Origin of the sequence: Micromonospora chalcea, assembly GCF_002926165.1 — a bacterium.
GTDB lineage: Bacteria > Actinomycetota > Actinomycetes > Mycobacteriales > Micromonosporaceae > Micromonospora > Micromonospora chalcea.
Genome location: NZ_MAGP01000131.1, coordinates 1 through 47806, shown reverse-complemented (window position 1 = coordinate 47806; position 47806 = coordinate 1). Strand labels below are relative to the sequence as shown.

45 protein-coding genes are annotated in these 47806 nt (G+C 73.6%); 29 read left to right on the top strand and 16 right to left on the bottom strand.

All coding sequences use genetic code 11. From position 1 onward, the window contains the following. Positions 1-339: 339 nt before the first annotated feature. Positions 340-684: a hypothetical protein gene (locus tag BAW75_RS32115; RefSeq protein ID WP_146074877.1), complete on the bottom strand. Its 345-nt coding sequence runs from the start codon at positions 682-684 to the stop codon at positions 340-342. 392 nt (positions 685-1076) lie between these two features. Between BAW75_RS32115 and BAW75_RS21435 the strand changes: the two genes are divergently transcribed. Beyond that, on the top strand, positions 1077-1652 hold the full coding sequence (locus BAW75_RS21435; protein ID WP_104114686.1) for a hypothetical protein: 576 nt from the start codon (positions 1077-1079) through the stop codon (positions 1650-1652). A 45-nt stretch (positions 1653-1697) separates the two neighbouring features. Here BAW75_RS21435 and BAW75_RS21430 read toward each other — a convergent pair whose 3' ends face one another. Next, entirely contained in the window at positions 1698-2504 is an 807-nt protein-coding gene (locus BAW75_RS21430) for a DUF3109 family protein (protein WP_104114685.1), read from the bottom strand. Between the two features lie 74 nt (positions 2505-2578). On the opposite strand from BAW75_RS21430, the gene BAW75_RS21425 reads away from it, so the two are divergent. Further along, positions 2579-3523, top strand: coding sequence for a Ppx/GppA phosphatase family protein (locus BAW75_RS21425; RefSeq protein WP_043328071.1), 945 nt, complete (start codon positions 2579-2581; stop codon positions 3521-3523). Positions 3524-3598: 75 nt separating this feature from the next. Next, on the top strand, positions 3599-4405 hold the full coding sequence (locus BAW75_RS21420) for a sugar phosphate isomerase/epimerase family protein (protein WP_064446686.1): 807 nt from the start codon (positions 3599-3601) through the stop codon (positions 4403-4405). Positions 4406-4427: 22 nt separating this feature from the next. Here the strand turns inward: BAW75_RS21420 and BAW75_RS21415 are convergent, their stop codons facing one another. Genes BAW75_RS21415 through BAW75_RS21405 form a run of 3 tightly spaced genes read right to left on the bottom strand, consistent with a single transcriptional unit; the run spans position 4428 to position 6460 of the window. After that, a complete protein-coding gene (locus tag BAW75_RS21415) occupies positions 4428-4994 on the bottom strand; it encodes a CGNR zinc finger domain-containing protein (protein ID WP_018787720.1) in 567 nt (188 codons plus the stop codon). Between the two features lie 19 nt (positions 4995-5013). Further along, positions 5014-6180, bottom strand: a complete 1167-nt coding sequence (locus BAW75_RS21410) for a glutathionylspermidine synthase family protein (RefSeq protein ID WP_104114684.1) — start codon at positions 6178-6180, stop codon at positions 5014-5016. 1 nt (position 6181) lies between these two features. Then, positions 6182-6460: a hypothetical protein gene (locus tag BAW75_RS21405; RefSeq protein ID WP_223201299.1), complete on the bottom strand. Its 279-nt coding sequence runs from the start codon at positions 6458-6460 to the stop codon at positions 6182-6184. A 118-nt stretch (positions 6461-6578) separates the two neighbouring features. Between BAW75_RS21405 and BAW75_RS21400 the strand changes: the two genes are divergently transcribed. Further along, positions 6579-7499: a proline dehydrogenase family protein gene (locus BAW75_RS21400; RefSeq protein WP_104114683.1), complete on the top strand. Its 921-nt coding sequence runs from the start codon at positions 6579-6581 to the stop codon at positions 7497-7499. A 1-nt stretch (position 7500) separates the two neighbouring features. Here BAW75_RS21400 and BAW75_RS21395 read toward each other — a convergent pair whose 3' ends face one another. Then, positions 7501-7818, bottom strand: a complete 318-nt coding sequence (locus BAW75_RS21395; protein ID WP_104114682.1) for a VOC family protein — start codon at positions 7816-7818, stop codon at positions 7501-7503. A gap of 77 nt (positions 7819-7895) precedes the next feature. On the opposite strand from BAW75_RS21395, the gene BAW75_RS21390 reads away from it, so the two are divergent. The 12 genes from BAW75_RS21390 (at position 7896) to BAW75_RS21340 (ending at position 17878) form a co-directional block, all read left to right on the top strand. Next, entirely contained in the window at positions 7896-8690 is a 795-nt protein-coding gene (locus BAW75_RS21390; RefSeq protein ID WP_104114681.1) for an alpha/beta fold hydrolase, read from the top strand. After that, positions 8683-9252, top strand: coding sequence for a TetR-like C-terminal domain-containing protein (locus BAW75_RS21385; protein ID WP_104114680.1), 570 nt, complete (start codon positions 8683-8685; stop codon positions 9250-9252). Before BAW75_RS21390 ends, BAW75_RS21385 begins: the two co-directional genes overlap by 8 nt. Next, on the top strand, positions 9249-9584 hold the full coding sequence (locus tag BAW75_RS21380; protein WP_104114679.1) for a YrdB family protein: 336 nt from the start codon (positions 9249-9251) through the stop codon (positions 9582-9584). Before BAW75_RS21385 ends, BAW75_RS21380 begins: the two co-directional genes overlap by 4 nt. A 116-nt stretch (positions 9585-9700) precedes the next feature. Next, on the top strand, positions 9701-10342 hold the full coding sequence (locus BAW75_RS33030; protein ID WP_244206205.1) for a hypothetical protein: 642 nt from the start codon (positions 9701-9703) through the stop codon (positions 10340-10342). Between the two features lie 42 nt (positions 10343-10384). Next, positions 10385-11251, top strand: coding sequence for a hypothetical protein (locus BAW75_RS33025; protein ID WP_244206204.1), 867 nt, complete (start codon positions 10385-10387; stop codon positions 11249-11251). Between the two features lie 30 nt (positions 11252-11281). Continuing rightward, positions 11282-12679, top strand: a complete 1398-nt coding sequence (locus tag BAW75_RS21370) for an efflux RND transporter periplasmic adaptor subunit (RefSeq protein ID WP_043328081.1) — start codon at positions 11282-11284, stop codon at positions 12677-12679. Continuing rightward, the gene (locus BAW75_RS21365; protein ID WP_104114678.1) at positions 12676-13569 is read left to right on the top strand and encodes an ABC transporter ATP-binding protein; all 894 of its coding nucleotides are present in this window, start codon (positions 12676-12678) and stop codon (positions 13567-13569) included. The genes BAW75_RS21370 and BAW75_RS21365 overlap by 4 nt, the downstream gene beginning before the upstream one ends. Further along, positions 13566-14750, top strand: coding sequence for an ABC transporter permease (locus tag BAW75_RS21360; protein ID WP_064446677.1), 1185 nt, complete (start codon positions 13566-13568; stop codon positions 14748-14750). The genes BAW75_RS21365 and BAW75_RS21360 overlap by 4 nt, the downstream gene beginning before the upstream one ends. A 202-nt stretch (positions 14751-14952) precedes the next feature. Further along, complete coding sequence (locus BAW75_RS21355) at positions 14953-15162, top strand: helix-turn-helix domain-containing protein (RefSeq protein ID WP_013288759.1); 210 nt, start codon at positions 14953-14955, stop codon at positions 15160-15162. A 221-nt stretch (positions 15163-15383) separates the two neighbouring features. Beyond that, entirely contained in the window at positions 15384-15485 is a 102-nt protein-coding gene (locus BAW75_RS21350; protein ID WP_007465623.1) for a 30S ribosomal protein bS22, read from the top strand. Positions 15486-15605: 120 nt separating this feature from the next. Further along, positions 15606-16679 carry an NAD-dependent epimerase/dehydratase family protein gene (locus BAW75_RS21345; RefSeq protein WP_064446676.1) on the top strand — a complete coding sequence of 358 codons (1074 nt, stop codon included), beginning with the start codon at positions 15606-15608 and terminating at the stop codon, positions 16677-16679. 299 nt (positions 16680-16978) lie between these two features. Next, complete coding sequence (locus BAW75_RS21340) at positions 16979-17878, top strand: lysophospholipid acyltransferase family protein (RefSeq protein WP_104114688.1); 900 nt, start codon at positions 16979-16981, stop codon at positions 17876-17878. 16 nt (positions 17879-17894) lie between these two features. Here BAW75_RS21340 and BAW75_RS21335 read toward each other — a convergent pair whose 3' ends face one another. The 3 genes from BAW75_RS21335 to BAW75_RS21325 form a co-directional block, all read right to left on the bottom strand. Continuing rightward, a complete protein-coding gene (locus BAW75_RS21335; protein ID WP_043328083.1) occupies positions 17895-18773 on the bottom strand; it encodes an HAD family hydrolase in 879 nt (292 codons plus the stop codon). 111 nt (positions 18774-18884) lie between these two features. After that, positions 18885-19739, bottom strand: coding sequence for a DUF5667 domain-containing protein (locus BAW75_RS21330; RefSeq protein WP_104114677.1), 855 nt, complete (start codon positions 19737-19739; stop codon positions 18885-18887). Between the two features lie 292 nt (positions 19740-20031). Beyond that, on the bottom strand, positions 20032-21003 hold the full coding sequence (locus BAW75_RS21325; RefSeq protein WP_043328086.1) for an ECF subfamily RNA polymerase sigma factor, BldN family: 972 nt from the start codon (positions 21001-21003) through the stop codon (positions 20032-20034). Positions 21004-21515: 512 nt separating this feature from the next. On the opposite strand from BAW75_RS21325, the gene BAW75_RS21320 reads away from it, so the two are divergent. The 3 genes from BAW75_RS21320 to BAW75_RS21310 are packed head-to-tail and all read left to right on the top strand — an operon-like array spanning position 21516 to position 24102. Then, positions 21516-23192 carry an AMP-binding protein gene (locus tag BAW75_RS21320; RefSeq protein WP_104114676.1) on the top strand — a complete coding sequence of 559 codons (1677 nt, stop codon included), beginning with the start codon at positions 21516-21518 and terminating at the stop codon, positions 23190-23192. Next, positions 23182-23436 (top strand): glutaredoxin family protein, encoded by a 255-nt coding sequence (locus tag BAW75_RS21315; RefSeq protein ID WP_013288752.1) that lies wholly within the window; start codon positions 23182-23184, stop codon positions 23434-23436. Before BAW75_RS21320 ends, BAW75_RS21315 begins: the two co-directional genes overlap by 11 nt. Before the next feature lie 24 nt (positions 23437-23460). After that, positions 23461-24102: an HAD family hydrolase gene (locus tag BAW75_RS21310; RefSeq protein WP_104114675.1), complete on the top strand. Its 642-nt coding sequence runs from the start codon at positions 23461-23463 to the stop codon at positions 24100-24102. A 10-nt stretch (positions 24103-24112) separates the two neighbouring features. Here BAW75_RS21310 and BAW75_RS21305 read toward each other — a convergent pair whose 3' ends face one another. Further along, positions 24113-24769: a LuxR C-terminal-related transcriptional regulator gene (locus tag BAW75_RS21305; RefSeq protein ID WP_030502878.1), complete on the bottom strand. Its 657-nt coding sequence runs from the start codon at positions 24767-24769 to the stop codon at positions 24113-24115. Between the two features lie 39 nt (positions 24770-24808). Further along, positions 24809-26113, bottom strand: a complete 1305-nt coding sequence (locus BAW75_RS21300) for a sensor histidine kinase (protein ID WP_104114674.1) — start codon at positions 26111-26113, stop codon at positions 24809-24811. 390 nt (positions 26114-26503) lie between these two features. On the opposite strand from BAW75_RS21300, the gene BAW75_RS21295 reads away from it, so the two are divergent. From BAW75_RS21295 to BAW75_RS21270, 6 genes are all read left to right on the top strand, one after another. Continuing rightward, on the top strand, positions 26504-27274 hold the full coding sequence (locus BAW75_RS21295) for a redox-sensing transcriptional repressor Rex (RefSeq protein WP_104114673.1): 771 nt from the start codon (positions 26504-26506) through the stop codon (positions 27272-27274). Further along, positions 27271-28644 (top strand): glutamyl-tRNA reductase, encoded by a 1374-nt coding sequence (locus BAW75_RS21290; protein ID WP_104114672.1) that lies wholly within the window; start codon positions 27271-27273, stop codon positions 28642-28644. The genes BAW75_RS21295 and BAW75_RS21290 overlap by 4 nt, the downstream gene beginning before the upstream one ends. Beyond that, entirely contained in the window at positions 28641-29627 is a 987-nt protein-coding gene (gene hemC, locus BAW75_RS21285) for a hydroxymethylbilane synthase (RefSeq protein WP_104114671.1), read from the top strand. The genes BAW75_RS21290 and hemC overlap by 4 nt, the downstream gene beginning before the upstream one ends. After that, the gene (locus tag BAW75_RS21280; RefSeq protein WP_030502883.1) at positions 29624-31204 is read left to right on the top strand and encodes a bifunctional uroporphyrinogen-III C-methyltransferase/uroporphyrinogen-III synthase; all 1581 of its coding nucleotides are present in this window, start codon (positions 29624-29626) and stop codon (positions 31202-31204) included. Before hemC ends, BAW75_RS21280 begins: the two co-directional genes overlap by 4 nt. Before the next feature lie 13 nt (positions 31205-31217). Further along, positions 31218-32201, top strand: coding sequence for a porphobilinogen synthase (gene hemB / locus BAW75_RS21275; protein ID WP_043328097.1), 984 nt, complete (start codon positions 31218-31220; stop codon positions 32199-32201). A 652-nt stretch (positions 32202-32853) separates the two neighbouring features. Beyond that, positions 32854-33423: a helix-turn-helix domain-containing protein gene (locus tag BAW75_RS21270; RefSeq protein ID WP_244206203.1), complete on the top strand. Its 570-nt coding sequence runs from the start codon at positions 32854-32856 to the stop codon at positions 33421-33423. Between the two features lie 32 nt (positions 33424-33455). On the opposite strand, the gene BAW75_RS21265 is transcribed toward BAW75_RS21270, so the two are convergent. From BAW75_RS21265 to BAW75_RS21255, 3 genes are all read right to left on the bottom strand, one after another. Continuing rightward, positions 33456-36728, bottom strand: coding sequence for a lamin tail domain-containing protein (locus BAW75_RS21265; protein WP_104114669.1), 3273 nt, complete (start codon positions 36726-36728; stop codon positions 33456-33458). A 91-nt stretch (positions 36729-36819) separates the two neighbouring features. Next, entirely contained in the window at positions 36820-37836 is a 1017-nt protein-coding gene (locus BAW75_RS21260; protein ID WP_043328100.1) for a GNAT family N-acetyltransferase, read from the bottom strand. A gap of 67 nt (positions 37837-37903) precedes the next feature. Continuing rightward, entirely contained in the window at positions 37904-39190 is a 1287-nt protein-coding gene (locus tag BAW75_RS21255) for a lytic transglycosylase domain-containing protein (RefSeq protein ID WP_244206202.1), read from the bottom strand. Positions 39191-39227: 37 nt separating this feature from the next. Between BAW75_RS21255 and BAW75_RS21250 the strand changes: the two genes are divergently transcribed. Beyond that, positions 39228-39443, top strand: a complete 216-nt coding sequence (locus BAW75_RS21250; RefSeq protein WP_104114667.1) for an FmdB family zinc ribbon protein — start codon at positions 39228-39230, stop codon at positions 39441-39443. Positions 39444-39598: 155 nt separating this feature from the next. Beyond that, positions 39599-42412 (top strand): ATP-binding protein, encoded by a 2814-nt coding sequence (locus BAW75_RS21245; RefSeq protein WP_069087771.1) that lies wholly within the window; start codon positions 39599-39601, stop codon positions 42410-42412. A gap of 60 nt (positions 42413-42472) precedes the next feature. On the opposite strand, the gene BAW75_RS21240 is transcribed toward BAW75_RS21245, so the two are convergent. After that, positions 42473-43015, bottom strand: coding sequence for a phospholipase (locus BAW75_RS21240; RefSeq protein ID WP_104114666.1), 543 nt, complete (start codon positions 43013-43015; stop codon positions 42473-42475). Between the two features lie 160 nt (positions 43016-43175). Beyond that, positions 43176-44840 carry a glycoside hydrolase family 10-like protein gene (locus BAW75_RS21235; RefSeq protein ID WP_104114665.1) on the bottom strand — a complete coding sequence of 555 codons (1665 nt, stop codon included), beginning with the start codon at positions 44838-44840 and terminating at the stop codon, positions 43176-43178. Between the two features lie 274 nt (positions 44841-45114). On the opposite strand from BAW75_RS21235, the gene BAW75_RS21230 reads away from it, so the two are divergent. Together BAW75_RS21230 and BAW75_RS21225 are read left to right on the top strand one after the other, a co-directional pair. Beyond that, positions 45115-46608, top strand: a complete 1494-nt coding sequence (locus BAW75_RS21230; protein ID WP_104114664.1) for an amino acid permease — start codon at positions 45115-45117, stop codon at positions 46606-46608. A 156-nt stretch (positions 46609-46764) separates the two neighbouring features. Beyond that, positions 46765-47769, top strand: a complete 1005-nt coding sequence (locus tag BAW75_RS21225; RefSeq protein WP_104114663.1) for a LacI family DNA-binding transcriptional regulator — start codon at positions 46765-46767, stop codon at positions 47767-47769. Positions 47770-47806: the final 37 nt, after the last annotated feature.

Here is a 47806-nt window from a genome sequence, read left to right as displayed (position 1 = left end):
GCTGCATCGTCGCGGTCCGAGGCCTGGGCTACAAGTTCGAGCCATGACCGACCCCCGCCCCCGCCCGTCCTTTGGTCCCCCGTCCACGCCGTCCACCCGTCCACGCCCCCGTCGATCTTGGAGTTGTGGCGCCCAGGATGCCCGGCTTGGCACCTTTCGCGAGGCGCCACAACTCCAAGATCGCCGACCCTCGGGGCCTCCCGGGGGAGTTCTCGACCCCCACTCTCCGCCCAGCCCTCCCTCGATCGCGCGATCTTGCACTTTGGTGCCCCGCAAACCGGGCGTATCGGGTGCTCGGAGGGCGCAAACTGCAAGATCGCGGGGCCGGTCGCGGCCGCTTCACTCTCGTCCAGCGCGCCCGTCCTGCCCGGTCGCGTCGATCATGAACTTGGCGGCACTTGGCGTCCGGTTTGTCACCGCTAACCTCATGATCAACCCGGTGTGGGGGCCTGGCGAAGGCTTGTTGGACCTTGGAGTTGTGGTGCCCAGGATGCCCGGCTTGACGCCCTTCGTCAGGTGCCACAACTCCAAGATCGCGGTGATCAAGGAGTTAGTGGTCTCGTGGGTGCCGGAAAGGGCCGCAAACTCCTTGATCAACAGGGCGTAGAGCGAGGTGTCCGGATGGGCTGGGCGAGTCTGGTCGGTGGTGTGCGGGTTGTCGGTTTCGGGGGTGGTGGGCGGCACTCTGGTGGCGGAATCGTGGGCGGGCCGGTGGCGTTGTAACCGGGTGAACGATCGAGCAGGGCCGCGCCCCCGGAGCGAGGGGGTGCGGGCTGTGGGAACAGTGCCGGTCGTTGAGTACGTGCGACGGCGTGAGCCGCGGGGAATGATCCCGCCCGGCTGGTCGTTGAACACGGTTCCGACGACGTGAACCCCCGCCGCCCCCCGGTGGTGTGAGGCGCCCGGGAATGATGCCGGGCCGACGGTCGTTGGACATCCTTCCGGCGCCGCGTAGAGGCCCCCGTGCCTTCGCGAGCAGCCGAGATCCCCCTTGAGACTTTCTTGAGCGCCTGACGGTGCCCACGCACCCCCGGTCCCCCCGGGGGGTGTGTCGACCCCCGAATGGAGCCCCCATCATGAACACGATTCTGCGTAAGAGCGTTCTGGGTGTTGCTGGTCTGGCTTTCACCGGTGGCGTGTTCGCCGGCCCGGTCGCCGCCCACGCGGCCGACACCACCGCGCACGCGAAGCCGGTCACGGCCACGGTGCAGGGTGACAAGCTGATCCCGCACGGCGTGCAGGGCGCCCAGTCCCGCATCGACCTCGATGACGAGCAGACCAAGAATGTGAAGGCGATCATTGCCGCGACGAAGAAGGCCGGCATGGACGAGCGTGCCGCGGTCGTGTCGATCGCGACCGCGTTGCAGGAGTCGAAGCTGGAGAACCTCGGCCACCTGGGTGACCGTAACGACCACGACTCGCAGGGCCTGTTCCAGCAGCGCCCGTCCTCCGGTTGGGGCACGGTGGAGCAGATCACCGACCCCGAGTACTCCACGACGGCGTTCCTGAAGGGTCTGAAGCAGGTCGACGGCTGGCAGGACATGCCGCTGACCAAGGCCGCCCAGACCGTCCAGGTCTCCGCCTACCCCGACCACTACGCCCAGTGGGAACAGCAGGCCGCCGACCTCGTCGCCCAGCACTGGAACAAGTAAGACAAACGTGAAGGCCGGCACCCCGAACCAACGGGGTGCCGGCCTTCACTCGCTTGCGGGGTGCGAAGCGATCTGACCCTGGCGCTGCCGGGCGGCGCACAGCTCGGCCAGCTTCGCGTACGCGGCCGCGCCGATCAGCGCGGTCAGCTCCGGCCCGTACGAGACGTACATCGGCTCGGCGCCGACGTGCGCGTCGGTCGAGGAGGTGCACCACCAGTCGAGGTCGTGCCCGCCCGCGCCCCAGCCGCGCCTGTCGAACTCGGCCAGCGTGGAGATCAGCACCTTCGTGTTGTCCGGCCGCTTGTGCCATTCCTGATCGCGGCGTACCGGCAGTTGCCAGCACACGTCCGGCTTGTACTCCAGCGGGTGCACCCCGTCGCGCAGCGCCTGGGCGTGCAGCGCGCAGCCGCCTCCGCCGGCGAAGTCGGCGTCGTTGAGGAACACGCACGGCGCGTCCACGTCGCGGGTGGCGGTACGCCGGGCCGGCGTCTTGCCGTCGACCGTGTCGTTCTCGGTCCAGTTCTTGAACCCGCGCCGGAAGTGCTGCCACGTCTCCGGCGTCAGCCGCTTGACCGCGGCCCGGACCCGCTTCTCGTCGTCGGAGTCGGTGAAGAACGCGCCGTGCGAGCAGCACCCGTCGGCGGCCCGTCCGGCGATGATGCCGTGGCAGCCCTGCCCGAAGATGCACGTCCAGCGGGAGAGCAGCCAGGTCAGGTCGGCGCGGACGACGTGCTTCGGGTCGGCCGGGTCGACGAACTCGATCCACTCCCGGGGAAAGTCCAGCCCGACCTCGCGGCTGCGCGGGTCCTCGGGGTCGTCCACCAGCACGTGAAGCTCGATCTGCCCTGTCACTCGGACCAGCGTACGCGCGGTGACCCCGCCCGGCCGCCGAGCCGACGAAACGTGTTGGCCCTAGGGTCTTTCCCATGCGACTGGGTGTCCTCGACGTCGGTTCCAACACGGTGCATCTGCTGGTGGTCGACGCCCACCACGGCGCGCATCCGTGGCCGGCGCACTCGGAGAAGGTGGTGCTGCGGCTGGCCGAGCAGATCGGTCCGGACGGCGCGCTCACCGTCGGCGGCGCGGACGGCCTGGTCAAGGCGGTCGGCATGGCCCGGGCGGCGGCGGACGGGCTGGGCGCCGAGGATCTGCTGGCGTTCGCCACGAGCGCTGTTCGCGACGCCACGAACGCCGCCGACGTGCTGGCCCGCGTCCGCGACGAGACGGGCGTACGCCTGGAGGTGCTCTCCGGGGCGGACGAGGCGCGGATGACGTTCCTCGCGGTGCGGCGGTGGTTCGGCTGGTCCGCCGGGCGGCTGCTGGCGATGGACATCGGCGGCGGCTCGCTGGAGCTGGCGGCCGGCATCGACGAGCACCCGGACGTGGCGATCTCGCTGCCGCTCGGCGCGGGCCGGCTGAGCCGGGAGCGGCTGGCGGTCGACCCGGCCGGCACGGCGCCGCCGTCGGCCGAGGCCGTGGAGGAACTGCGGGCGTACGTGGACGCGCAGCTCGACCCGGTGGTGGAGCAGTTGACGGCGGTGGGCTGGGAGCGTCCGGTCGCCACGTCGAAGACGTTCCGCACGCTGGCCCGGCTGGCCGGCGCGGCTCCCTCCGGGGCGGGGCTGTGGGCGCGCCGCAGCCTGACCCGTACCGGTCTGCGGCAGGTGCTGGGGTTCATCAGGCACATCCCGCCGGCCCAGTTGCCCGAGCTGGAGGGGGTGAGCGCGCAGCGGGCGCACCAGTTGCTCGCGGGCGCGGTGGTGGCCGAGGCGGTGATGCGGCGGCTCGGTGTGGACGGCGTGGACATCTGCCCGTGGGCGCTGCGCGAGGGCGTCATCCTGCGTCGGCTGGATCAGCTCGCGCCGATGTGACCGTACGAGCGCTCTGGGTTGCTTTGCGGTTGCTCGTCCCGATGCTCGCTGGCGGTTGGAGCTACCCTCGGAGGCGTGACCTACCGCGTTCCGGTACTCCTGTCCACGTCCTCGGTCTTCCCCGAACGGACCGCGGCGGCGTTCCAGCTCGCCGCCGAACTCGGCTACGACGGCATCGAGGTGATGGTCTGGACCGACCCGGTCAGCCAGGACGCGGGCGCGCTGCGCGGCCTCGCCGAGCACTACGGCGTCCCGGTGCTGTCGGTGCACGCCCCCTGCCTGCTGGTCACCCAGCGGGTGTGGAGCCCCGACCCGTGGGAGCGGCTGCGCAAGGCCGCCGAGCTGGCCGAGACGCTGGAGGCGCCGACCGTCGTGGTGCACCCGCCGTTCACCTGGCAGCGTGACTACGCTCGGACCTTCGCCGACGGGCTCGACACGATCGCCGGGCAGTTCGGCGGCCTGCACTTCGGGGTGGAGAACATGTACCCGGTGCGGATGGCGGGGCGGCAGTTCGTCCCGTACGCGCCGGGCTGGGACCCGACCGAGATCGGGTACGCCTCGTACACGCTCGACCTGTCGCACTGCGCTGCGTCGCACACCGACGCGATGGCGATGGCCGACCGGATGGGTTCCGGCCTGGCGCACGTGCACCTGGGCGACGGCACCGGCGAGGGGCGTGACGAGCACCTGGTGCCCGGTCGCGGCGGGCAGCCCTGCGCGGAGATGCTCCGCTCGCTCGCCGGCCGAGGGTTCAGCGGCACGGTGGCGGTAGAGGTGACCACCCGGGGCGCGAAGAGCCGGGCGGTCCGGGAGGCGGACCTGCGCGAGTCGCTGGAGTTCGCCCGGGCGAACCTGACCGCCGCCTCGCCGGTCGACGCCTGACCGGGGCGCGCCGCCCCGGAGGTCAGCTCACCGGGGACAGCGGCTGCGCGGGGACGGCCTGCTCGCCGACCGCGGCCCGCTTGCGGGCCCGATGCGCCGCCACGTGGGAGCGGGTGGCGCAGCGCTCGGAGCAGAACCGCCGGCAGCAGTTGGACGAGGTGTCCAGGTAGACGTTGCCGCAGCGGTCGTCGGCGCAGACGCCGAAGCGGGCGCTGCCGTACTCGCAGAGCCACACCGACAGGCCCCAGACCGCGCCGGCCAGGTATTCGGAGGAGACCGACGCGCCCCGGCTGGTCACGTGCATGTGCCAGTCGGAGGAGTCGTGGCCGGAGATGCGCGGCTGCACCGGGAACGCCTCCAGCAGCGCGTTCAGCTCCGCCACCGCTTCGTTGTCCCGGCCCGAGGTGCCGTACTCGAAGACGTCCCGGAGTCGCTTCTGCGCCCGCCGGAAGATCGCCAGGTCCCGTTCCGCGACTTCGTCGCGCATCCAGCCCTGCTCGTCCGAGAAGACAGCCCGTAGGCCGTCCAGGTCGTCCAGCCGGGCGTTGACGAGCTCGACCCCGGTCCGGGCGTACGCGTCGAAGTTCACGACACCAACGGTAGACGACTCACGGCAGACGCGGTGCGTCGATGTAGTGGGGCAGGAACCGCGCGTAACCGTCAGTGATGAGGCTCTCGCTCTCCCGTACGCCGGCACCGGCTGACTCGCCGTCCACGATCCAGCTGCCGAGCACCGTCCGGTTGCCCTCGAACTCGGGCAACGCGCGGAACTCCTGGAAGCAGAAGCCCTCGTCGCCGTAGATCCCCGGGTTGGTGATCTCGGTGTCGCCGGTCACGATGCGTACCGAACCGCCTTCGCGGCCGAGCAGCGGCTTGGCCACGTACTCGGTCATGCCGCGCGGTGAGTCCAGGTACGCGGGCAGCAGGTAGTCGTGCCCCGGGTACAGCTCCCAGAGCACCGCCAGCAGCGCCTTGTTCGACAGCAGCAGCTTCCAGGCCGGCTCGATCCAAGTGGTGGGCGTGCCCGGGTCGAGCGCGGGCCGCCCGTACGGCTCGGCCAGCATCCACTCCCAGGGGTAGAGCTTGAAGCAGGTGGTGATCGGGCGGTCGTCGGCGTCGACGAAGCGCCGCCCGTCCCAGCCGACCTGCTGGATCGGCATGAGCGTCACGTCCAGCCCGGCCTGGCGGGCCGTCTCGGCCAGGTAGCCGGCGGTGATCTGGTCCTCGCCCGACTCCTCCTCCTCGGACCAGAGCACGTGCGTCCGGGGCTCGTGCAGCCCGGCGCCGATCCTGGCCCACGCGCCGACCAGCCGTTCGTGCAGGCTGTTCCACTGGTCCGCGTCCGGGCGGGTGTGTTCCAGCCAGTACCACTGCACGATGCTCGCCTCGACCAGCGCGGTCGGGGTGTCGGCGTTGTACTCCAGCATCTTCGGCGGGCCGCTGCCGTCGTACCAGAGGTCGAACCGGCCGTACAGCGTCGGCGGGCTCTCCCGCAGCGAGCGGGCGACCGGCTCGGCGGCCCACTCGGGGATGCCGAACTCGGCGTACCGGTTGCGGGCCACCACGTGCTCGGCGGCGGCCACCGACATCCGGTGCAGCTCCTCGGTCGCCTCCTCCAGGCGGAGCACCTCGTCGAGCGTGAACGAGTACGCGGCCGTCTCGTCCCAGTACGACATGACGTTGCCGTCGGGCAGCTCGGTGTCGACGTACACCAGGCCCTGGGCCCGGATGGTCTCGTCCCAGGCGGGGCGCGGCGTGCTGGCCTCGCGGCGCACGTCAGCCGCCGCAGGAGGCGAGGTGGCTGCCGAAGCCGCCGCGCTCGGGTAGCGCGGCGGTCGTCGGGGCCGGCTCGCCGCGCGCGGCGGTGGCGGTCGCCGGCACACGCAGGGCGACCGCGACGGTGTCGCCGCCCCCGCCGGCCGGTCCGAGCGCGCAGTCGTCATCGTCGTCGTCGTAGCCGTTGTTGCAGCCGGAGAGCGCGAGGGCGAGCGCGGTCAGCGCGCCGAGCTGCACGGAGGCCGAGCGGAGCCGCCGCCGGGGGTGTCGTCGATCCACGTGAACGTTGTAGCCGATCGACGCCAGCCGGGGGTGCCCGCCCCGGGTCCGCGCGCCGACCCGAGCGGGCCTCGGACGCGCCCGGCGGAGGGCCGGTGATGAGCGTTACGCTCGGCTCATGCTCCGTTCCGTCATCCTCGCCGCCTCCCGGTCTTCCCAGGTGGAGCGGCTCGTCGCGACGGCCCCGTTCACCCGGGACGTCGTCCGCCGGTTCGTCGCCGGCGCCGCCACCGACGACGCGCTGCAACCCACCGGCGAGCTGGTCGCCGACGGCCAAGCGGTCACCCTCGACTACCTGGGCGAGGACACCACCACCCCGGAGCAGGCGAACGCCACCCGGGACGAGTACCTCACGCTGCTGAGCCGGCTCGGCGCCGCCGGGCTCACCCCGGCTGCCGAGGTCAGCGTGAAGCTGTCCGCGCTGGGCCAGATGTTCGACGAGCAGCTCGCGTACGACAACGCGCGGGCGATCTGCGCGGCGGCCGACGCAGCGGGCACCACTGTCACGCTGGACATGGAGGACCACACCACCACCGACTCGACGCTGGACATCCTGGCGAAGCTGCGCAAGGACCACCCGTCGACCGGGGCGGTGCTCCAGGCGTACCTGCGGCGGACCGAGTCGGACTGCCGGGAGCTGGCCTCCGCCGGGTCGCGGGTGCGGCTGTGCAAGGGCGCGTACAAGGAGCCGGAGTCGGTGGCGTACCAGTCGGCCCGCGAGGTGGACAAGTCGTACGTGCGCTGCATGAACGTGCTGATGTCCGGCGACGGCTACCCGATGCTCGCCACGCACGATCCGCGGCTGATCGCGATCGGCGAGGACCGCGCCCGCTGGTTCGACCGCGACCCGGCCCGGTTCGAGTTCCAGATGCTCTACGGCATCCGGCCGGAGGAGCAGCAGCGCCTGGTCGGCGAGGGCTACACGGTGCGGACCTACGTCCCCTACGGCGACCAGTGGTACGGCTACCTGATGCGCCGGCTCGCGGAGCGCCCGGCGAACCTGGCGTTCTTCGGCCGCGCGGTGCTGTCGAAGAAGTGAGTCAGCCGTTCGACCAGGCCCGGGTGCACAGCACGAGGCGGTAGCCGTCCGGGTCGGCGAACGCGACACCCCACCTGTCCCAGTACGGGCCGGCGGAGACCCTGGTCCCGCCGGCCCGTTCGATTCTCGGGACCAGTTCGTCGTCGGGTGGTCCGTCGAGGTAGAGCACGAAGAGGTCCTCGCCGGTGGGGCGCGGCTCGACCGCGAGCGTCGAGCCGCCGACCAGCTCCAGGTGCCAGCCGGCCCCGGGCAGCCCGAGCATCACCAGGTCGCGGCTCGGGCGGGCGAGGCGTACGTGGGTGTCGGCGGTGATCGGCATGTGCGGGATCGTGCGACCTCATCCCGGGTTGAGGTCAAGCTTGACGCATCTTGGCTAATAGCATTAGCTTTAAGGCTATGACAGTTAGCCAGGTGACGCGGGACGGCGGCACTATCGCGTACGAGGTGCACGGATCGGGCCCGCTCGTGGTGCTCGCGCACGGCATGGGCGAGAACCGGGCCGCCTTCCGGCACCTGACGCCCCGGCTGATCGCGGCCGGCTACCGGGTGGCGGCTGTCGACGTACGCGGGCACGGCGACTCCAGCCCGCGCTGGCCCACGTACGCCCCGGAGCACGTCGACCAGGACCTGCTCGCCGTGGTGCGGGCGCTCGGCGGTGAGCCCGCCACCCTGGTCGGCAGCTCGTCCAGCGCCGCCGCGATCGTCTTCGCCGCCGCCGAGGCGCCGGAACTGGTCAGCGGCATCGTGCAGATCGGCGCGTTCGTCGGCACGCCGAAGCCGAACCCGCTGATGCGGGCCGCGCAAGCCGTCGTGCTGCGCAGCCCTCGCCTGTTCGGCCTGTTCCACCGCACACTGTTCCCCTGCGCGCGCCCGGCGGACGACGCCGCGTACCGCAAGGTACTGGTCGCCAAGCTGCGCGGCCGGATGGACGCCGTGCGCGGCGTGGTCGCGCCGGCCGACCCGCACTGGACCGTGCGGGCGCGCGACGTCCGCCGCCCGGTCCTGGTGCTGATGGGCACGAAGGACCCGGACTTCCCCGACCCGGGCGCCGAGGCGCGCGCCGCGCGCCGGCAGTTCGCCGTCGCCGAGGCGCGCATGATCGCCGACTCCGGCCACTACCCGCACGCCGACCAGCCCGACGCCACCGCCGCCGACCTGGTCGAGTTCCTGGCGGTGACCGCGCGTGCCTAGGGCCGGCCTGACCCCGGCCACAGTCGTGCGGGAGGCCGCCGTGCTCGCCGACGAGGTCGGCTACGAGAAGCTGACCCTGGCCGCGCTCGCCGCTCGGCTCGGCGTCGCGTTGCCCAGCCTCTACAAGCACGTGCGCGGCGTGGACGCGCTGCACCAGCAGCTCGCCGTGCTGCCCACCGCCGAGATCGCCGACGTGCTCACCACCGCCGCCGCGGGCCGGGCCGGCGGCGACGCGTTGCGCGCCGTCGCCGCCGCCTACCGGGCGTACGCGCGGCAGCACCCCGGCCGCTACCCGGCCGCCCAGCGGGCGCCCGACCCGGCCGACGCCGAACACGTCGCCGCCGGTGAGCGCGCGGCCGGCGCGATCCGGGCGATCCTGCTCGGGTACGGCCTCGACGGCGACGACGCGATCGACGCGATCCGGATGTTCCGGGCCGCCGTGCACGGCTTCGTCGCGCTGGAGGCGGCCGGTGGATTCGGGTTGCCCCGCGACACCGACCGTTCCTTCGACCAGCTGATCGCGGGCCTGGACCGCGCCTACCGTTCCTGGGGAGACCGATGACCGCGCTGCTGCTGGGCGTGATCTTCCTGCTGGAGCTGGCCCTGCTGGGCTCGGCCGGATACTGGGGCTTCACGCTCGACGTCGGCTGGCCGCTGCGCCTGCTGGCCGGGCTCGGCGCGCCGCTGGTGATCGCCGTGGTGTGGGGACTGTTCTGCTCACCGCGCGCCGCCGTGACGCTGCCCGACCCGGCCAAGCTCGCTGTCCAGGCCGCCTGCTTCCTCACCGGCGGCGTGCTGCTCGCCCTGGCCGGTCATGCCGCACCCGGCGTGGCCCTGGTGGCCCTCTGGGCAGCCGACAAGGCCACGCTGACGCTGACCGGCACCCCGATCTGAGAGATCTTGGAAGAATTCGGCCCCTCTGGGGGCCCTTTCCTTCCAAGATCTCGGAGCGCGGCGGAACAGCGGCGGGACTCTTTCCCGGAACGCCCGATTGGTCGTACCCTTCGCCGGTGACCGACGGCGACGAGCAGCCTCCCGGCCGGACGACGGACGGCGACGAGCATCGTCCCGCCGTCGATGCCGTCGACAAGGCGAGCGCCGCCGACGCGGTCGCGGCCAACCTCAGCGCCAACGCCGGCGCTGACGACACCCGCGCCGAGACCGCCCGCGCGGCTGACGCCGGCGCCGACAGCGCCGAGGTGGACGCCGCCGTTGACACCATGGCACCGGCACCGGCGTCGTTGCCGCACCCCGTCGCGGTACCCGCGCCGTACCCCGTACCCCTGGCGCACGTGGGCGAGCCGACGCGGGCGGTGCGGAAGCGGCGGCGCTGGCCGCTCTGGACCGCGCTCGGACTCGCGCTCGGCCTGGTGGCGGGCGCGGTGCCCGGCGTACTCCTGCGCGCGCCCGCGCCGGACGCGGCCGGACGGTCGGCCGCGAAGGGCGACCCGGGCACGGCGGCGCAGCGGCGGCTCGGCGAGCGGATGCTCGCGCTGCTGGACCGGCAGGCCACCGCGCTCGTCGGCGCCGACCGGGCCGGCTTCCTCGCCATCGCCGAACCGGCGGCGCGGCCGGCCCTGAGCCGGCGGTACGCGGCGCTGCGGGCGCTGCGCGTCACCGTGTGGCGGCCGGCCGCCGACGGGGTGCCGTAGGCGGCCGACGGGCAGCCCGGACAGTGGCGGCAGACGATCACAGTGGGGTACTGCTTCGTGGCGCCGGGCTGCGCGCCGAGCACTGTGGAGCTGGACGCGCGCTGGCGGCTGGTGGGGGAGGAGCCCCGGCTGACCGCGCTGGAACCGTCCGGCACGGACCCGGCCGGTGTGCGGCCGTGGCAGGCGAACGACCTGGCCGTGACGGTCGGGAAGCGGGTGGTGGTGGCCACCACCACCGCCCAGCTGAGCAAGCTGCCCGGCCTGCTCGCCCAGGCCGAGGCGGCCGCCCGGGTCGCGGACCGGTACGCGGTCGGCGACGCGCGGCCGGACCGGTATCTCGTCTACTACGCCGGGAAGACCGAGTGGCGGCGCTGGTACGGCGGCGGCCGGCCGAAGTGGACCGCCGGGTACGCGGTCGGCGTCGGCGGTGGACGCCACGACGTCGTGCTCAACGCCCAGACCCTCACCCCGGACGGCGTCGACGACCTGCTGCGGCACGAACTCACCCACGCCGCCTCGCTGCCCGACCGGGGGTACGCCGACCGCGCCGACTGGTGGCTGGTGGAGGGGCTGGCCGAGTACGCCGGTGCGGACGGCCAGCCGGTCCACCGCTACGAGGGCCTGACCGAGGTGCGCGATCTGCTGCGCGGCGGCTGGTCCGGGCGGCTGGAGGCGGTGGCGCCGGAGGCGGACGCGAGCGACAGCCGGGTCGGCGGCGCCTACGGCGTCGGCTACCTGGCCGTGCGGCACCTGGTCGACCGCTACGGCGAGCAGCGGATGCTCGACTTCTACCGGGCCGTGGTGCACGAGCGGCGGTCACCGGCGCAGGCCGCCGACGAGGTGCTCGGCGACCCGTGGTCGATGCTGCACGACGAGTGCGTCGCGTACGTGCGGGCCGTCGTCGGCTGACACGTCGACGCCTGTCGACGGGGTCGTAGCATGGGCCGGGTGGCCCGCACTCCCTCGCCGCGGCTGCCCGCGGCCCGCCGCCCCCGTCTCGTCACCGCGCTGCTCGCCGTCGTCGCCCTGACCGGCACGACCGCCGCCTCCTGCGGCGACGACGCCCCGGCGGTGACTGTCGCCGAGGTGGGCCGCGCCCCGGTCAGCGAGGTGATCGACGCGCCGGCCACAGTGACCGCACGGGCCGCGGCCACGCTCACCGCGCCCGCCGACGGCACGCTCGCCAGCCTGCGGGTCGCCCCCGGCGCGCGGGTCAGCCGCGGGCAGGTGCTCGCGGTGATCGACTCGCCGTCGGCCCGGGAGCGCCTGGCGCAGGCGCGGGAGGCGCTGCGCGCGGCGAAGCGGGCCGGCCGGGGCACCGGCACCGGTGACCTGGGCGGCAGCCGGCGGGGCACCGACCGGGCCGCCGACGAGGCGTTCGCCGCCGCCCGCGCCGCCGCCGGCAAGGTCGGCGACCCGCAGGTACGCGCCGCGCTGCTGCTCCAGGTCTCCTCGGCGCAGCGGCAGTACGAGTCGGCCGCCCGGGCCGCCGACCGGGCCGTCGCCCAGGTGCAGCGCGGGGTCGCCGGGCTGAACAGCGCCGTCGGCGCGCTGTCGGCCGCGCAGCGACTCCAGGCCCAGCAGGCGTACGACCTGGCGAAGGCGACTGTGGACGCGTTGACGCTGCGCGCGCCGATCTCCGGTGTGGTGCAGCCGGGCGGCACCCGGGCGGCGGCGCCGGCCGATCTGGCCGGGCTGCTCGGTGCGGCCGGTGGCTCTGCGGTGCCCGGTCTCGACCCGTCGGCGTTCGGCGCGGGCGGGCAGGGCGGACCGCCGCCCGGCGTGGACGACGCGATCCCGGCCGGTGGCCGGGTCACCGCCGGCACGCCGGTGCTGACTGTGGTGGACACCGGCCGGCTCGGCCTGCTCGCCGAGGTGGACGAGACGGACGTGCTGCTGGTGCGGGCGGGGGTGCCCGCCTCGGTCGAGTTGGACGCGGTGACCGGCGCGACGTACGACGCCACTGTGCGGTCGGTGGATGTGCTGCCGACCAGTTCGGCGCGGGGTGGCGTCACCTACCGGGTCCGGCTCGACCTCGGTGCCGGACGGATGGGTGAGGCCGAGGCCGCCCCGGCGCCCCGCCCCGGCATGAACGCGGTGGTACGCCTGCGGGTGCGGGAGGCCGCCGACGCGGTGGCGGTGCCGGCGTCGGCGGTCTTCTCCGCCGACGGGCGGGACGCGGTCTGGGTGCTGCGGAACGGTCGCGCCGACCGGGTGCCGGTGACGGTGGGCGTGCAGGGGCAGGACCTGGTGCAGATCGTCGACGGCGTACGGGCCGGCGACCGGGTGGTGGTACGTGGCGCCGACCAGGTCCGCGACGGCCAGGAACTCCCGTGACCGTACCGGCGGTCGAGGCGGTCGACGTCTGGCGCACGTACGAGTTGGACGGCGTCTCGGTGTCCGCGCTGCGCGGCGTGTCGCTCACCATCGACCAGGGCGAGTACGTGGCGGTGATCGGCCCGTCCGGCTCGGGCAAGTCGACGCTGATGCACCTGCTCGGCGGGCTGGACCGGCCCAGCGGCGGCCGGCTGGTGATCGGCGGCCGGGACGTCACCACGCTCACCGCCCCGGAGCTGGCGACGCTGCGCAACGAGACGATCGGCTTCGTGTTCCAGGCGTTCCACCTGCTGGCCCGTACGTCGGCGGTGGACAACGTGGCGCTGCCGCTGGTCTACCGGGGCGTCGGGGCGCGGCAGCGGCGGGAGCGGGCGGCGGCGATGCTGGGCCGGGTCGGTCTCGGCCACCGGCTGCACCACCGGCCCAACCAGCTCTCCGGCGGCGAGCAGCAGCGGGTGGCGATCGCCCGCGCGCTGGTCACGGTCCCGGCGGTGCTGCTCGCCGACGAGCCGACCGGCAATCTGGACAGTGCCACCGGCGAGGCGGTGCTGGAGCTGCTGGAACAGCTGAACGCCGAGTCCGGGGTGGCGCTGGTGATGGTGACCCACGACCAGGAGGTGGCCGCCCGGGCGCGCCGGCGGATCGCGGTGCGGGACGGCCTGATCCGCTCGGACAGCGCTCATGATCGACCGCCGTCGGACGGCTCCGGCGTACCTGCGACACTGGACCCCGCTCCCAGCGCGGAGCCCCGGTCCGTGTCCGGAAGCGGCCCGGGGCACCCGCCCGGTGGCTCCGGTGGCGCCGCCGGTGCCACCGGGCGCCTTCCGCGGCCCGGGGAGCGCCCTCGCGCCGAGCAGCGCCTTCCGCGGTCCGGCGGGGACGCGGGATGAGGCTGGCCGAGGCGTGGCGGGTGGCGTGGGACGCGCTGCGGGCCAACCGGCTGCGCAGCGTGCTGACCATGCTCGGGGTGATCATCGGGGTGGCCTCGGTGGTGATCCTGGTGGCCATCGGCACCGGCACCAAACAGCAGGTCGAGCAGCAGGTCGAAGGGCTCGGCTCGAACCTGCTGCTGGTGGTGCCGGGCCGCATCGAGGTGGGCAACGCGCCGGTGGTCTCGCCGCTGGACCTCAGCGACGCCGACGCCGTCTCCCGGGTGGTCGGCGACCCCGGCCGGGTCGCGGTGACAGTGGCCTCCGGCGCGACCGCCCGGGCCGGCAACCGGTCCGACTTCACCACCGTGCAGGGGGTGCTGGAGACCACCCCGTCGGTGTTCACCAGATCGTTGTCGCGGGGCCGCTACCTGACCGGGGCGGACGTCGACACCAGCCGCCGGGTGGCGGTGCTCGGCGACTCGGTGGCCCGGGCGCTGTTTCCCGACCGGGACCCGCTCGGTCAGCAGGTCACGCTGGCCGGGGTGCGGTTCCGGGTGATCGGCGTCTTCGCGCCGCTCGGGCAGAGCCTCGGCGTGGACCGGGACGACGAGGTGCACGTACCGGTGACGGCGGCGCAACGGCTGTGGGGCACCCAGCGCATCGACGGCATCGCGGTGAAGGCGCCGGACCGGGAGCGGATCGACGAACTCGGCGAGCGGATCGTCGCGGAGCTGTCCCGCCGGCACCCGGACACCGAGTTCAGCGCCGTCACCCAGCGGCAGATCCTCGGCGTGCTCGGCGACATCCTGGGCGTGCTCACCGGTGTGCTGGCCGCCATCGCGGGCATCTCGCTGCTGGTGGGCGGCGTCGGCGTGTCCAACATCATGCTGGTCTCGGTACGCGAACGGACCCGCGAGATCGGCCTGCGCAAGGCGGTCGGCGCGCGTCCCCGGGACATCGGCGTGCAGTTCCTGCTGGAGGCGGTGCTGCTCACCTCGGTGGGCGGCCTGACCGGGATGGCGCTGGGCGTGGGCACCGCGCTGCTCGTCGACGCGCTCTCGCCGATCCCGGCGGCGATCACCTGGTGGTCGCTGGCGCTGGCATTCGGCGTCTCCGCGGCGGTCGGCATCGTCTTCGGCGTGGTGCCGGCGCAGCGGGCCGGCCGGCTCGACCCGGTGGTGGCGCTGCGCGCGGAGTAGGCGTTACGGACGAGACACCCGTCCGGGCGAAAAACCCCTGGTGGACATCGGGTGAACGGCTGTCCCGCCATGATCAAAGGGTGGAAGGGATCGCGCAGGTCACAGCCGTCCCGCTACCGTACTGGTTACACGCGCGTCGCTCGTCGAGGCGGGAGCACCTGCCCGGTGACACGCGCCGGGCACGGGAATGGGTCGGTGAGCCATGGCCGGGTCGCAGTCCGACGCACGGCTGTCGGATGTCAGGTTCCTGACCGTCGCCGAGGTGGCGACGGTCATGCGGGTCTCCAAGATGACTGTCTATCGTCTCGTGCACAGCGGTGAGCTGACCGCGGTGCGGGTCGGCCGCTCGTTCCGGGTGCCCGAGCACGCCGTGCACGAATACCTCCGGGGCGCCTTCCAGGAGTCCGCCTGAGCACTCGGCGGGCCGGTCCGCCGAGTGCGACGAAAAGGGGCATCGACGGGGGCGCGTTGGTCCTGCTGACGCACTCCGGTTAGGCTGGACCACGACCGTGATCGCCCTCTGGTGTGCCCTGCCCACCACGCTGGTCCGGTCCGTTGTCCGCAAGCGGTCAAGACGCCACCGGCGGTGGTGTCTTCCGGTCCGCCCCGAACGTTGCATCGAAAGGCTGTCGTATGGGCTCGGTGGTCAAGAAGCGCCGCAAGCGCATGGCTAAGAAGAAGCACCGCAAGCTGCTGCGCAAGACCCGCGTCCAGCGTCGCCGTCTCGGCAAGTGACCGGGGCCGGGCACTGGCCCGGCACCCGGCACCACTTGCCAACTGTCGACCCTCGGAGGCTCAGGTGATCAGGCCGTGGACGTCCCGGCTCGATCCCGCCTGCCGCGCAAGGCGCACGACATGACCCCCGGTGACACCTCCGGTGCCCCGGGGGTCGTCGTCGTGACCGGGGTCGGTCGCTGGCTCGGCGCGCACGTCGCCGCGCGGCTCGCCGCCGACCCGCGGATCGAGCGGGTCATCGGGGTCGATCCGGCGCCGCCCAACCCCGAGCTGGCCGACCTGCTCACCGACGTGGAACGGGTCCGTCTCGACCTGGACTCGCTCGGCGGTCTCCTGGCCGACCTCGACGTCGACGCCGTGGTGCACCTGGCGCTCGTCACCTCCCCCGACCCGCAGCAGGGCGGCCGGTCGGCGATGAAGGAACAGAACGTCATCGGCACGATGCAGATGCTCGCCGCCGCGCAGCGCGCGCCCCGGCTGCGCAAGCTCGTGGTCCGATCGTCCACCGCCGCGTACGGGGTGTCGTTCCGCGATCCGGCCGTCTTCACCGAGGAGACCGAGCCGCGCGAGGTGCCGCGCGGCGGTTTCGGCCGCGACATACTCGACATCGAGGGGTACGTCCGCGGGTTCCGCCGCCGCCGGCCCGACGTCACCGCGACCGTGCTGCGCTTCGCGCCGTTCATCGGTTACGCCGCCGACACCACGCTCACGCGCTACTTCTCCCAGCCGGTGGTGCCCACCGTCTTCGGCCGTGACCCCCGCCTGCAGTTCGTGCACTTCGACGACGCGCTGGAGGTGCTGCACCGGTCGGTCGCCGAGGACCACCCGGGCACGTACAACGTCGCCGGGCCGGGCGTGCTGTCGCTGTCGCAGGCGATCCGCCGGGCCGGCCGGGTGGCGGTGCCGGTGCTGGAACCGGGCCTGGCCGGGGTCGCCGCGATCGCCCGCAGCCTGGGCTTCGGCCGGTACGGCCTGGACCAGGTGGACCTGTTCGTGCACGGCCGGGTGGTGGACACCAGCCGGCTGGAGCGGGAGTTCGGCTTCACGCCCCGCTCGACCGCCGCCGCGTTCGAGGACTTCATCCGCGCCCACCACGGCGGCGTCGTGGTGACCCGGGACCAGTTGGCCGCGGCCGAGCGGTTGGTGCTGGAGAGCATCCGGCAGGTCCGCTCGACCGTACGGGAGCGTTCGTGACCAGCCCGGAGGAGCGGCGCGACGCGCGCTACGACGTACCGCTGGACGTGCCCGGGCCGGGCGCGGAGCCGGCACGGCGCAACGGACACCGCCGGGTGACCGCGCCGTCCGCCCGCCCGGCCGCGCCGGTCGAGCCGGACACCTCCGCCGACGAGCCCGGCACCCCGGCCGGGTCGGCTGCCCCGGGTCCGGCCGCGCACCGCCCGACGGCCGAGAAGACGGTGGCCAAGAAGACCGTGGCCAAGAAGACGGTCGCGAAGAAGGCCGTGGCGAAGAAAGCGGTCGCCGAGCCGGCCCCGGTGAGCGACGCGCCGGCCGGTGACACGCCGCCCGGACCGGCGGTGGCCGACCGGCCGGGCGACCACTGGGACCGCAAGGTGGCCCAGGGCCTGGCGTTCCTGCGGCGGCGGCTCGCCGGTGACTACGAGGTCGACGAGTTCGGCTTCGACCCCGACCTGACCGACGCGGTCGTCCACCCGCTGGTCCGGCTGCTCTACCGGGACTGGTTCCGCACCGAGGTCAGCGGCATCGAGCACGTACCGGCCGAGGGCGCGGGCCTGGTCGTGGGCAACCACTCCGGCACCGTGGCGCTCGACGCGCTGATCCTCTCCACCGCGCTGCACGACCGGCACCCGGCGCGCCGCTACCTGCGGCTGCTCGGCGCCGACCTGGTCTTCCGGATGCCCGTCGTCTCCGAGATAGCCCGCAAGACCGGCGGCACCGTCGCCTGCAACCCGGACGCGGAGCGGCTGCTCGGCAACGGCGAACTGGTGGGCGTGTTCCCGGAGGGCTTCAAGGGGGTCGGCAAGCTCTACTCCGACCGCTACAAGCTCCAGCGCTTCGGCCGGGGCGGATTCGTCTCCGCCGCGCTGCGCACCGGCACGCCGATCGTGCCGGTCGCGATCGTCGGCGGCGAAGAGATCTACCCGATGCTCGCCGACATCAAGCCCCTCGCGCGGCTGCTCAAACTGCCGTACTTCCCGGTCACGCCGACGTTCCCCTGGCTCGGGCCGCTGGGCATGGTGCCGCTGCCGAGCAAGTGGCTGATCGAGTTCTGCCCGCCGATCCCGACCGCGCACCTGCGTGACTCCGCCGACGACCCGCTCGTGGTGTTCAACCTCGCCGACCAGGTGCGCGAGACGATCCAGCAGACGCTGCACAAGCTGCTCGAACGCCGCCCCGACCCGTTCGGGCCCTGAGCGAACGCGCGCCGGCTCAGGCCTCGCGGTGGCGGCGCCGGTGCAGCGCCAGTCCGGCCGTGACCGCGCCGGCCAGCAGCCCGGCGGCGGCGGTGGAGGGCACGGCGATGCGTACGGCCCGCCGCCCGGTGCGGAAGTCGCGCACGTCCCAGCCCCGCTCGCGGGCCTGCCGCAGCAGCGCCGGATCGGGATTCACCGCGACCGCACGGCCGACGGCGGAGAGCATCGGCAGGTCGTTCGCCGAGTCGCTGTAGGCCGCGCAGCGGGCCAGGTCCAGCCCTTCCACGGCGGCGAGCTGGGTCACCGCCTCGGCCTTCGCCGGCCCGTGCATCAGGTCACCGACCAGCCGCCCGGTGTACGCGCCGTCGACCACCTCGGCCACCGTGCCGATCGCGCCGGTCAGGCCGAGCCGGGCGGCGATCACCCGGCCGATCTCCACCGGGGCGGCGCTGACCAGCCAGACCCGCTCGCCCGCGTCGAGGTGACGCTGGGCCAGGCGGCGGGTGCCGGCCCAGATGCGCGGGGCCATCAGCTCGTCGAAGATCTCGTCGGCGAGACGCTCGATGTCGTCCACCCGCCAGCCCTGCACGAACGCGAGCGCGGCCTCCTTGGCCTGGGACATGTCGCCCGCATGCTCGGTGGCGAGCAGCCGGAACCGGGCCTGCTGCCAGGCGAAACGGGCCAGGTCACCGGTGGTGAAGTACTTCCGGGCGGCCAGCCCGCGGGCGAACCAGTAGATCGAGGCGCCCTGCATCATCGTGTTGTCCACGTCGAAGAAGGCGGCGGCGGTGGGGTCCGGCGGGATCGTGGTCGCGGGCGCCGACGGGGCCTCCGACCAGCCCGTGGTGTGTCCGTGCGCGTCGGTGCTGACGGTCACCTTCCGGGTTCCGGCCACGGTGACCTCCCTGCCTCGACGACCGCGTACGCCCTCCGCGTCGAGCGTATCCGGCACGGTGTGACGGGTGGGTGTCCGCCGGGAGAAGTGTGGCGCGGTCGGCGTCCGCGCTCAGCGGTCGGCCGGGCAGGCCGCCGGGGCGGGCCCGAGCGCGTCGCTGGCCTGCGGCGCGGGCAGTCCGCAGGCGATCGCCTCGCGCAGCGCGTCGGCGCGCTTGCCGGCCGCGTCGAGCAGCGCCAGCGAGCGGCGGGTGCGGTCCCGCGCGGCGTGGTCGGGCCGGTCCAGCAGGCCGCTGACCACCCGGCGCTGGCCGGCCAGGAACGTGTCCACCGCGTCCAGCGCCACCGGGTCGGAACGCTGCGCCGCGACCGTGGTCAGCAGGCGTACGCCCTGCCGGGTGTCCGCGTCCATGTCGTCCAGGACGGCGCTGAAACCGAGCCGGTCGCCGCGTACCGAGGCGGCCTCGTCCAGCCGGGTGCGGGCGAAGTCGAGGAAGAGCTGCCCACGGCTGATGTCCGAGCTGGCGAGCGCGAGCTGGGCGCGCTCGGTGGAGCGCTTCATGCCGTACAGGGCGTCACCGGGCAGCGCGTTCTCGCTGGCGGCGGAGATGCCGGAGAGGGCGACCGCGCCGGCGGCCACGCCGACCAGGATCGCGCCCCGGGCCCGCGCCCGACGTCCGGTGATCGCGGGCAGCAGCGTTCCGCGTACCCCGGTGGTGGTCTTGGCCGGAGTGCCGACGCCCTCACGTTCGGCGGTGGCCACGAGCATCGCCCGCAGTCCGGTGCGGAACTCGGCGCCGGGCTCGACGTCGGGCCGTTCGGCGCTGAGCCGGCGGCTCACCTCGACGAGCGCGGTGAGTTCACCGTCCGCATTGGACCGGACGTGGTGCCGGCGTCCGCCGTTGGCCTCGTCGAGGAGTTGCGCGAAGCGCTCGGCCCGCCGACGGGAGAAGAGGTCGCTGTCCACCGCGGCACCCCCTCTCGCTGGTCACGGCCGGGCGGCCGTCGTCGTCACCAGCGACCGGTGGCAGCGTGTGGCACCGAGTCGACCGGAACGGCCGACCCGACCCGCCGGACCGGGTGGCCCGGGGGACGCCGGGACAACCACTGGTCGCACCCGGAGAAACGGACCGCGCCGGTCGCCGGTTACGGCTGGGACGGCGGCGAAATCACCAAGAGTGATCGGCCCGCGTGGGGCGTCGGGCACGCGACAGCGCCCGGCGGTGGCGCCGGTGAGGAAACGGGACGGTGGCTGCCGGTCAGGAGTGGAAGCCGTCGGGCAGCAGGCGGGCCAGGGCCCGTACCGCGCGGTACTGGAGGGCCTTGATGGCGCCCTCGTTCTTGCCCATGGCACGGGCCGTCTCGGCCACCGAGAAGCCCTGGAGGAACCGCAGCACGATGCACTCCTGCTGCTCCGGGTTGAGCTGCTTGACGGCGGTGAGCAGGGCGACGTTGGTGATGTGCTCCACCACCGCCGCCTCCGGGCTGCCCTCCGGACCGCGGTCCTCCCGGTCGGCGTCGAGGACGTCGCCGGTGGTCACCTCCAGCCGGTAGCGCCCCGACTTGAAGTGGTCGGCGACCAGGTTGCGGGCGATGGTGACCAGCCAGGCGCCGAGGTCGCGCCCCTGCCAGGTGAAGCTGCCGATCCGCTTGAGCGCGCGCAGGAACGTGTCGGAGGTGAGGTCCTCGGCGAGCTGGCGGTTGCCGACCCGGAAGTAGACGAACCGGAAGACGGTGTCGACGTACCTGTCGTAGATCAGGCCGAACGCCTCGGACTCGCCGGCCTGCGCGCGTTCGACGAGCGTCCACACCTCGGTGGCCGGGTCGGACGGGTCGGGGCGGCTGGGGAATCCGGTGGCGGGCGTGGCGGCCGGCACGGCGGGCAGGACGGCGGTGTCGCCTGTGGTCACCGCCGGCAGGATCGCGGTCTCCGCGGCGGACGGCTCCGCGCCGGTGGCCGCGTCACCGCGCCGGGCCTGGGCCGGCATGGTCGGGCGGGCCGGGCTGCCGAGGCGGCCGGCTGCGGGTTTCGCGTTGCCGCCGGGCGTCGCGGGACGCGCCGGCGCCTCGTTCGTGTGGTGCGCGCGGCTGCGGACGCGCCGCCCCTCGCCGCGTACCGCGAGCTGGCTCTCGGCGCTGCGTGGAGGCGGGTCCGCGCGCTCGTTGAGCGGGTTGCGCTGGGTCGGGCCGGTGACGCCGGCCGGCCGTTCGGCGTAACCGAAGGTGGTCACCGCGCCTCCCCGGTCCGAGTGGGCAGCGACCGCACCGGGCGCCACTGTGGTGCCGGGGGACCGGGTGGAACCCGGCCGGGCGCGGCAGGGTCGGGACGTGCCGACGGGCGGCAGATCCCCTTGAGGTGCTGGTCCAATGCGCTGACGGGCACGGGGGCCTCCTCGGGCTGAGGGGTGTCGACTCACGGCAAATGGGGTGAGCCGACCCGAGTGATGATAGGGCCAACGTCACCCACGCGTGGCAAGTCCGTTACACAGAGCGGAAGTATTTCCCGCCGGATCGCACGAATGGCGGACCCGTTGTCCGTCGCGTGTGGTTGACTTTCGCGCCGGATCGTGGTCCGCAGTGGAAAGTCCTGGTCGGAGCAGATTTTCTTTCCGCTCGGCGTGTCGCGAGGGCGGCTCGCACGGGTCGCCCCGCGTCGCTCGGCTCGTGCCGCTGGAGATCGTTATCCCGCGCTCGGGAATCCCACCGTACTGCATTCCCAGTCCCGTGTGGCGGACCCGGTGCCGTGTCCGGGCATGGTCCGGCGGACGCCGCTGTGCCAGACTCAGCCACCGTGCAGGACGCCGCCGAAAGCTCCGCGCCGAACCTCGCCGACCGGCTCCGCCGGGCCGCCACCGAACGGGGCGACCGGGCCGCGCTGCGCTGGCGCGAGCGGACGCTCACCTGGTCCGAGCTGGACGACGCGGTCACCGCCACCGTGCTCGCGCTGCTCGCCGACGCGCCGCCGGCCGCCGGACCGGGACATCCGCCCCGGGTGGCTGTCGCGTTCGGCAACACCCCGGACTTCGTGGTCACCTACCTCGCCGCGCTCCGGGCCGGCCTGGTCGCCGTACCGGTCAACCCCGCGCTCACCGCCCGCGAGCTGCGGCACGTGCTCACCGACTCCGGCGCGACGGTGCTGGTCGGCGCCCCCGAGGTGACCGCCCGGGTGGACCGCGCCGAGCTGCCCGGGCTGCGCGCCGTGCACACCGCGCCGCCGGTACGCGGCGACACCGGGCCGGACGGGTTCCCGGCCCGCGCCGGCGACGACCTCGCCGTCCTGCTCTACACCTCCGGCACCGAGGGACGGCCCAAGGGCGCGATGCTGTCGCACCGCGCGCTCGCCGCCAACCACGACCAGACCGACCGGATCGAGCCGCCGGTGGTCGGCCCCGACGACGTCGTGCTGCTCGCCCTTCCGCTGTTCCACGCGTACGGGCTGAACACGGTGCTCGGCGCCGTGGTGCGGCACGGCGCGACGGGTGTGCTCGTCGACGAGCCCGGCGCGTCCGGGGCGCTGGACGAGATCGCCCGGCACCGGGTCACGGTGCTCGTCGGCGTACCGTCGATGTTCCTGACCTGGGCCGAGGCGGAGCGTGACCCGGCCGCGGCGCTCGCCTCGGTGCGCGTCGCGGTGTGCGGCGCGGCGCCGCTGCCGCCGGCCGTCGGGGCGCGCTTCACCGAGCTGACCGGGCACCCGGTGCACGTCGGCTACGGGCTCACCGAGACCGCGCCGGTGCTCACGTCGACGCTCGTCGGCGGCGAGCCGAAACCCGGCTCGATCGGCCGTCCGCTGCCCGGCGTCGAGCTGCGCCTGACCGGCGCCGACGGCGTCGAGCTGTGGCGCGACGGCGCGCCCGCCGACGCCCCCGACGAGGACGAGATGGACCTCTCCGACGAGCTGGCCGGCACCGACCCCGGGCAGATCGTGGTACGCGGGGAGAACCTGTTCGCCGGTTACTGGCCGGACGGGCGGGGCGGGCCGGACCCGGACGGCTGGTGGGCCACCGGCGACGTCGCGTACGCCGCCGGCGACGGCGACCTGTTCCTCGTCGACCGGCTCGGCGAGCTGATCCTGGTAAACGGCTTCAACGTCTACCCGCACGAGGTGGAGCTGGTGCTCCAGGCGCACCCCGGGGTGGCCGAGTCGGCGGTCCTCGGCGTGCCGCACCCGCGGACCGGCGAGACTGTGCGGGCGTACGTGGTCCGGGCGGCCGGTCCGCCGGTGACGGCTGACGAACTGCTCGCCCACTGCGCGCGTAACCTGGCCCGGTTCAAGTGCCCGACCGCCGTCGAGTTCGTCGACAGCCTGCCGTACTCGGCGATCGGGAAGGTGCGCAAGACCGAGCTGCGCCCGGCGCCCGTGGTGCCGTCGCCGGCGTCGCCGACCGAGATCCGCACGGAGGTATCCGATGTCCAGTGACCCGAGGCTCATCCTGATCACCCGGCCCGGCTGCCACCTGTGCGACGACGCGAAGGCCGCGCTCGACCGGGTGGTCGCGGTCACCGGCGACCGGTGGGTGGAGCGGGACGTCACCGGCGACCTGGAGATGGAGCGCGACTACGGCGACCGGCTGCCGGTGGTGCTGCTCGACGGCAAGGAGCACGGCTACTGGCGGGTCGAGGAGGACCGGCTGCTGCGCGACCTGACCACGCCGCAGCTCTAGCCTTAGAGTGCTCGGGTGACGGGTATGCGACGCCACCTCGTGTGGGACTGGAACGGAACGCTCCTCGACGACCTCGACCTGGTGGTCCAGGCCACGAACGTGGCCTTCGCCAGCGCCGGCGGGCCGGCGGTCACCGCGGCAGAGCACCGGGTCCGGTTCCGGCGGCCGATCGCCGACTACTACGCCGAGATGCTCGGCCGGGCCGTGGACGCCGAGGTGCTGGGCACGCTGGACCGGGTCTTCCACGACGCCTACCGGGCCGGGCTGACCACCTGCGCCCTGGCCGCCGACGCCACCACCGCGATCGAGTCCTGGGAAGGCAGCCAGTCGCTGCTGTCCATGTGGTTCCACGACGAGCTGGTGCCGACGGTGCACACGTACGGGCTGACGCCGCACTTCCGCCGGGTGGACGGGCTGCGTGCGACAGTCGGCGGCGGGCACAAGGCCGAGTGGCTGGAGAAGCACCTGGCCGAGCTGGGGCTGGGCGGGCACGAGGTGGTGCTGATCGGCGACTCGCTCGACGACGCCGACGCGGCCGCCTCGGTCGGCGCCCGCTGCGTCCTCTACACCGGTGGCCTGTCCGACCCGGACCGGCTGCGCGGCAGCGGCCACCCGGCCGCCGACACGCTCACCGAGGCGGTGACGCTGGCCCGCACGCTCGCCTGACCCGGCCCGGTCAGGCGCGCAGGTGGGCCAGGACGGCCAGGACACGGCGGTGGTGCGTGGTCGCGTCCGGCGGCAGGTCGAGCTTGGTGAAGATGTTGCGGACGTGCTTCTCGACCGCGCCGTCGCTGACCACCAGCGCCCGGGCGATGGCGGTGTTCGAGCGGCCCTCGGCCATCAGCGCCAGCACCTCGCGCTCGCGCGGGGTCAGCGACGCCAGCGGGTCGTCGCGCCGCCGCCGGACCAGCAACTGGCTGATCACCTCCGGGTCGAGCACGGTGCCGCCGGCGGCCACCCGGGCCAGGCCGTCGAGGAACTCGTCGATCGCGGCGACCCGGTCCTTGAGCAGGTAGCCGATGCCGCCGCCGGCCCCGCCCGCGGTGTCCAGCAGGTCGTCGGCGTACGACACCTCGACGTACTGGGACAGCACCAGGATCGGCGTACCCGGCACCCGGCGGCGGGCCTCCACCGCGGCGCGCAGTCCCTCGTCGGTGTGTGAGGGCGGCATCCGCACGTCCACCACCGAGACGTCGGGCCGGTGCGCCACCACCGCCTCGACCAGCGCGTCACCGTCACCGACGGCAGCCACCACCTCGTGCCCGTACTCGGTCAGCAGCCGGATCAGCCCCTCCCGGAGCAGTACGGCGTCGTCCGCGATCACCACCCGCATGGGTCCGGTGTCTATCACGCCCCGACCCGGTGGTCCGGGTCACCTCGGTAGTTCGGCGTGGACCCGGGTCGGGCCGCCGGCCGGGCTGGTCACCTCCAGCGTGCCGCCGGCTGCCCGGACCCGGTCGGCGATGCCGTTGAGCCCGTGGCCCTTGGCCAGGTGCGCGCCGCCGACGCCGTCGTCGGTGACGGTGATCTCCAGCCGGCCCACCTTCCGGGTGACCTCCACCCGGCAGGCGTTCGCCCGGCTGTGCTTCGACACGTTCGTCAGCGCCTCGGCCACCACGAAGTACGCGGTGCTCTCCAGCCCCGGGTCGAGCCGGCCGGCGGCGGTGCCCAGGTCGTCGTCCACCACCAGTTCGGTCGGCACCAGCGCCCGGGCGGCCAGCGCGGCGAGCGCGCTGGGCAGGCCCCGGTCGACCAGGATCGGTGGCGCGATGCCCCGGGACAGCGCGCGCAGCTCGTCCAGCGTCTCCCGGGTCTGGGCGACTGCCTCGTCGAGCGTCTGCCGGGCCGCGTCCGGGTTGTCGGCGAGCTGGTGGCGGGCCCGGCCGAGGTCCATGGCGAGCCGGACCAGCCGCTGCTGCGGGCCGTCGTGGATGTCGCGCTCCAGCCGGCGCAGCGCGACCGCCTCGGCCGAGGCGGCGGCGCGCTTCTGCTCCTCCAGCGTGATGATCCGCTGTCGCATCTCGGCCACGCCGGTGAGCAGCGAGTACGCCAGCCCGGCCTGGAGCCGGGCGCAGCCGCGCGCCACCAGCGGGAGCGTGAACAGGGCGAACAGCCCGATCGCGGTGTTCAGGGCGATCCGGGCGCCGGCGCCGTCACCCATCCCGAGGAGCTGGCTCAGGTCCTGGTTGTCGACGCCGCGCGGGATGGCCCAGTCGTAGACGACGTAGAGCGTGCCGCCCAGGGCCAGCACCCACCAGACCACCAGCAGCACGAACGTGGGCAGGGCCACCAGCAGCCGGACGAACGCGTGCAGCAGGTCGAGCCACGACTGCGCGTCCCGGATCGGGGTGAACACCCGCCGCCAGAACCCGGCGCCCGGCTCCGGCCGGCGGTAGACCGGGCGTACCCGGGGCCGGTCCAGCACCGCGGCGAGCCGGAGCCGCTCGATGTCGGCCAGCCCGCGGGCCGCGTACAGGAAGCCGGCGAGGATCGGCAGGCCGAGCGTGGTCACCAGCAGTCCGGCGCTCAGTGAGATCCCCACCACCGCGAGGACGAAGCCGACGATCGCCAGCGGGAAGCCCACGAGTACGTAGGTGGTGTCGCGGGCGAGGCGGCGCAGCAGCCCGTGGACGGGGGACAGCGGAGTGGGCGCGGTGGCCAGTGGTGCGGCGGTCATGGTTCGAGGCTATGGGCGCGTGCCCCGCCGACCCATCCCGCACGCTGGCCTCTTGGGGGTGGGGTTCTCCCTACTGCAAAACGTGAGACTCGCCTCGCCACGCCGGTGACGGAGCGCTACGAGCCGCGCGCGATTGGTCAGGGAAGTCGGGATTGAGCAATAATCGCCACGCGCCGCCAAGGGAGGCGGTCGATCGATCTTGCGGGAATGGAGGGGCAGGTGAAGGCGCGTCGCGAGCTTTCAAGATCGCGATTTGTGCACCTCTTCACAAGCGCCTACTCTGTAGTTCCGACGCGCCCTGCTAGCACAGCCGGCAATCTCGGTCGCCAGCGGGAGTCCCGAAACGACCGGCCCCCGTCGCTGGTCGAGGATCGCACCGCACGGAGTCTCATGAGTCAGCACCGTCAACCAGGCGCGCCCGGCCGCACCGGTGCCGTACCGGCGCTTCCGGACCTGCCCGAGGCGACCGTGTCCCGGCTCCCGGAATACCTGCGTGCGCTGCACACGCTCGCCGACTCCGGGCACGAGACGGTGTCCAGCGAAGGGCTCGCCAACGCGGCAGGCGTCAACTCCGCGAAGCTCCGCAAGGACCTGTCCCACCTCGGCTCGTACGGCACCCGGGGCGTCGGCTACGACGTGGCGCTCCTGGTCGACCAGATCTCCTCGGTGCTCGGCCTCACCCAGTGCCGGGCCGTCGCGCTCGTCGGCGTCGGTAACCTCGGTCACGCGCTGGCCGGCTACGACGGCTTCGCCAACCGCGGCTTCCGTATCGCCGCGCTCCTCGACGCCGACCGGTCCCGGGTCGGCGAGCGGATCAACGGACTCGTCGTCCAGCACATCGACGACCTGCCCCAGGTGGTCGCCGAGGAATCGATCTCGATCGGCGTCATCGCCACGCCCGCCCCGGCCGCCCAGGCGGTCGCCGATCAGCTGGTCGCCGTCGGCGTGACGAGCATCCTCAACTTCGCGCCCTGCGTACTCTCGGTCCCGGACGGGGTCGACGTGCGCAAGGTCGACCTCGCCATCGAGCTGCAGATCCTGTCCTTCCACGAGCACCGCAAGGCGTCGCTGACCGCGCTCCCCGCCACCGGCGGGACCGCCATCACCGCCCTGCCCGGCGGGCTCGCGGCCACCGACACCCAGGAGGCGATCGGCACGTGAAACTGCTCGTCGTCGGCGCGTCCTACCGCACCGCCCCGGTCGCCACCCTGGAACAGCTCGCCGTCCCGCCCGCCGACCTCACCCGGACGCTGGACCGCCTGATCGCCCAGCCGTACGTCGCCGAGGCCGTCCTGGTCTCCACCTGCAACCGGGTGGAGGTCTACGCCGCCGTCTCCGGGTTCCACGGCGGACTCGGCGACATCTGCGCGGTCCTGGCCGATCAGGCCGGCTGCCAGCCGGCGGCGCTCGCCCCGCACCTCTACGTGCACTACGACGCCGCCGCCGTGGACCACGTCTTCCGGGTGGCCGCCGGGCTCGACTCGATGGTGGTCGGCGAGGCGCAGATCCTCGGCCAGCTCCGCGACGCCTACCACTCCGCCGGTGGCGCCGACTCGGCCGGCCGCCTGCTGCACGAGCTGATGCAGCAGGCGCTGCGGGTCGGCAAGCGCGCGCACGCCGAGACCAACATCGACCGGGCCGGGCAAGGCGTCGTCACCGCCGCGCTCGACCTCGCCGCCGAGATGCTCGACGGCGAGCTGGCCGGGCGGCCCGCGATGATCGTCGGCGCGGGCGCGATGGGCTCGCTGGGCGTGGCCACGCTGTCCCGGCTGGGCGCCGGCCCGCTCACCGTGACCAACCGGGGCGCCGCCCGTGCCGTCCGGCTCGCCGAGTCGTACGGCGCGTCCGCCGTGCCGATGGCCGAGCTGATCACCGCGCTCGCCGACGTCGACGTCGTGGTCGCCGCCACCGCCGCCACCGAGCCGGTGCTCACCCGCGACGTGGTGACCCGGGCACTGGCCCGCCGGGACGCCGACCGCGGCCCGCTGGTCCTGCTCGACCTGGCCGTACCGCGCGACGTCGAGCCCGGCGTCGCCGAGCTGCCCGGCGTCGAGGTCGTCGACATCGACCGGATGGCCGCCGTGCTCGCCGACGGGCCGGCCGCCGCCGACGCCGCCGAGGTGGCCCGGATCGTCGCCGGTGAGGTCGAGTCGTTCCTGAGCTGGCTGCGCGGCGCCGACGTGGCGCCGACGGTGGCCGCCCTGCGCGGCCGGGCCGACGACGTGGTCGCCACCGAGCTGCGCCGGGTCGGCCAGCGCCGCCCCGACCTCAGCGACGACCAGCGCGCCGAGGTGGCCCGGACCGTGCACCGGGTCGTCCAGCGGCTGCTGCACCAGCCGACCGTACGGGTCCGCCAGCTCGCCGCCGAGCCCGGCGGCGACCAGTACGCGGCGCTGCTGCGCGAGCTGTTCGACCTGGACGTTCCGCAGACGTCCCCGGTCGACACCGTTCCCGACGTGGTCGCCACCGATCTCGACGGGCGGCCGTCGTTCGACGCCGCCGACATCCCGCCCACCGGAGGTGCGCGATGACCGCCCCACTGCGCCTCGGCACCCGGGGCAGCGCCCTGGCGATGGCCCAGTCCGGCCACGTGGCCGAAGCCCTCACCGCGGCCACCGGCCGCCCGGTCGAGCTGGTCGAGGTGGTGACCGCCGGGGACAAGTCGACCGCCCCGGTGCAGCGACTCGGCGTCGGCGTGTTCGTGTCCGCGCTGCGCGACGCGCTGACCGCCGGTGAGATCGACTTCGCCGTCCACTCGTACAAGGACCTGCCCACCGCGGCGGCGCCCGGCCTGCACGTCGCGGCCGTGCCGCCCCGGCAGGACCCGCGCGACGCGCTGGTGGCCACCGACGGCCGTACGCTCGCCGAGCTGCCCCCCGGCGCCCGCGTCGGCACCGGCGCGCTGCGCCGGATCGCCCAGCTGCACGCGCTGGGCATGCAGTTGGAGGTCACCCCGATCCGGGGCAACATCGACACCCGGCTCAGCCGGGTGCTCGGCCCGGACGCCGACCTCGACGCCGTCGTGCTGGCCCGCGCCGGGCTCAACCGGATCGGCCGCGCCGACGTCATCACCGAGACGCTCGACCCGATGCTCATGCTGCCCGCGCCCGCTCAGGGCGCGCTGGCCGTCGAGTGCCGGGCCGACGACCAGGACGTGATCGAGATGCTCGCGCTGCTCGACCACGCGCCGTCCCGCGCCGCGATCACCGCGGAACGGGCGCTGCTGGCCACCCTGGAGGCAGGATGCAGCGCACCCGTGGCCGCGTACGCCGTCCTCGCCGAAGGCGAGCCCACCGACGAGGGCGACGTGATTCAGGAGATCTACCTGCGCGGTGCGGTGATCAGCCCGGACGGTTCGCGTGACCTCCGGCTGTCCCGCACCGGAACGCCCGCCGACGCGGCGGAGATCGGCAAGGCACTCGCCGCCGAACTCCTCGAACTCGGCGCCGACTCGATCCTCGGCCAGGACGCACAGGCCGGCCCGGGGACCCAGCAACTTGGGAGCACAGAATGACCCGCACCCGTAAGCCCGTAGGCCAGATCGCTTTCGTCGGGGCCGGTCCCGGCGACCCCGGCCTGCTGACCCGCCGGGCGCTGGACGCCCTGGTCGAGGCCGACCAGGTGGTCTACGACCGGGGCGTACCCGAGTCGCTCCTGGCGCACGTACGCGCCCAGGCCCGGCCCGACGCCGAGTTCAGCCCCGCCGAGGGTGTGCCGGGGGACGTGGCGAAGGTGCTGATCTCCGCGGCCCGGTCCGGGCAGAACGCCGTGCACCTGGTCGCCGGTGACCCGTTCGGCCACGACTCGGTGGTCAAGGAGGTGCAGGCGGTCGCGCGTACCGCGGCGCACTTCGAGGTGGTGCCGGGCGTCGGCCAGGCCGAGGGCGTCGCCACCTACGCGGGCGTCCCGCTGCCGGGCGTACGCACCGCCGCCGACGTCGAGGACGTCACCGCGCTCGACTTCGACGCGCTCGCCACGGCCGTGGGCCGGGGTTCGCTGGCGCTCGCCGTGGACGCCGGTGACCTGGCCGCCGTCCGGGACGGCCTGCTGGCCGCCGGCGTCGACGGCACCACAGCGGTGGGGGTGACCGGCGACGGCACCGGCGAGACGCAGTACACCACCACGTCGACTGTCGACTCCTTCGTCGCCGCGGCGCTCGGCTTCACCGGCCGGGTGGTGCTCACCGTCGGCGCGGCCGTCACCGACCGCGACAAGCTGAGCTGGTGGGAGAACCGCCCGCTGTACGGCTGGAAGGTGCTGGTGCCCCGCACCAAGGAGCAGGCCGGCGTGATGAGCGCCCGGCTGCGCGCGTACGGGGCGATCCCGTGCGAGGTGCCGACCATCGCGGTCGAGCCGCCGCGTACCCCGGCGCAGATGGAGCGGGCGGTCAAGGGCCTGGTCGACGGCCGCTACGCCTGGGTGATCTTCACCTCGGTCAACGCGGTCCGGGCGGTGTGGGAGAAGTTCGCCGAGCACGGCCTCGACGCCCGCCACTTCGGCGGCGTCAAGATCGCCTGTATCGGTGACGCCACCGCCGAGGCGGTCCGCGCGTTCGGCATCCAGCCGGAGCTGATCCCCTCCGGGGAGCAGTCCTCCGAGGGCCTGCTGGCCGAGTTCTCGCCGCACGACGAGGTCCTCGACCCGGTCGGCCGGGTGCTGCTGCCGCGCGCCGACATCGCGACCGAGACGCTTGCCGCCGGGCTCACCGAGCGGGGCTGGGAGGTCGACGACGTGACCGCGTACCGGACGGTGCGGGCGGCCCCGCCGCCGGCCGAGATCCGCGACGCGATCAAGTCGGGCGGGTTCGACGCCGTGCTGTTCACCTCGTCGTCCACGGTGCGGAACCTCGTCGGTATCGCCGGGAAGCCGCATGCGCGCACGGTTGTTGCAGTGATCGGGCCCAAGACGGCGGAGACCGCCACCGAGTTCGGCCTGCGGGTCGACGTGCAGCCGCCGCACGCCTCGGTGCCCGACCTGGTGGAGGCGCTCGCCGCCTACGCCGTCGAGCTGCGGGAGAAGCTCGCCGCCATGCCGGCGAAGCAGCGCCGGGGCTCCAAGGTGCAGGGCCCGACCGCCCTGAGGTTCCGCTGACAGGAGGCTCCTCATGCCGTACCCCGAGATCCGGCCCCGCCGGCTGCGCCGCAACGCGGCCGTGCGGCGGCTGGTCTCCGAGACCCGCGTCGACCCGGCCGAGCTGGTCGTGCCGATGTTCGTCAAGGAGGGGCTGACCGAGCCGAGGGCGATCGCGTCGCTCCCGGGAGTGCTCCAGCACTCCCGGGACTCGCTGCGCAAGGCCGCCGTCGAAGCGGTCCAGGCCGGGGTCGGCGGGATCATGCTGTTCGGGGTGCCGGCGACGCGCGACGAGACCGGCTCCGGCGGTGTCGACCCGGCGGGCATCCTGAACGTGGCGATCCGGGACGTGGTCGCCGAGGTCGGTGACGCGACTGTGGTGATGAGCGACCTCTGCCTGGACGAGTTCACCTCGCACGGGCACTGCGGCCTGCTCACCCCGGACGGCGGGGTCGACAACGACGCCACGCTCGCCGCGTACGCCGACATGGCGGTGGCCCAGGCCGCCGCCGGGGTCCACGTGGTCGGCCCGTCCGGAATGATGGACGGCCAGGTCGGCGTGGTCCGCAAGGCGCTCGACGCCGCCGGGCACCAGGACGTCTCGGTGCTCGCGTACGCGGTGAAGTACGCCTCCGCCTTCTACGGCCCGTTCCGCGACGCGGTGGAGTCGGCGCTGGAGGGCGACCGGCGAACCTACCAGCAGGACCCGGCGAACCTGCGCGAGTCGCTGCGCGAGGTCGAGCTGGACGTGGCCGAGGGCGCCGACATGGTGATGGTGAAGCCCGCGCTGCCCTACCTCGACGTGGTGTCGGCGGTCCGGGCCGCGGTGGACGTCCCGGTCGCCGCCTACCAGGTCTCCGGCGAGTACGCGATGGTCGAGGCGGCCGCCGCGAACGGCTGGATCGACCGGGAGCGGGTGATGCTGGAGACGCTCACCTCGATCCGCCGGGCCGGCGCGCAGATCATCCTCACCTACTGGGCGGTCGAGGCGGCCCAGCTGCTGCGCGAGCGCTACTGACCCTCGCCCGGCCGCCCGGCGTCGGACCCGGGGCGGGCTCGCGCCGGCGCGCGTCGGTGAGATCCGCGGGCGGTGCGTTGCCTCAAGTTGTCCACAGCCAGACGCGGTAGCTCACAGTAGTTTTCAGGGTGGCAGGCGTAATGCCCCTCAGCCGACTTTGCTCTGCAGCCACGGGCGCAACTGTCACGAAGCGTAAGCAGTGCTTCGAAGGCTGCAGAGCAAAGTCGACTGAGGTGCTCTTCCTTGGCTCGGCTATTCCGAGCGTTGTGTCCGGATTGGTTGTTATTTGTCTTGAGTGTGCGGCGTTCTTTTCGGCAGTACTGGCTAACGCACAGTGATGTCACGCTCCGTGTGCTTGAGTGGGGCGGTTGACGCACGGCGAGGTCTGGTCGGGCGGCGGATTCCAGGTTTTCCACAGGGGTGCGGAGCGGGGTTGCGGGCCGATGCGGCAGGCGGGACCGTGGGCGGCGTGACAGACATCGCCGACACCGGGCCGGAGGCGGCCACCGGCACAGGTGCCTGCGCCGCGCCGGAAGCACCATGCGCAATCTCCGCGACGGCCGCTGCCTACGTGACCTGCGCGACGGCCGTGCCCTCAGCGACTCCCGGGAGTTGGGCGACCGCAGTACCGGCAGCGACCCCAGCGACCCCCGTGACAGCGGCTGACGGCGGGCCGGCGGTGGAGGGCGGGCTTGCGGAGGGCGGCAGGCCGGCGCTGCTCACCGAGCCGTTCGACGTCCCGTTCCCGGCGTCGGGGATCATCCGGGCGGTGCGTCGCCGGGCCGACGCCAGCCAGCGTGAGCTGGCCCGGTTCGCCCGGGTGCATCCGAGCACGGTCGGGCGGATCGAGGCGGGCAGCCTGACGCCGAGCCTGGCCATGCTGTCGCGCATCGTGGGCACGGCCGGCTTCCGGCTCGTGGTCGTCGACGAGGCCGGCACGGTGCTCAAGCCGATGCGTGACCGGGCCGACCTGCGTGACGGCGCGGAGCGGCGGTACCCGTCCCACCTCGACGTCGTCACCGACCCGGAGCCGGGAGAGTGGTGGGCCGACCGGTACGGGCTGGCCCGCCCGCCGGAGACCTTCTACCGCGACCGGGCGGTCCGGGACGCGCTGCGCCGCCGCAGCCAGTGGGAGGTGCGGGTGGCCAAGTACCGGAACGTGCCGCCCCCGCCCGATCCGCAGCGGTGCGGATACCGCGGCGGCCCGCCGATCCGCCCATGAGCGAATCGACGGGCCGCCGCCCGGAACACCTGTCAGTCGTCGTTCAGGATCGTCCCGACGCCGGACGGGTCGGCCAGCCGCAGGCCCGGCACACCCGCCACGTACAGCGTGAGCTTCTCGTCCGCCTCGCGCTTGCGGTCGCCGCGCACGGTGACCGGGAACGCCAGCGAGGTCTGGCCCGCGGGGAGCAGTTTGCAACCCACGTACGGGTCGTAGTCCGACCCAGCCTGGGCGGTCGTGCCGTAGGTGGTCGCGCAGATCAACGCCGGCTCGGAGAGCGGGCGGGACACGGTGACGGTGAACGTCATCGCGCGGGTGCCCTTGTCGCCCTCTGCCACCGAGGTGTCGGCCACCCGCAGCGAGGCGCGCGACCGGAACCGGGCCACCTGCGGGTCGTGGTCGCTGGCGCCCCGGTCACCCAGCTCCGGCGCGTCGGTCGGATAGTCGGCGTTGATGTGCGCCGTCCGTACCTGCACCAGGTCGTCGTGCATCGGGTCGTTCACGAACAGGTTGTCCAGCGTCTGCGCCTGGCCGCTGAAGGTGTACGAGTACGCCGACGCGGGCGCGTCCGCCACCAGGTCGTCCCAGAGGTTGTGCAGCCCGGCCTCGTACAGCGGGGCGAGCTGGTCCGACGGGGTCGGGTTCTGTGCGGTGGCGATCGGGTCGTCCGGGCGGGGGAACACGTTCAGGTCGCCGCCGTAGACCACGCGGGCGTTCGGGTCGCTCGCCTCGACCGCCGCGACGATCGCGGCGCCGTACGCGGCCTGCTCGCGGCGCTGCCCGACCCGGCTGTCCGGCCCGGACGAGAAGTGGTTGGCGACCGCCCAGAGCGTGAACCGCTCGGTCGAGCCGGGCGCGGCCTTGACGGTGAACCGGGCCAGCTGGGCCGCGCGGGTGTAGACGTTGCTGCCGTCCACGCCGGTCGACCGGTCCACGTCGGCGGGCAGCACCGCGTTGAACGCCTTCGGGTTCTGCACGTCCGTGTTGGACGCGAGCGCCGCCGAGCGGTACTGGACGGTCGGCGCGGAGCCCAGCAGCGGGTCCGCGGCGGTCGCCTCGGCCAGCGTGAGCCGGTCGGTGCGGTAGAGGAACGCCGAGGCGATGCCGCGGGCGTCCGCGCCGGTGCGGTCGTACGCGGCGGCGTAGGCGGGGCCGCCGTTGGCCGCGATGGCCAGCGCCAGCTCCTGCACGGTGTCCGGCGCGCCGTCGGCGTTGTTCGTGTCACCGCACGCCAGGGCGCCGTCGACCACCGAGCAGATGTCCTGGTCCTCGGCCTCCTGCACCAGGATCAGGTCCGGGCTGTGCAGCGAGTTGACGATCTGCCGGGCCTGCGCGGCCAGCTTGGCGGCGTACGCCTCCTGGCTCGCCGGCACGTAGTCGAACGGCGGGCTGACCCCCGTACATCCGGTGTTGCCGGCGAAGTCGCAGCCGTCGAACGGGTCGTCCCGGTAGTCGTACAGGTTCTCCACGTTGTAGGTGGCGATCGCGACCTCGCTGCCGCGGTCGGCCGGCTGCGGCGGGTGGTTCGCGGCCGGGTCCGCGCCACCGGTCAGGGTGAGCTGCTCGGGCTGCACGCTGTACTTGCTGAACGCGTACGACACGGAGCCGTAGGCGTCCTCGGTCAGCGTGTCGAACGTGCGCGCCTCGGGCAGCAGCGCGCGGGAGTCACCGGCGGCCGCCTTCACGCCGCCCGCTCCCAGCAGGATGCGCTGGTTGTTGCCGTTGTCGAAGAGCGTGCCGGGGATGTCGTCGAGCGGGTGCGCGTCCCGGAACACCCGGCGGGCGTACGGGTCGGACCGCTTCATGACCAGGTCCTCCCGGTCCAGCACGTAGATCTCGGAGTCGGCGGTGGAGGAGTAGATGTGCCGGGGCGCGGATACGCCGCTGCCGGCGCGTACCCGCATCCGCTCGCCCTCGTGCCGCTCCCAGAACAGGTCGGCGGCGGCCGCCTCGGCCGGCGGGACCGCGTCGTCGACCCGGACCGCGGTGTCCACGTCGAGGCCGGAGTCGAGCTTGCGGACCAGCGAGGCGCCGGAGAGCTGGGTCTGGTTGAAGTACTCGGAGACCCGGCCGCGCAGCACTACCTCGTCGCCGACGGTGGGGGCGTACCCGCCGATCAGCGTGGTGAACGAGCCCATGAAGACGAACAGCCCGTCGGACGTGAGCGGGTCGCCGTCCTCGGTGCCGAGCCGGCTCTGCAGGTAGAAGCCCCACTGGTCGGCCCCGGCCGAGCTGCGGGTCAGCGACATGCCGGTGATGACGCCGCGCACGTCGTACAACTGGGAGCTGGTGCCGTTGCCGCTGGCCGGGGCAAGCGGCGACCGGTCGGCGCGGCCGTCCTCGTCGTCGCCGGTGCGGCCCTGCACCTCGCCGATCGACAGCACGCTGGTGGCCTGCACGGAGAGCGTGCAGGTGGCGGTGTCGCCGTCCTCGTCGGTGGCGGTCACCGTGACCGCGTAGCTGCCGGCCGGCAGGCCGGTGGCGGTCAGCGTGGCGGTGGCCGTGCCACCGTCCCCGGCCGCCGGGGTGAACGCGGTACGGCTGATCGAGCCGCTCGCCGGAGCCGGCACGACGGCGGTGACCGCGAGGTCGGTGATCGTGTCGTCGGCGTCGGTCGCGGTCACCTCGCGGGTCGCGGTGGCGCCCGCCGACAGCGTCAGCGCGCCGCCGCAGGCCAGCGTCGGCGGCTGGTCGACCGGGCCGCCTCCGCCGATGGTGTGGCTGCCCAGCCCGTCGAACGTGTCGGTGGCGAAGCCGGCCCACTGCGCGGCCGGGTCGAACGGGTCCGCCGGGTCGGTGTCGCCGGCGGTCACCGAGGGCAGCCGGCGCAACGTGTTGTCGGCGGTGCTGGTGAGCCCGCTGCCCCACTCGCTGCCCGGGTCGACGCCGATCTGGCCGAGGGAGTCGACCACCGTGTCACCCTTGCGCAGCACGATCGCGTCGTCGCCGTTGAACAGCGACCCGCCGTACGTCTGGTCGGCCTGGGCGAGGATCGCGGGCGCGGCCGACGCGGCGGCGAAGACGAACACGTCCCCGGCGGCGACGGTGCCGGTCAGCGCGATGTTCGTCGACGTGCTGGCGCCGTTGAAGTAGAGCTGGAGCTGGTAGCCCGCGGCAGCCAGGTCGATCGGGGCGCCGGTGCCGTTGTACAGCTCGACGGCCTTGTTGTTGGACGACCCCTCGACGTACTCGGAAATGAGCAGGTCGGTGGGCGCGGCGCTGGCCGCGGGGGGTGCGACAGCGATCGCCGTGAGGGTGACGGCGGCGGTGGTCGCGAGCGCGGCGAGGGTGCGGCGCGGGCGCATGGGGCCTCCACGGTGGGTGGACAGGAACTAACGAACGTTAAGGGTCTCGTGGGTCCACCGTCCAGCCCTTCGGTGGCCGTCCGGTGAACGGTCAGCGGTGACTGTCCAGCCGGTGCACCAGTTCGGCGACGTCCACCCCGTACTCGCACCAGTCGCGGTCGGGGCGGTAACCCAGCTCGGCGTTGACCTTCAGCATCGACTCGTTGTCCTGCGCGTTCCAGGTCTGCACCTCGACCAGCTGGGGCTCGGCCGAGCGCAGCTCCAGCAGCATCCGCGCCTTGATGGCCCGGTCGATGCCGTAACCACGGTGGTCGTGGACGACGATCGTGTCGTACTGGTCGGCCCGGGTCGGGTGCTGCGCCGGCACCACCACCTCGGTCAACCCGGCCACGTCCCCGGTCCGCTCGTGCAACGCCAGCACGATGTACGGCTTCATGCCGCGCCGGTGCAACGTGGCGAGACTGTCCCGCAGCCGGTCCGGGTCGTAGGAGCTGGGCCGCAGTTCCACGTCGTCGGAGTCGCGCACCTCGGCCTTGGCCCGCGCGTACGCCTCGAGCAGCTCGTCCGGCGGCCCGCCGGGCCAGAACTCCACGTGATAGCCCGCGCCCACCTCGGCGGCCATCTCGGTCAGCGCCGGCCAGTCCACCGTACGCAGGTCGAGCACGCTGCGGGTCTCCACATAGTCGCGGGTGAAGCCCAGCGACTCGTAGAACGCCACGGCCGGGGTGTCGCCGACCACCTCCACGCCGATCGACTGGAAGCCCTCGTCCCAGACCCGGCGGGCGGCCACCCGGACCAGCTCACGGCCGAGCCCGGTGCGCCGGACCGCCGGATGCACCAGCACCTCCAGTACGCCGATGCCACCCAGCAGCAGCACGTGCACATGCCCGACGATCGCTCCGGGCGTGCCGTCCGGAGCGTCGTCCTCCTGCGCCACCCAGGAGATCCGCCGCTCGCCGGGCATCACCTCGGACAGGTACTCCCGCATGGAGCTCTCCTGCCAGGGCGGGTCCTGCGGCAGGTCGGCCGCCAGGACCGCGTTCAGCGTGTCCAGCAGGGACGCGATCTCGGCGGACGAGGCGGTCCGAGGGTTCCACTCGCGCACCATCACCCGTCTAGCTTGCCGTCAACCGCTGCCGGGGGGAAGGGTTCAGTCCGCGAATGTACGCGAGCGGTCACCTCACGTTGCGGCTGAGCCTGCCGTACTCGTCGGCCTTGTCGAAGACCGCCTGGGCGTACCGGCGCACATCGTTGTACGAGAGGATGGCCCCCCACCAGTCACCCGGGATGGTCATGTTCCGGCCGCCCTTGCACAGATACTGGCCGGCGGCCAGCGCCGCGTCGTCGATGTCGTGGGGGTTCTTCACGCCGTCGTTGTCCGCGTCGGCGCCGATCTCCTGCCAGGTGGTCGGGATGAACTGCATCGGCCCGAGCGCCCGGTCGTAGACGCGGTCGCCGTCGAGCTGCCCCTGGTCGGTGTCGAGGATCCGGGACCGGCCGCCCTGCCCGTCGAGCGGCTGCCCCTTGATCTCCGGCAGGGCCCGGCCGTCGGGCCCGAGCGTGGCGCCGTTGGCCGAGCCGTGCCCGGACTCGACGTGCCCGATGGCGGCGAGCGTGGTCCAGCTCAGCTGGCAGGCACGGTTGGTCTGGGCGAGCACCAGCTCGGCGTAGGCGTACGCCTGGAGCGCCACCACCGGGATGGCGGTGACCGCGCTGACCCGCCTCGCCCAGTCGGCGAGGGCGTCGGCGGGACGACCGGTGGGTGGTGCGACAGTCACGCCGCCGGGCAGCGGCGTTCCGGTCGGCGCGGCGGTGCCGGACAGCCCGGACGGGTCCGGGAACAGGGGCGTCGCGGCGGGCGCGGCGGTCCGCGCCACGGTCGGCTCCGGCAGGGCCTCGTCGACCGACGCCGGCCTGCCGACGGCGGCCGGCACGATCACCGCGCCGGCCGTGGTGGCGGCGCCGACCAGGGCGAGCAGGAACAGCGCCGGCAGCGTGGTCCGCCCGGCGGGGCGGCGGGACCAGGCGCGGGTGGCGCTGGCCGCGCCGACGGCGAGCTGCCGCGGGCGGGTGCGGACGGCGTGCGCGAACGGCACGCGCCGACGTCGCCCGCCGGCCGGCTGCGCGTCGTCCGCCGCCTCGGCCTTCGCCTCCGGCTTCTCGCCGGACGGGGCGCCCGCGTCAGCCTTCGTGTCCGTGTCGGCTCCGGCGTCGGGCGTGCGCCCCGGCTTCGCGTCCGGCTCGGGCTGCGGCTTCGCGCCCGGGTCCGGGTCCGTGCTCGGCTCGCCAGCCGTGGCGTCCGGGTCGCGGGCCGGGCCGGCGGGCGGCTTCGGGGGAATGGGGTCGCGCTCGCGGCGGGGACGCGGGACGGGCCGGGCGTCGCCGTCGGGCGGCACGGCGGGTCGCAGGGGCCGGGCCGTCGCTCGCCGTTCGCCGTCCACCACCCCTCGAGTATCACCCATCCGTGTGACGGCGTCAGGTCCGCCGTACGCTGATGTCATGCCCCGGTACGAGTTCCGTTGCCGCGCCTGCGGCGACACCTTCGAGGTCAACCGCCCGATGGCCGAGGCCGCCCGGCCGGCCACCTGCCCGCGGGGTCACGCCGACACGGTGAAGCTGCTCTCCGCTGTCGCCGTCACCGGGCGTGGTGGTTCCGGCCCGACTGGTGGGATTCCCAGCGGTGGCGGTTGCTGCGGCGGCTCCTGCGGCTGCTGAGTTTCCGCCGCTCGTCCCGCGGGTCGAACCGGCTCTTGCCGCCCGTGTGATCTTTTGGCACCTTGGGTCGGAATCCGCCCAACCGTTCTCACGATGCGTGACGGCGCGATCATAGGGCAGCATGGATCCGACGTCAGCGGGCGGAGGTTCGACGTATGTCGCCAGAACACCACCTCCCGAGCGGGTGGGTGACCTTCGTGTTCACCGACATCGAAGGTTCGACCCGGCTGGCCCGGATGCTGGGCCCGGTCTACCGGCCGGTGCTGCACGAGCATCGCCGGCTGCTGCGGGACACCCTCGCCGGCACCGACGGGGCCGAGCTGCTGACCGAGGGCGACTCGTTCTTCCTCGCGTTCCCGGACGCCGCCGCCGCGGTGCACGCCTGCCTGACCGCGCAGCGCGCGCTCGCCGGTCACGACTGGCCCAACCCGGACGCCACGCCCCGGGTCCGGATGGGACTGCACACCGGCTACGCCGAGCCGCGCGACGGCGAGTACGCCAGCCCCGAGGTGCACCGGGCCGCCCGGGTGGCCGCCGCCGCGCACGGCGGGCAGGTGCTCTGCTCGGCCGCCACCGCCAAGCACGCCGAACCGCTGCCGGACGGTGTTTCCCTGCTGGACCTCGGCCTGCACCGGCTGCGTGGCTTCGACGACCGGGAGCGGCTGTTCCAGCTCGTCGCGCCCGGTCTGGAGCGGCGTTTCCCGCGCCCGCGTACCGCCGACGCGGCGGCTCACAACCTGCCCACCCAGGTCACCTCGTTCGTCGGCCGGCAGGCCGAGCGCGCCGAGCTGGGCCGGCTGGTCGAGGCGTACCGCCTGGTGACGGTGCTCGGCGCGGGCGGCGCCGGCAAGACCCGGCTGGCCGTGGAGCTGGCCTCCGGGATCGTGGAGGACTACCCGGACGGGGTCTGGTTCGTCGACATCGCCGCGGTGACCGACCCGGGGCTCGTGGCGTTCGAGATCGCCGCCGTGCTCGGCCTCCGCCCGGAGCCCGGCCGGCCGATGCTCGACACCCTCGTCGAGTACGCGGCGCCGCGCCGGATGCTCGTGCTGCTGGACACCTGCGACGCCCAGACCGCGGCGTCGGCCGAGGTGATCAGCCGGCTGCTGGCCGGTGGCCGGGGCGTACGGGTGCTGGCGACCAGCCGGGAGTCGTTCGGCGTACCCGGTGAGGTGGTGTGGCGGATCCCGCCGCTGTCGGTGGACGAGGGGCCCGACGGTGGCAGTGACGCGGTGGCGTTGCTGCTGGACCGCACGGCGGTGGCCCGGGGCGGGCGGGCGCCGGAGGCGGCCGAGCAGGCCGACCTGCACCGGGTGGTCCGCCGCCTGGACGGGCTGCCGCTGGCCATAGAGCTGGCCGCCGCCCGGCTGCGGGTGCTCTCCGCCGGGCAGCTGGCGGAGCGGCTGGACGACATGCTGGGCACGCTCGACGCGGGACGGGAGACGGCGGAGCCGCCGCCGGTGGAGGCGGGCTGGAGCGGCAACCAGCAGGACACCGTGGACCTGGTGGCCGCGGCGACCGGCGCCGCACCGCCCACGCCGGCGACCCGCGCGGTGCAGCGCTCGGCCAGTGAGCGGCACCTGACCATCCAGGCGACCGTCACCTGGTCGTACCGGACGCTCGGCGCGCGTTCGGCCCGGCTGCTGCGCTGGATGGCGGTGTTCGCCGGACCGGTGGACCTGCCCACCGTGCAGTGGCTGCTCGGCGAGGACCCGCTCGACCCGCTCTCGGTTCTCGTGGACAAGTCGATGGTGCTGGCCGAGCCGCACGCCTCGGGCAGCACGTACCGGATGCTCGACCCGATCCGGGCGTACGCGGCCCGGCGGCTGGTCGAGGCGGGCGAGGAGCAGAGCGCCCGGGACCGGCACGTGGACTGGTGCCGGCACGCGCTGGACCGGGCGTGCCTCGGGCCGGACGGCCGTCCGGTGACGCTCTCCCTGTACGCGCTGGATCCGCTGGCCGGTGAGTTGCGGGCCGCGCTGCGCTGGTGCGCGACCGGCGGTAGCGCCCGGGCGGGGCTGCGCCTGGCCGGCGACCTGGACCAGTGGTGGCGGGAACGCGGGCTGGCCCGGGAGGGGCGGCTCTGGCTGTTCCGGCTCTACGGCCGGCTCGCCGAGACCGGCGAGGTGATGCCGGAGGCCGAGCTGGCCGCCGCGTACCACATGCATTCGCTGCACGCGGGCGCGGACGGCGAGTTCGGCGAGGAGCTGCGGTACTCGCAGCGGGCCGAGGCGGCCGCCCGGCAGTCCGGTGACCGGGGGCTGCTGGCCCGGGTGCTGGCCGGGCGCGCCGCGCCGCTCGTCGACATGGGCCAGTTCGCCGAGGCGGAGCGGGTCTGCCGCGAGGTGATCGACTGGGCGTACGCGCAGGACGTGGTCGGGGACGCGCTGCTCGCCGTCTACAACCTGGCCGAGCTGCTCTGGCGCCGGGGCGCGCTGGACGAGGCCGCCGAGGTGCTCGCCGCGGCCCGCCCGGTCGAGGCGTCGCGGCCGGCGGAGCGGGGCGGCCGTTCGGTGGACATGCTGCTCGGGATGGTGGCGCTGGCCCGGGGTGACCTGGTGGCGGCGCACGAGCACCTGCTGGTGGCGTTGCGGTCGCGGATGAGCCACGGCTACCTGGGCCGGGCCTGCGACACGATCAACGCGATAGCGGTGCGCTGCGCGCTGGCCGGGGACGCGCTCTCCGCGGCCCGGCTGTTCGGCGCGGCGCAGGCCACCCGGTCGAACCTGCGGGCCACGCCGGGGATATACGGCCCGTACTGGGCGGCCCGGCAGGCGGAGCTGCGCCGGGTGCTCGGCGACGAGGCGTTCGACGCCGCCTACGGCGCCGGGGCGGGGCTGCGGCTGGACGAGGTGGCGGCGCTGGCGCTGCACGTCGAGCACCCGGACCTGGCCGCCGACTCGCCCCGGTTCGGCGTTCCCGCGCAGGGCTCCTGGCCGGCGTTCCAGCCGCGCAGCACGGCGGGCTGAGGCGGGCGAGCCCGGGCGCGGCGGGGAGCCCGCCGTGCGACGGACTCCCCGCGTGGTGCGTCAGGCGCGGGCGGCGGCGTGGCGTTCGGCGTCGGCCTTCATCCGGGCGGCGCGGTCGAGGTCGGCCGGGGACACGGCGGCGACCGAACCGAAGACGCTCACCGCCTGGTAGTACGTCCAGGCGAGGCTGTAGCAGGCGGGCCGGACCACCGTGTTGTACGTGGCGCAGACCCGCTTCAGGTCGGCGTAGAAGGCGTTGTCCAGGCGGGCCTTGTTGGCGGAGAAGACGCCCATCGCCTTGTGGTTGCGGTAGCCGAAGTCGTGCCGGTAGCAGGAGAGCTTGAAGTTGAAGCCGATCGGGTTGTCCGGGCTGGACGAGCAGTAGTCGGTGGACCAGTCGAAGCCGTACTCGGTCCAGGGGGACCGGTTCTGCCGGGCGCTGTTCCAGGCGTTGTAGCTGGACGCGCTGGTCTGCGTCCAGCTCGTCAGGACGGACAGCTTCTGCTGGGTGCTCACCGCGGCGGCGGCCGGTGTGGCCAGACCGAGCAGGGTGAGCAGGGCGAGTGCGCCGGCGGCGAGGGTGGTGGCGAGGCGACGGGACACGGGAACCTCCGCGTGGTGGTGGCCGGGATCTCCGGGTGTCGACAAGTGTCGATCAAAGGGGTGAGCTGGGGCGATGCCCCGGGGAACGGCTCGCTGACATCCGCCTGAACAGACGAATGCCCCCGGACCGGCGAGGCGGCCCGGGGGCATTCGGGGTGAATCAGCGGACGAAGCGCGGCGGGCTCGCCGGGCTCTCGTTCGCCAGCCGGTCCAGCGCGGTCACGTAGTAGGTGTACCGGGTGCCGTCGGCCGCCGTGGTGTCCACCCAGGACTGCACGGCGCCGTCGGTGGCCCGCACGGTGCCGACCAGGTGCGAGGCGTCGGCGAAGTCGCAGCGCCCGGCCAGGCCGTGCCCGTCGAACCGGTAGATCGCGTACGACGCGGCGGTGCCGAGCGGGCCCTTGCCGCCGGCCGGCTGACGCCAGCTCAGGCGTACCCCGTCCGCCTCCCGTTGGGCCTTGGTGACCACCGGGAACAGCAGCGGCTTGCGCGGCAGGTGCGTCATGGTGGGCACCAGCGCGGGGCGGGAGTAGTGCTCGGCGGCGTAGATGTCGGTGGCGCCGAGCCGGTTCGCCCGTACCTGCACCGCGGAGAAGTGCACGTTGCCGAGCACCTCCGGGTACGACCGGTTGAGCGTCAGGTGGTTCGACAGCTCCTGCGGGTTCATCCAGAACGACCCGTACGCCGGGTCACCGCTCTTGTAGTCGGCCTGGCCGATGTAGAGCTGCACCCGCGTGCCGCGCACCTGCTCGGCCCACCACGGCACGAGCCGGGCGTAGTCGGCGGCCGGGTACTGGCCGATGTACCAGTAGAGCTGCGGCACGATGTAGTCGATCCACTCCTCCTTCACCCACTTGCGGGAGTCGGCGGAGATGATGTCGTACGACTGCGAGCCGGTGGTGTCCGAGCCGTTCGGGTCGGCCGACGCGTTGCGCCAGATGCCGAACGGGCTGACGCCGAACTTCACCCACGGCTTGACCGCCTTGATCTTGGCGTTCATCTCCTGGATCAGCAGGTTGATGTTGTCCCGCCGCCAGTCGGCCTTGTCCGTGAAGCCCCTGTTGTACGCCGCGAACGTGGCGTCGTCGGGCACCTGGTGGGTGCCGCTCGGATACGGGTAGAAGTAGTCGTCGAAGTGCACGCCGTCGATGTCGTACCGCTTGACCGCGTCCATCATCGCGGTCTGGACGAACTCGCGGACCTCGGGGACGCCGGGGTTGTAGTAGAGCCGGCTGCCGGCGACGCCGGCGGGCGGGTAGGCGAAGACCCAGTCGGGGTGCTGGCGGGCCGGGCTGTCCGGGGCCAGTTGCGACAGGTCGGCGCCGGCGCCGCCGGGCGCGGGCATGGAGACGCGGTACGGGTTGAACCAGGCGTGGAACTCCAGGTTCCGCTTGTGCGACTCGTCGACCAGGAAGGCCAGCGGGTCCCAGCCGGGGCTCTTGCCGCGTACTCCGGTCAGGTACTCCGACCACGGCTCGTACGGCGAGGGCCAGAACGCGTCGGCGGTCGGGCGGACCTGGACCACCACGGCGTTGTGGTTGAGCTTCTGGGCCAGGTCGAGCCAGGCCAGGTATTCGGCCTTCTGCTTGGCCACCTGGTCCGGCGCGGTCCAGGAGTCCTTTGTGGGCCAGTCGATGTTCGTCACCGAGGCGATCCACATGGCCCGGAACTGGCGCTTGGGGGTGGCCGGGTCGGTGACGCAGTCGGTGGAGGGGGAAGTGGCGGTGCTGGTGTCGTCGGGTGCGGCCTGCGCCGGCGTGCCGGCGACCAGCGCGCTGAGCAACGCCGCGGCCAGCGCGGCGGCTCCGAGCCGAGTTGCCTTCATGCGGTGCGGTCCCTTCGTCGGGTCCGGGGGGACGATCGGCGGGCGGGGTAGCGGCAAGATTCGCCGCACTGCCCACGCCTCCGGTAGGAAACTTTCATCTATCCGTGCCCGGCGCAAGACCTTGACCGGTGATCGATGTCCCGCGCCGTCCGACCTCGGCCGGATCGTGACGATTCCGATACCTGCCGTGCGGGATTGGAGCGGAAAACGGCTGGGTAGCTAGCCCGGTCACAGACCGCCACCGTGGCGGCCACACGGCGGGGGAGGTGATCAGATGTCGGTCCTGCGAACCAAGCCGATCGGGGACGTGCTCGCCCAGGGCGACGCCGACGGCGAGGACGGCAAGCCGGGACTGCGGCGCCGGCTCGGCGCGGTCGACCTGATGGGCTTCGGCATCGGCATCGTGATCGGCACCGGCATCTTCACGCTCACCGGTGTCGAGGCGCGCAACAGCGCCGGGCCGGGCGTGGTGATCTCGTTCGGCATCGCCGGCCTGGTCGCGCTGCTCGCCGCGCTCTGCTACGCCGAACTGGCCAGCAGCGTGCCGACCGCCGGCAGCGCCTACACCTACGCGTACGCGACGATGGGCGAGATCGTCGCCTGGATCATCGGCTGGGACCTGCTGCTGGAGTTCGCGCTCGGCGCGGCGGTGGTGGCCCGCGGCTGGTCCGGCTACCTCGCCGACCTGTTCGGCCTGCCCAGCGCCTGGTTCGCCGAGGAGGGCAGCGTCGTCAACCTCGGCGCGATCGGCATCGTGCTGGTGCTCGGCGTGGTCGCCATCGTCGGCATCCGGGAGTCCGCCCGGGTCACCAACCTGCTGGTGCTGGTCAAGGTGGCGATCTGCGCCTTCGTGATCATCGCCGGGCTGTTCTTCGTCAAGGCGGCCAACCTCAGCCCGTTCATCCCGGCCGCCGAGCCGGCCGGCGCCGGAGACGACGGCATCAAGCAACCGGTCACCCAGGTCATCTTCGGGCTGGAGCCCTCCGTCTTCGGTTTCGTCGGGGTGCTCACCGCCGCCGCGGTGGTGTTCTTCGCGTACACCGGGTTCGAGGCCGTGGCGAACCTGGGTGAGGAGACCCGCAAGCCCAAGCGGGACCTGCCGCTGGGTCTGCTCGGCACGCTGCTCATCTCCACGGTGCTCTACATCGGCGTCTCGCTGGTCGTGGTCGGCATGGTCAAGTACACCGAGATCGACGAGGGCGCGCCGATCGCGTCCGCGTTCCGGGCGGTCGGCGCCGGCTGGGCCGCGGTGCTCGTCTCCATCGCCGCCGTCGCCGGGCTCACCAGCGTGATCCTGGTGGACCTGGTCGCAATGGGCCGGATCGGCTTCGCCATCGCCCGGGACGGGCTCATCCCGCCCGCCATCGCCAAGGTGCACCCGCGCTGGGGCACGCCGTACCGGATCGCCGGCATCATGACCGTCGCGGTGGCGCTGCTCGCCGGTTTCCTGCCGTTGTCGGCGCTGGCCGACCTGGTCAGCATCGGCGCGCTCTGCGCGTTCACGCTCGTCGCGATCGCGGTGCCGATCCTGCGCAAGCGCCGCCCCGACCTGGAGCGGCCGTTCAAGGTGCCGTTCTCGCCGGTGCTGCCGATCGTCACGGCGGTGGCGTGCCTCTACCTGAGCCTGAACCTGTCGGTGGAGACCTGGCTGCGGTTCCTCGCCTGGATGCTGCTCGGCGCGGTCATCTACTTCGGCTACGGCCACCGCAAGAACCGGCTCGCCCGGCGCGAGCACTCGGACACCCCCGAGCCCGCCCCCACCCCCTGAGGCGGGCACCGCGGAGCCCTCTCGACGCGCGGGTCGGGAGGGCTCCGCCCTGATCGACCGTGTATTTCTGCAACGTTGTAACTCTCCGTGTGAAGAGGTCGTCACGTCGTCGTGAGGCGGTACAGTGCGGCCAGCGTTCACCAGGAGGACAGTTCAGTGCGGCACAGGCTCAAGGACGTCGCGGAGCGGGCCGGAGTGTCGGTGAAGACCGTTTCCAACGTCGTCAACGGCTACCAACACGTACGCGCCGACACCCGGGCCCGGGTCGAGGAGGCCATCGCCGCGCTCAACTACCGGCCCAACCTGTCGGCCCGCAACCTGCGCAAAGGGCGTACCGGGGTGATCGCCCTGGCCGTGCCCGAGCTCGACATCCCCTACTTCGCCGAGCTGGCCCGGCACGTCGTCACCGCCGCCGCCGACCACGACTGGACGGTGCTCATCCACCAGACCGGCGGCGGCTCCGAGCAGGAGCGCAAGGCCGCCAGCGGCATCGGCGACCACATGATCGACGGCCTGATCCTGAGCCCGCTCGCGCTCACCTCCGACGACCTCGCCGCCCTGCACGGCCTGCCCGTGGTGCTGCTCGGCGAACGGGTCGACAACGGCCCCGCCGACCACATCATGATCGACAACGTGGCCGCCGCCCGGGAGATCACCGCCCACCTGATCGGGCTCGGCCGCCGCCGGATCGCCGCGATCGGCTCCCAGCGCACCCCCGAGGGCGCCAGCGCCCGGCTCCGCCTGGCCGGCTACACCGCCGCGCTGGCCGGGGCCGGCATCGCGTACGACGACCGCCTGGTGGCGCCCGCGCCGGCCTGGCACCGCGCGGACGGCGCCGCCGCCATGCGGCACCTGCTCGCCACCGGGGTACGCCCCGACGCCGTCTTCTGCTTCAACGACACGCTCGCGCTCGGCGCGCTGCGCGCCCTGCACGAGGCGGGCCTGCGCGTGCCCGAGGACGTCGCGGTGGCCGGCTTCGACGACATCGAGGACGGCCGCTTCTCGATCCCGACGCTGACCACAGTCGCCCCCGACAAGGAACGCATCGCCCGCCTGGCGGTCGAGCTCCTGGCCGGACGTCTCGGCCCCGACCGCGACTCCCCACCCCGCGAACTGGTGACCCCTCACCACCTCGCCCTGCGAGAGTCCGCCCCCCTCTAGCCCCGCGTCTCAGCCGCGTCTCGGCCGCGTCTCAGCC

Bases quoted from the DNA above. Each gene is read 5' to 3' on its own strand.
- BAW75_RS21350 (WP_007465623.1), top strand. From the start codon at position 15,384: ATGGGCTCGGTGGTCAAGAAGCGCCGCAAGCGCATGGCTAAGAAGAAG.
- BAW75_RS21425 (WP_043328071.1), top strand. From the start codon at position 2,579: ATGCGACTGGGTGTCCTCGACGTCGGTTCCAACACGGTGCATCTGCTG.
- BAW75_RS21395 (WP_104114682.1), bottom strand. From the start codon at position 7,818: ATGCCGATCACCGCCGACACCCACGTACGCCTCGCCCGCCCGAGCCGC.
- BAW75_RS21300 (WP_104114674.1), bottom strand. From the start codon at position 26,113: ATGACCGCCGCACCACTGGCCACCGCGCCCACTCCGCTGTCCCCCGTC.
- BAW75_RS21280 (WP_030502883.1), top strand. From the start codon at position 29,624: ATGACCCGCACCCGTAAGCCCGTAGGCCAGATCGCTTTCGTCGGGGCC.
- BAW75_RS21435 (WP_104114686.1), top strand. From the start codon at position 1,077: ATGAACACGATTCTGCGTAAGAGCGTTCTGGGTGTTGCTGGTCTGGCT.
- BAW75_RS21255 (WP_244206202.1), bottom strand. From the start codon at position 39,190: ATGGGTGATACTCGAGGGGTGGTGGACGGCGAACGGCGAGCGACGGCC.
- BAW75_RS21315 (WP_013288752.1), top strand. From the start codon at position 23,182: ATGTCCAGTGACCCGAGGCTCATCCTGATCACCCGGCCCGGCTGCCAC.
- hemB (WP_043328097.1), top strand. From the start codon at position 31,218: ATGCCGTACCCCGAGATCCGGCCCCGCCGGCTGCGCCGCAACGCGGCC.
- BAW75_RS21295 (WP_104114673.1), top strand. From the start codon at position 26,504: ATGAGTCAGCACCGTCAACCAGGCGCGCCCGGCCGCACCGGTGCCGTA.
- BAW75_RS21230 (WP_104114664.1), top strand. From the start codon at position 45,115: ATGTCGGTCCTGCGAACCAAGCCGATCGGGGACGTGCTCGCCCAGGGC.
- BAW75_RS21250 (WP_104114667.1), top strand. From the start codon at position 39,228: ATGCCCCGGTACGAGTTCCGTTGCCGCGCCTGCGGCGACACCTTCGAG.
- BAW75_RS21310 (WP_104114675.1), top strand. From the start codon at position 23,461: ATGCGACGCCACCTCGTGTGGGACTGGAACGGAACGCTCCTCGACGAC.
- BAW75_RS21235 (WP_104114665.1), bottom strand. From the start codon at position 44,840: ATGAAGGCAACTCGGCTCGGAGCCGCCGCGCTGGCCGCGGCGTTGCTC.
- BAW75_RS21265 (WP_104114669.1), bottom strand. From the start codon at position 36,728: ATGCGCCCGCGCCGCACCCTCGCCGCGCTCGCGACCACCGCCGCCGTC.
- hemC (WP_104114671.1), top strand. From the start codon at position 28,641: ATGACCGCCCCACTGCGCCTCGGCACCCGGGGCAGCGCCCTGGCGATG.
- BAW75_RS21370 (WP_043328081.1), top strand. From the start codon at position 11,282: ATGGGCCGGGTGGCCCGCACTCCCTCGCCGCGGCTGCCCGCGGCCCGC.
- BAW75_RS21345 (WP_064446676.1), top strand. From the start codon at position 15,606: ATGACCCCCGGTGACACCTCCGGTGCCCCGGGGGTCGTCGTCGTGACC.
- BAW75_RS21245 (WP_069087771.1), top strand. From the start codon at position 39,599: ATGTCGCCAGAACACCACCTCCCGAGCGGGTGGGTGACCTTCGTGTTC.
- BAW75_RS21260 (WP_043328100.1), bottom strand. From the start codon at position 37,836: ATGGTGCGCGAGTGGAACCCTCGGACCGCCTCGTCCGCCGAGATCGCG.
- BAW75_RS21400 (WP_104114683.1), top strand. From the start codon at position 6,579: ATGCTCCGTTCCGTCATCCTCGCCGCCTCCCGGTCTTCCCAGGTGGAG.
- BAW75_RS21305 (WP_030502878.1), bottom strand. From the start codon at position 24,769: ATGCGGGTGGTGATCGCGGACGACGCCGTACTGCTCCGGGAGGGGCTG.
- BAW75_RS21380 (WP_104114679.1), top strand. From the start codon at position 9,249: ATGACCGCGCTGCTGCTGGGCGTGATCTTCCTGCTGGAGCTGGCCCTG.
- BAW75_RS21390 (WP_104114681.1), top strand. From the start codon at position 7,896: ATGACAGTTAGCCAGGTGACGCGGGACGGCGGCACTATCGCGTACGAG.
- BAW75_RS21360 (WP_064446677.1), top strand. From the start codon at position 13,566: ATGAGGCTGGCCGAGGCGTGGCGGGTGGCGTGGGACGCGCTGCGGGCC.
- BAW75_RS21355 (WP_013288759.1), top strand. From the start codon at position 14,953: ATGGCCGGGTCGCAGTCCGACGCACGGCTGTCGGATGTCAGGTTCCTG.